This window comes from Streptococcus sp. SN3 (genome assembly GCF_030439905.1).
Genome location: NZ_JAQFJF010000006.1, coordinates 1 through 57,671 on the forward strand (window position 1 = coordinate 1; position 57,671 = coordinate 57,671).

Here is a 57,671-nt window from a genome sequence, read left to right on the forward strand (position 1 = left end):
GGTGCACGTACATGATTATAAGTTATCCACTCGTCCACAAATTGCAAAAGCGGTTGAAAATGCGGATAAGGTTAATGTCAATGGTCAGTACGTTGCTAAAAACTCGCTTAATCGTTTTGCTTTGCAGCCGGAAGCTCTACCAGCTAATCGAACAACTTATACAAAACTAGTCTTTAATGATAATCTACCATCAGGCTTTAAGTTAGATGTTGAAAAGACGAAAGAAGCCAATAAAGGTTATGACGTTTCTTATAATGAAAAAACGAATTTCTTGAGCTTTACAGCTAAAAAAGAAATTCTTGATGCAGTCAATAAAGAACGTGCGAAAGAATATCAATTAGGGGCATTGTCTGTTTGGGGTCGTCCTCAAAATGACGCAGCTGACTACGAAAATGTATTTGAGATGGTTGTAAATGGTGGTGGTTCAAATGGTTATGTTCGTAAGTCAAACAAAGTTTTGATTCATACCCCAGGTAAACAAGATCCAAACAAACCAAATGACCCTAAGAACCCTAATCGTGACCCATTGAGACCAGAAAAACATAATTATAATGAGCAAGGAAAACTTGTTGATGGGAAAGAAATGCTTCCTGAAGGAATCAATTACTATGTATCAAAGTGGACGAATCGTCCTAATAAAAATGACAAATCTGGTAAAGAAGCCATTGCCAAAGGCTTTGCCTACATTGAAGATTATCAAGATGATGCCGTCACACCGCTTGAAAGTCGTTTCCAGGTGAAAGATTCTGAAGGCAAAGCTGTGAATGGATTGAAAATGTATCATGTTTTAGATCGTAAGACACTCTCTAAAGCCTTAAATGATATGATTGATCGTTCAGGTATTTCCCCTAAAGGCGCATTTTACATGTGGGTAGCAGAAAAACCAGAAGAGTTTTACAAAGCCTACGTACAGACGGGAATGGATTTGTATTTCCATACACCAATGCAAAATAAGAAAGGTTTTACTGGAAAATATACCAACCAAACTTTCCAAGTACAGTTCGGCAATGGTTATTACTCAAATGTGGTGGTAAATCATGTACCAGAGCTAAAAGTCCAAAAACAGGTTTATAATAAACTTGGTGATGGTCAAAATCTTGATGGTAAATTGATTAAGCTGGGTGATAAATTCTATTACTATTTAGATGGAGCTAAATTGCCATCTGACCGTGGAGAAGCACTCAAAGAATACCGATTCTTTGATGATTTTGACCAAAAAGGTGATGAATTTACTGGCGAATATAAAGCTATTGCAGGGGTTGATATTAAGCTCAAAGATGGTTCAGTGATTAAGGCAGGTACAGATTTGTCACAATATGCAGAATTGAAGTATGACAAAGCCAAAGGAATTGTCGAGATTTCTATGAAGCAAGACTTCTTAGATAAAGTAGACAATGCTTCTGAGTTTGACGTGAATGCGGCTATTCAGATGAAACGAATTTCAGCTGGAACATTTGAAAATACTTATAAGAATGTGGTGAATGGTCATGAGCTTGTTTCTAACACAGTTAAGACTAGCACTCCAGAGCCAGAAAAACCACAACCTAAGAAACCAACTCCAGCTCCAACAGCTCAAAAACCAACTCTACCACAAACAGGAGAACATAGTTCAACAGGTTTAGTAGCACTTGGTTTGAGTATGCTTGCAGGGTTCGGATTCTTTGGATTGAAGAAACGGAAAGAAAATCAATAGGAAAGGATAAGCGTGATATTTTTGTCACGCTTTTTTATTTTAGAAAAGAGGAAAAAATAGTATGGATATTACAACTTTAAAATTAGATCCGAAATTTATTGGATCAGCGTATTACGAATGTTTAGGGACTGCCCCTCGTCAAGTTGAAGGACAGGCAGGACAATATCAACGCCATGTTTTAAGTAATGAAAAACATGGGGTATTTCATGTGATTACACCAGCTTCGAGTGAAGTGTTTGAAGAAGATTCTTTAGTAGAAGTGGTTGAACCACGTTTTTTTGAAGATCGTAGTTTAAATGGTCGTAATGTCGCGCCAGCATTAAATGTATTGGCAAAAGGTTTGAAAAAAGTAGGAGGAGCTAACTAATGGCAAAAGTAGGATTGAATTTTGGTGAAAAATTACAGATTGCTGATAAACAGTATCGTGTTTTAAATGATGGTTTGGTTGATTTAAAACAAATTTTTGGGAAAATGGTGTTTTTGAGTGTTAATGGTCAAGATGTTATTTATGAAGAAGATATAACTCAACCACGTCGTCAAGATGGCTCTTATCCTACGGTTTCTACTGGGGAAGTTCGTGGAATTGTGGTAGGTGTGAAATCTTATGTACAACATCAACCAATTTTTGTAACAGTTACAGATCAATCTTTATCAGATATTGAAGCTTTAAAATTGAAAAATCGTGAAGAGGTAGATTTTGATAATATTGTGGTAACTTATTCTTCTGTTGGGAATAATCAGTTTAAGTTGTTTGCTTCTGCAATTAAACGTGTAGGAACTAATCAAGCTCCTAAACAACAAAAGCAAGAGGAACATAAAGGATAATGTGAAATAAGGAGGAATTAGATGGTACGTTTGCTACCACAATATCGTGGAGTAAGGATAAAACCTTATATGCGGCATATGAATTATATTTTATTTGGTTTCTTTTTTTCTCCTTTTTTTGTGGCTGTATTATTTTATATGTATTTACATATAAAAGATTATCAAGTTCTTGATTATGTTCAAATTGGTTTAACAGTAGGTCTCTTTTTATTATCTGTTTTTTTTTCAATTTATTTAACTTGGTTTTTGCAAGAAGTCACACCATTTTTTAAGAAAATGGAACGATTAGGTAAATTGTCTTTTTATTTATTTGAACATGGTTATGTTTATGAAAAGACAAAGCAGGGGAGTAAGCAGAAGTCTATTAAATTTCCGCCTGTTTATATGCAACAAGGTAAATATGATTTATTTATTTCATTTAAAATGGCTGGAAATAAGTTTCAGGAAAAATTCAAAAAAATGGGTGGAGAACTAGAAGATACGTTTTTTATGGATTTCATGGAAACGTTAGATGAACCAAAGTTTAAAACTTATAAATTGGCTTATTCTGCTTATTTGAATCGGATTTCAATACCAGAAGTTATTTGGGATAAGGAAAAAGGGGTTCGCTTAATGAAAAATCTTTATTGGGATTTTATTAGTGATCCTCATTTACTTGTTGCAGGCGGTACTGGTGGGGGTAAGACGGTTTTACTACGTTCATTGATTGATTGCTTGGCAAAGATTGGTGTAGTAGATATTTGTGATCCAAAACGTGCAGATTTTGTGACTATGGCAGATATGCCAGCTTTTCAAGGTCGTGTTGTTTTTGAAATTCAGGATATTGTTCAGCGTTTTCAAGATGCTGTTGTTATAATGATGGCTAGATATGATTTCATGCGTAGTGAAATGAAACGTTTGGGGCATAAGGATTTGAAGAAATATTATGAGTATGGGTTAGAGCCATACTTTTTTGTTTGTGATGAGTACAATGCTTTAATGTCTATGCTGGATTTTAAACAAAGGAATTTAGTAGATGATGCAATTGGTCAATTTCTGTTGTTAGGACGTCAAGCTGGATGTTTTGGGATTATAGCTATGCAAAAGCCATCTCGTGATGATTTAGGTTCAAAATTACAAGCAAATATTAACTTTCGGATTTCTGTAGGTCGATTGGATGAGTATGGTTATGATTCTTTATTTGGTGCTGAAAATCGTAATAAGGAATTTAAGTATGTGAAATACGTTTCTGGTCGTCGTGTCTATGGGCGAGGTTATGCAGCTGTTTTTGGAGAAGTAGCACGAGAATTTTATTCACCATTGTTGACAAAAGGTTTTTCATTTTATGATGAATTTGTGAAAATTAAACGTCATGAAAATCAATTTGATCCAGTGGAGAATACACAATTACAAGCAGATTTGCTGATGAGTGATGATTTGTTAGAGTTTGCGAAGAAAGCAACGGAAGGTCAATCTATTGCTGAAGAGGAAATAGAACCATTTGATGTAGAAGAAATGGAGGAAATGCTATTGGAAGATGAAGTATTGTTTAGTGTAATGGATGTGGCTAAGGAATCTAAGAAATCTTTTAGTCAGGTTACAAAATTGGTAGCTCTCCTGGAAGAGGAAAACTATCATCAGTTTACACGTGAGGAAGGAAATATTATTTTTTCAGATGATGAATTGCAGTTGGTAAGTCGTCTTTTTGAAAAGAAGGATCATTTTACAGGCACATGGAAACAATTATTATCTCAGTATTTTATGGGAGAATAGTAGAAGAAGGGCTATTGAGCTCCTTCTGATGAGAGATAGGATAGGTGTAGGGATAGGTTTGCCCGTAGGGCAGCCGTTTATCCCGATACACCGGTTATCCTATCTCTCATCAGAGGGATTTTCAATTTTCAACCCCCGATTTCTAATAGGGGGGTAATATTTGAAAAAATACAAATTACAACCCGCCTTGTCCTAAGTGTATCAAGGGTTTACGAGTTTTTGATACTGTAAACTTTTGGGCGGAAAACTGTAAACTTTATGAAGAAAAGGAGAAAATTTGCATGAATCCAATGTATTTAAAGGATTTTAGGAAGAAACGAAAATTAACTCAAAAGAAGTTTGCATTATCTGCAGGGATTAGCTTGCAGAGCTTAAAATTCTATGAAACTGGTCGTCGTGAACTGACACTAGATAAGTTTCGTGAAATAAAGTCTAAGTTTGGTTGTTTAGAACATGATCCGTCTCGATTACGTGTGATGGTGGACTATGTGAGAATTACGTTAATGAGCATACGAGACTTAGAATTTTTTTGTAAAAAATTTTTGCATGTTGCTTTTAAAGACTTTCAGTCGTATGAATCTAAGCTGATGAATTATAACCACTTGTGGAAACGGGGTGATATTTGGATTTTTGATTATTTTGATAAATTTGAAACAGGTAATTATCAAATCACAATGCAGCTGTCTGGGAAAGGTTGTCGCCAAATGGAACTCATTTTTGAAAATGAGGGAATTACTTGGCTTGATTTTTTTCAAGAATTAAAGATAGCTTACGGAGAAGATATGCGTGTTACTCGCTTAGATTTGGCAATTGATGAATTGTATCAAGGATATGAAAAGGAGACGGAACAATTCTTGTTATCGGATATGATTACAAAGTATTATCATAAAGAATTGGATTTTAATAGTATGCGGACATGGAATTACATTGGTGGTGGTTCTTTAAACTTTGAAGATGAACAAGAAATTGAGGAAAATCGTCAAGGTATTTCTCTTTATTTTGGCAGTCGTCAATCTGAAATGTATTTTAACTTTTATGAAAAACGATATGAGTTAGCGAAACAAGAAAATCTAAGTGTAGAAGAGTCTTTGGAAGTATTTGGAATTTGGAATCGGTATGAAATTCGTTTATCTCATGGAAAGGCTCAAGGAGTGGTGGAAGAATACTTGTTAGGTGTAGATCTAGCAGAAATTGCACGAGCTTTAATCAATAGTAAAATCAATGTTTATGACGGCTTGAATGATTATGGTGCTTATCTTATGGATAAAAAATGGCAATTGTTATTTGGCGGAGTTGAACCGTTGAAATTATCAACTCAGCCTGAAGCCTATAACATTGAACGTACGATTCGCTGGTTAATGCACCAGGTATCTGATTCACTAGCTTTGGTAGAAGAATATGACAAATTAGTTTGTGAAGAAAATTTGCGAATGATTATCAATTCAGGAGAACTAAACGATCGAGGTGAGAAAATTTTAAATTCAGTAAGGAGCAGTCTTTCATGTATGCAGAAAAGCAGTTGAAGTTATTTTTGGAAAGCAGAAAGGACTTAGAACCAATTGTAAAAAGTTGTGTTTTGATGATTCCAGATAGAGTATTTTATCATCCTGAAATAGAACAAGGGACAATGAATACTTATCAGATGGATATTCAAGAATTGGTTCGTCAAGCTCGTTTTTCTTGTGATAAAGATACTTTTGCAGGTTTATTTGTTTTACAACAAGATTATGAACGGGATTTAAGACAGTTAGTTACTTTGAAAAGAAGGTTATTGATTTTTGGGATTTTAATGCAGTCTGAGAAAAAACAAAGGGAAGTTGTATTAAAACTTTGTGCGGAACATCGTTTGTATAAGCGCTTGTTAGCACGAAGGGAATCTTTTAGAAAGTAGAGATAAAAAAGATGAGAATGATTCGTTCACCTACAAAAAAGAAGGTTAGTTGATATAAAAGTAAAGCTATAAATAATATAATAAAAAGGAGAAACAAAAATGGCTGAAACAATAAAAACATTTATTAAACAAGTAAAAGGCACTTCTTCTGAATTGGGCGAACTTTTACAGGCAAATAAATTTGAGGAAGCATTTGACGCTTCCCAACGTTTAAATAATCTTTTGAAAAGTGAACAGTTTGAGGAATTGACTGGAAAACAGATAAAAGAATCAGGACTTGAAGATATTCAAAGTGAACTTAAAAAATACTGGTGGGCTAATAAAGAAATGCGACGTTTCCAAGGGATTCTTCGTGGGCGTGGGAAAGCATTGTCTGAGTTGGCGAATTAGTTAAAAACTTGAGAGGTAAAAGCCTCTCTTTTTTTATTTAAGAATAGGAGATGAAGAGATGTCTGTAAAAGTGACTTATAACTGTTATATCAATTTATGCGAAGATTATATGTATGGTAAAAAATTTTTGGCTTTGCCAGAAAAAATCAAGGATGCCATTGATAAGTGCTTTGATGGTGCAGAACTTGAAGCGTTTGGAGATGGAAATCCAGATGATATGTGGGTGAATCATTATGAATGTTTTGATACAGAAGAAGTTTTGACTTATTATACAAAGATGTTGACTGACGAAAACTATCAGGAACTTTTTGAAAGTGGTAAGTTAGAGGGCTATATTGAACAACACTTAGAAGAAATCAAGGAGCGATTAAGAGTTAGGTATTATTTTCTGGGTTATGTTGATAATCAATGGCACGTGTTTGTATGAGAGGGAGAATATGAAATGACTGTGGAAGAGATATTTGAACGATTGGTTTCGTTGGCACATGGTGAGAGAATGTCTTATCATCGTGCTAAAGTTCGTACTAATGCTAAGAAAACAAGGTATGATTTGACGTTTTTTAAAAATGGCAAGTATGTCTTAAGAATATTTTTTGTACTTGATGAAAGTGGTCAAGAGGTAGCTAGAGATTTTAATTATATGCCTTCTGTTTTTGTGGAAATTTTTGGTGAAGAACAGATTGAGGAAGTGGAAAGTATTGTTAAAAGGTGGAATGGTAGGTAATAGTTTATGAAATCAAGAGTTTTAATCAGAAATCCTCAAAATGGTAGGCAGGCGTGGTTTCGTCTGCCTTTTTATTTTGGAAAGTTGACTAGACTTGGTTTAAGAGGTTCTTATGAAGAACAGATTGAAATTGTAGATCATGAGGGTTTTGCTTATATTGGTTTAGGCTTGTTTACGGTTGAAGATTTGGAACAGTTGAATAGACAAGCTGACAGCTATTGAAAAATGGAAGGTTTAAAAATGACTGCAGAAGAAATATTTGAAGAGTTGCTTTCAATGACAAAGTATAATAGAGGTCTTTCTTTTACTGTTGGGAGGAGAGTTTGGAATCGAAAAAAGCTGCAATATACTTTATCTATTTTTTATAAAAATTTGTATGTTATTCATTCTTATTTTTTAGTAGAAAATGGTTTGGAAGTAAGTAGAGGTGTAGATTCGTCTTACAATTATTTTTATCAAGTATTTGGTGACGATAAAAAAGAGGATATAGAGGGAATTGTTAAAAAGTGGAATGGAAAATAAGAATGTAAGAAACCTTATTTTCTTATTTATGAGGTAGAAGTATGATTGCAAATGTTCGAGTGCATGCAGACGGTCAATCCAGTTCATTGTGTCAGTTAGATATTATGAAATATCCTAAAGAGGTTATTGAGGCTAGAATGGTAGAAAGAGGATTCGGTGGTGAATCATTTTTTATTTGTGGCTTTGAAGATTGGCAGGTAGATACAATAATGAGTCTTGATGAAGCGTATTTGTTAAGACGGGTCATTGAAGGCTTATATGCTGGAGATGATTTTATTGTTGTTTATTGTTTGAAAAATCATTGGTTGGTTAGTGACATCATTAGTCATCATTATTGTTTTGTGACAAAAGATGAAGTGCAGCTAATGACAAAAATTTTGAATCAATGTGAAATGTCCTCAGTTGTTGAGTTTTTTTACAAGGCTAATAATTGGGTGACAGCTGTTCAGGCTTATATAGAGAAAGGAGTGGTACTCAATACAACACGAGGGTTTTATGTAGATGTAGATAATGTCCTTTAGAGCGGAAATTTTTAAAAATTTCCATTTTAAAGGAAATAAAACGTGAAAGGAGAAAACAATTGAGAGGGTTGAAATTCTTTTCTTCTAGGAAAGAAAAGAAAAAAATAAAGTTTCCAAAACGGAAACAAGAAAATGTGCAGATAAGACCAAGAAAGATTAGTCAAAGAGCGGCTAATTTTTTATTGCTTGGTTTTATAGTTGGTGTGGTTGGCTTGGCTGGTTTAGTAATTGTTTCTAATGCAGTTAGAACATTGCGGGGTGAAAAGAAAATAGTCCAGGTAACAAATCAAGATTCACGGAACTTGTCAAATAAAGTTGGTTTATTCATGACAGATTTCTTAAACTCTTATTTTTCAGATAATAGTCCTGAAAATCAAGAGAAATTAAAGAAGTTTTATGGTGCAGGAATAGATGTGAAAAGTACCAAAACAACGAATCTTGAAAGTAAATTGACAGGTGCAGTTTTGATTGAAATTACAAATCATCTTGCGACTTATCGTGTGGGTTATTCCGTAAAGGTCAATGATGAATGGAAAAATAATGTTGGAGTGATCAATATTCCTTATGGAGTAAAAAATAACAAATATTATGTTTCTGACTTGCCTTATTTTACAGATGAAGATTCTTATATTGCGAAAAATCCGAAAAATAAGGTGCAGTTGAATCTTCAAGCGGATGATTCAAAATACTCTAAGGCTAAAGAATATGTAGAAGCATTTTTCAAGGCTTATGCAAGTGGTGACAAGACGCAAATGTCTCCTTTTTCTAAGGAAGTTCGTCCAGTAAAAGGTTATGTCTTTAAGTCCGTAGATTATTCTTATTTTATTCAGGATAAGCAAAAAGAAGATGTGCTAGTGAATGTGGTACAGGTTACTTTTACAGACGGATTAGGGCTAACTCACCAGGAGAATTTCGTAGTTACTTTACAAGTAGATAAAAAAGAAGAAACGTATCGTGTTCAAAAACTAGAGCATGGTATTTCAAAAAAATATGCAGCAGAATTGAAATAATGGAGGAAAAGAATAAATGAAAGATTTAGTAACAACGTTTTTAAAGGAACAAGGAGTATGGGTTGCATTAGGCATTGGTGTTGGTGCTGGGATTTATGAATTTATGAAAACAAAGAGTTTTGGAAAATCTTTGACGGTTTTGTCAGCTGGTTTTGTGATTGCATTTTTCTGTTTATATCCAGAAGAAGTTTTAGCGAAATTTGGGGAAGGCATGAATTGGGCGTTGAGTCATATTAAATTTTAAGGGGTAAGTAATGGCAGAAAAACAGCGAGTAGATAAAAAAGTCTATAATTATCGGTCGGCTTTAGAGCAACCCATTTGGATTCAGAAGCTGTCTGAAAAAATATCTCTGTCAAATGCGATTAAACTATCAACGATTGGTTGGAGTTTAATCTTGTATGTGTTGTATTTGTGGCTGATGTCTCGTGTAGAGAAAGTGATTCCGATTCCGTTGATCTTTTGGGCAACCTTAGGCTTTCTTCCAATCTGGAGTTTGGGGATCATTTTATCAGATTTGAAAATTGAACAACAGCCAGTAGGAAAATTTTTAAAAGATTATGTCCGTTTTTATTGGAAATACGGACGAAAGCGAAAACGTTTATATTTGAATGATGGTTTATTGTATTTTAAACCATCTTACATTTTAAAGAAAGAGAGGAAAAAGAATGGCATTAAATAACGAAGTTGAAGATATTGTTGAAAATCTGATTTTAAAGAAAGATGGAAGTGTCTTTGCTTTGTATGAAATCGAACCACAAGTTCTAAATCCAGTAGATGAAGTTAAAAAAGAGGCTTCTAAGAATTTAGTGGTAGATTGGCTGGAAGAAATAAAAGGATATGGTGATTTTGATGTTGTCATGTTACCTTTTCCAAAAGACTTGTTGGGGAAATTTAGACAGTTATCTCATAAATTTTCTAAGGATACGGAAGAAATGGCGTATTCTGTTTTGGAAAAATCCTATGATTATTTGATGTCTACGAAGGAATTGTGTGATTATCATTATTTTATTTCGATTCCGTTAAAATCTTTTTCTATTTCGGTAGATGTAAAAGAAGTAATCCAATCTTCTATTCAAGCTGCTTCTGATTTACTGATTGAAAATTTAGGCTTTCAAAAGAATGTTTTGGAAGGCTGGGAAAAAAAGTATGTTCGTCAACGGGAAGAATTAGAAAAAAAGCTAGATTTGTTAGAGTTCAGACGACTAGAAATCCAAGAAACGATTTTTGTTAATCGGTATGCTTATCTTCATTCTTTAAACGTAGATAAAGAGTATGAAGTGAAGTTGGTTGAAAATTATATGGGAAATCTAGGGGATAAGTCAGTTGACTTTAAGAAGATGAATGTTTTGGAGTTGTTTAACGAGGAAGGTAGTCAGTATGTGGCATTTTTGCCAGTGGCTTATAAAGCAGAGAATGCTTCTTATTTGCATACAATTGAACGAGCCAGAGCGTTAGGATTTCCAGTTGAGGTGTGGACGAAAGCAAAGTTTGCGAAAACGAAAGGTTTGCCATTTAACAATATTCGTACCAAAGGACGTTTTGCCCGTGCGAGATTAAAGGGGGCGCAAACAGAAGCTCAACAGGCGGATTCGGTTGGGAAGAAGTCGGTCGGTCAATCAAAATACTTGGTTGAAAAAATGGAAGAGAAGATTGATGAAGGGATTCCAATGATTAGTTATTTGCAGACGATGGTCGTATCGGATGCAGATTATACGGTTTTAAAACAAAAAATCAATATTCTCATGGATTCCATGAAAGATAGTAAGATTAGTCTTTCCAGGGCAACACCTTATCAGTTATATTTGTTTTCAAAAAATCGTTTTGGTGAAATTCTTATGCCAGGAGATAAGAATTTTATTCAGCCAGTTGAAGCGGGAGCTTTTGCGGAAGACTTGTTTTTTACAAGTCAAATGGTTGGTGAGGAAATTGGTTTTTATTTTGGCATGATTGATAATCAAAGAAAATCTTGGCATTCTCGTTTTGAAAAAGCGATTGCAGCAAGTGATAAACCAGTCTTTGTTAATATTTTAGAAGCGAATGAGCAGGCAGACGGTAGAGAGACAAACAATCCTCATATTTCTATATCAGGAGATACAGGAAGAGGGAAGACATTTGCGGCTAGTATGCTTCATTTCTACTCTAGTTTACTCAATGATCAAACCTTATATATTGATCCGAAAATGGAAAAGCGTTATTGGTATGAAAAGATGTTAAGAGAATTAGAGGAGACAGATTGTTTTCCAGAAATTCAAGATTATATCCGAAGTCTTCATTTTATCACATTAGATTATACCAAGGAAGAGAATGCTGGAGTATTGGATCCGCTTGTCTTTTTAGATCGCACACAGGCAAAAGGCTTGATTATTTCGATGATTGATGAGTTTATGCCTCTTGACAAAGAGAAGAAATTCAAGACAGAGTTATCAAAAATGATTCGAGAGTTTGCGGAGAGACGAGCAAAAGGAGAAAAAGTTGGTACACTTTCTGTTTTTAAGACTTTAGCTCAACATGAAAATGAAGAGGTTCGAGAGACAGCGGAACTGTTGATAGAAGAAACGAAGGATTCGGTTTTGAGCTTGATTTTTTCTGACGGTATCAATCCAGCAGTTGATTTCACAGCTCGGAATACCATTTTGGAAATTGCGAACTTAGATTTACCAAATGATGAAAAGGTGCAATTATCTTATGAAAATAAGAAGTCTTTGGCAGTGATGTACGCTTTAGGTCATTATTGTATCAAGTTTGGTGAACGGGATTATGCTAGTAAGACAGTAGAGTTTATGGATGAAGCCTGGTTGTTTAAAATAACGGCTTACGGTCGTGGTTTGTTAAATCGAATCAAACGGGTTGGACGCTCTCAAAATAATTTCTTGGTCTTTATTTCGCAAGAACCAGATGATTCAAACCGAGAAGATGGAGAAACCTCTGCCTTTGGGACGTATTTCTGTTTTCATAATGAAGCGGAGAATGCGGCAGAAAAGGTACTCCGTCGCTTGAAAGTGCAAGTTACAGAAGATAGTAAAGAGTGGTTTAACAATATGACTAAGGCTCAATGTCTCTATAAAGATACCTATGGTCGCGTAGAGCGAGTGACGGTTGATGGTTTGTTTTTCCCAGAAATTGCGAAACTGTTTGAAACAGTACGGAAACCTGAAGAGCAGGAGGTGGCTTAATGAATAAAACAATGAAACAGCTATTATTTGTTAGTCTGTTTCTATTATTTCTTCCAATTAGTGTTTTGGCAGATACTCCAGGAATAAATGGTTATAATACTGTTCCAAATCCAAATGAGAAAATCATTCCCAAAAATTCAAATCAGGGTTATGTACCTGCCAATGTCCAGGAAAGTCAAAGTCAGGAAGCAGCTAGAAAGAAGCAAGCTCAAGAGAAAAAAGAAAAAAACGAGCGAGCGATTCAAAAGGATTCTTCCTATGAGAGTGTTAAGCAAGCAGCTGATCAAGTGGATCAAACGCTGCAGAAAAAATCTCCAACTGTAAAAGAATTGGAAGAAGCTGCAAGAGATATTGAAAGTATTAAAAATTACATTGCAAAGAATGCGGATAAAAATGATTCAAGCCAGATACAAGGTTTGCGGACAACCATTCGTAACTATGAAGAAAAATTTGTTTCTTTAGAAGAAGCTGCTAAAAAGCGGGAAGAAGCACAGACTTATTTGGAACAGGCTAAAAATACGGTTGATCCAACAAAATTGTCTAAATTAACGAGTTATATTTATTTGGAAGATGGCTTTTTTGGAATAACAGATATTTTCCCCAAAGTGGTCAATGCCATTGTGCAGGGCTTGTTTTTTGTGACAAAGACACTATATTGCTTAGTGATTATCATTTTAGAACAAGTCTTTAGTGCAAATGTTTATCAAGTATTGGATCAGATTGTTTCTTTCTCCGCTCAAATGTTTCAAACCTTTATGGATGATTACCAATATTTGGTTTATGCGTTAGCGATGATAGGTGGCTTGGTAGAGTTCTTTAAAACGAAACGCTTCCCTTTTCAAATGTTTCGCTTTTTGTTGGTTTGGTTCTTAGCGCTGTTTTTGTATCGTCCGTCTATTTTTTCAACGAATGTCGGGAATCAACAGTTTGAAGCCAAATATAACCTGTCTCGAGTGATTCAGATTGTGGATAGCGTTTCTTCGGATATGACAAAGATTGCGATTTCTGGTTTTGATCAACTGGATAAAGACCACCAATCTATTGGCACGAATGCCAATAACTTGGCAACGGTTAAAGAAGCCATTTTTCAAGAAATGGTCTATAAACCATTTCTCGCTTTAAACTTCAATACGACAGATGTCTCAGAAGAGAAAGTAAGAACTTTGTTTGAAACAGAAGGAAAAAGCGATCTTGTTGAAAAAGTTTCAAAAGAAAATAAGAAAATTTCCAACTTGGCTTGGTCAAGTATTGGTAGCAAGTTCCTAACTGCTTTTGCGTCATTAGTGAAGGCTATGGTAGTTGGTCTGGCTTTAATTATGATTGGTTTGATTTCGCTAGTCTTTAAGTACATGGTACTTCTGATGATTGTAGCCTTGGTTTTCTTACTCTTTATTGCTATGATTCCCAGCTTTGAGCAGGTCTTGGGGAATGCAGGAAAGAAGATTCTTCAGTTTGCTTTTTTAGGTGGTTTGGGTCTCTTTGGGATTCGGGCATTCCTCTTTATCAATAGTTTGATTGAAGGGGTCGCAGGCGGCATGAGTAAGATTTACTTCTGGGTGGCGATTCTGCAGGGCTTGATTTGGTTTGTCCTTTGGCGTTGTCGCTCCATGTTAATGGGCTTGTTTGTTAGAGGTACGTTGTCTGCTCAAGAAGTGGCACAACGTGTTCAACAAAATCTTGGACACTTGTACCAACCAGATTTAATTCCAACGGTGAATCCTTTCTCTAAAAATCGAACCCTGGATCGTTCAACAATTGATTCGTCACAATCTTTGGTAGATAGTCCAGCGAATGAAGCGTTAGAGCCATCTATTCCATCATCTTCTGGGGTGCGAACGTTATTTCGAGCAACTAAAAACACCATGAAGCAAGGAGCTAATCGGGCATTAGAAGGTTATGATACGCTTCGTTATGGTGCAGGTGAAACATTGGATAAACAGGTGGCTTTGGATAAGAGAGCGGAATTTAAACAACGTTTATTAGATACGGCAGATCATTTACGTCATGTCGCAACCATTCCAAAAGGAGAACGTCTTCGGTCTAAGTTACATGATTTAGCTGGAGATACGAATGCCCCTGCTCAAGTAGCTTTCAGAGAACGAGAAAATCGTTACTTGGAACGTCAAGAAAGACAAGAAGAACGAAAAAGAGAACAAGTCGCTTTTAGGGAATATCAACAACACCAGTCTGATGAGAAGCCAACATTTTCTTCTATGATTGAAAACGAGTTGGTAAAACCACAAATGAAGAGAGAATTTCATAGGGAACAATTGAAGCGGAAGCAAGAAATACCGTCCATTCAGTCTAAAGAACCTTTAGAAAGTTCTCCTATTGTAGAAGAAAAATCGGCAATTTCGAGAGAATTGTTTGAAAAGAGGAAGAGATGAAATTAGTAAAACGTAGCTTGGTTGGTCTGTTTTTACTTCTTACTCTTTTTTTAAGCCTTATGATTTTAATTGTTGGAGGTGGAGCTGCTGATTCACAAACGTTTGAATCCACAACAGGAGGCATTACCATCTCTGCTAAAGACTTTGCGCAACAATTTACAGAAAAAACAGGTCGGCAGTTGAGTGAAGACAATGCACAAAATGCGTTGGATTTCGCAAATCGACTCATTTCTCGTCATCATTTTACGCTTCAGGGGACCAGTGGTTCGTTGGCGGTGGCTTATCGAGAATGTGGTTTTGATGTAAAGGCGGTGAATCCTAGTGGTGGTGTAGCTGGTTTTTATCAGTGGTCTGGTTGGGGTAGTACAATCAATGGCAATCGTTGGGGTCAAGCAAAGGAAAAGAAACTGGATAAACAAATTCAAATGGATTTGATGAGTACCGAGTTAGAGGGAGCTTATGCTAGAGTGGTTATAAAAATGGGCTCTAGTGGAGATCCAAAACAAGCGGCTCGGGATTGGTCACAATATTATGAAGGAGTGGCAATTTCCGATTCTCAAACGAAGGTAAGTGCGATTGAAGAGTGGGCGGAAGTCATCTATGACATTTTAAAAACAGCACAAGGTACGTTTTCTAAGGATAATAATACGGGTACAAGTACCACAGCGATTCCTGCAGGTTGGGGAAATATCAGTCAATATGATGGTCATGCATACGACGGAAGTGGTTCTTATCCAGCAGGTCAATGTACTTGGTATGTTTATAATCGTGCAAAACAGTTAGGTATTCAGTTTGATTCCTTTATGGGAAATGGTGGTGATTGGTTTAGAAAAGCAGGTTTTTCTTCTAGCCATACACCTAAAAAACATACAGCAGTTTCCTTTGTTCAAGGTTTAGCAGGTTCTGATCCAACTTATGGTCATGTGGCTTTTTGTGAAGAGGTGAGAAGTGATGGAACCATTTTAATTTCAGAAATGAATGTATTTGGAGTACCGGCAATGACAGTTTCCTATCGGGTATTAGATAAGGGAACAGCTAGTCAGTTATGGTATGTAGATGGTCATTGAAATGACCAATAGAAAGAAAATGAGGAAAAAAGAAATGAAGAAAAAGCAAGTAGTAGCAAGTTTATTAGTAGCAGTTAGTGTTTTAGGTACAAGCCCTTTGGCTGCTTTAGCAGAAGAAGGAAAGGTAACAAGTCCAGTAGATGTAGTAGTTCCTTCTCCTTCGGATAATGAAAAAGTTCCAGTTCCGACGGAAAAAGAAGAGAAACCCAAAGACGACAAAACGCAAACGGGTGAGGTAACTCCTGAGACACCAGTTAATCCGACTATTCCAGATAAGTCAGGGGAAAATCAGGAATCAGTCAAACCAAGCGAACCTTCCACAAAACCAGTTGAGCCATCAACTGAACCTTCAAAGAATGAGGAAAAGAAGGAAGAACCGACACCTTCTCAAGAGGAGAAAAAGGAAGAAAAGCCTGCAGAAACTCCTAAGGCGGATGAGGCTACAAAACCGATTACTCCTACACCAGAGGAAAAGAAAGCAGAAGAAAATACAGGTGTTAAAGCGACCGAACCTCCAAAACAAATCAATGTTACGGAAGAACAAATTGAGCAGCAACCAATTGTGACGAATACAGGTCATACGGTTGTTGGGACAAAAGAAGGTCAAGTGTATGTTCAAGACGCTTCAGGTGGAGTGGAGTTGAAAAATGCGTCTGAAATTGGAGCTGTGAAACAACAAGATGGGACGGTTGCTTTAAAAGATGAGAAGGGTGAGTTAAAAGTCCTACCGAAAACAGGGACTGTAGCCAGTCTTGGAATGAGTTTGGTAGGTGCCTTGATGTTGGTTGGAGTGGCATTTTTAAAGAAATTCAATAAAGCAAGTCGTTAATGTCTTGCTTTATTTTTATTTTTTGGAAAGGAAATTTATGATACATAAAATTAAAATATCTCATTTGTATTATGATGATATTCAGAATGGAAAGAAGAATTTTGAGCTTCGCAAAGATGATAGGAATTATCAAGTAGGCGATAAATTATTGTTGCATGAGATTAAAGAGAATAGTTTGACTGGTAGGTTGATTGAGGTAGATGTTGTTTATAAATTGGTGAATTATGTTGGTTTAGAGAATGGCTATTGTATTTTAGGGATTAAGAGAAAGTGAGGAAAGACTTTTGGAAGTACAAGAATTATATAATAATTATCCAGATAAATTTGTTTCAAAGAAACAGTTGAAAGAGAGTTGGTTTTCGGCTATTTCTGTTAAAACAATTGAGAGACGTTTAGAAGAAGCAAAGGCTATTAGAAAATTTAAAAATATTTCGATTGGAACGGGTGGAAAAGTCATGATTAATGTGAGAGGTTTCTATTTGTTTTTATTGTATAAAGAGAAAAATAAGTTTAAATGATATAATTGTAGGTATTGACTAAAGATATACCTGCTAGAAATAGGAGGTTCTATGTTTTTTAAGGTAATTGGTGCTAAAAAAGTGCGTTATTACGAGAAATATTATGATGAAAGTGAGGGGAAGTGGAAACAGGTATCGTGTACATTAACTTCTAAGACAAGGGCAGCTCAAGCTGAAGCAAGAAAAGTTTTAGAAGCTAAAATTGAACAAAAGACAAATACAGTATTTGGTGTTTCACAAGATTTATTAGTATCTGAAATAGCGAATGAATGGTTGTCTATTCGGGAATCGGAATTAAAAAGAAATACGTATGTCAGACAAAAATCGATGTTTGATACTTTTTTAAGAGAATTTGGAAAACAAAAGGTTAGAAAAATATCAAATATAATGTTGCAAAAGTATTTATTATCAAACGATTGGTCTGTAGGTTATCGTAGGCTATTTAGAACTCTTTTAGATTCATATTTTGTTTATTGTTTAAAAGTGGGCTACATTGAAACAAACCCAATGGATAGAGTGGTTTTACCTAAGGCGAAGAAGAGTGTGAAATTGATGAAACAGAAAATGAAACATTTTTTATCTAAAGAAGAGATGAGAGAATATTTACTTTATTTAAGAAAATCAAAGGAAGATAAAAGATTGATTTTACTGGCAGAATTTTTGTATTTGACAGGAATGAGAGTTGGAGAGGCATTGGGGTTGAAGTGGGAAAATGTAGATATAGAGAATAAAGAAATTCATATTCAATATACTTTAGTAACAGAAGGCAGTGCTGAAAATTATTATTTGACGTCTCCAAAGACCGTTAGTTCTATTCGTACCATAGCAGTTTCAGGTAGAGTAATTGAAATTTTATCTGAATATAGTCAGCTTGAAGGAAAAAGTGATTTGGTTTTTACTTATAAGCAGAAGTATCCATTGTTATTGATTACTTTTAATACATTTTTGAGAAGAACCTTTAAGAAGTCTGGGATTGATAAAGGTGAAGATTTTAAATTGACTAGTCATGTTTTTCGTCATTCTCATATTTCGTTATTATCGGAATTAGGTGTTCCTTTAAAAGCGATTATGGAGAGAGTGGGGCATTCAAATGAAAAAACGACTTTATCAATTTACACTCATGTTACTCAGAATATGAAGTCAGAAGTAATTAATAAGTTGGAAAAAATTGATTTAAGTTTACCAAAAATTAACCAAACATAAGAGAAATAATGGTGAATATTGTCTAATGTTGTCTTTTTAAAAGAGGTTAGAAATGATTGGTAAAGGTTGATATGTTTAGGGTTGTGTCAGTTTGACTAAGTAAAAATGAGTATATTATGCTATACTAAAGTCATGGAAAATAACGATATTGTCTACGGTGTACATGCTGTGACGGAAGCTCTCATGGCCAATACTGGAAATAAACTCTATATTCAAGATGATCTACGTGGGAAAAATGTTGCTAAGATGAAAGATTTGGCAGCAGAAAAAAAGGTTTCCATTTCTTGGACTACCAAAAAAACATTACAAGAAATGACAGGTGGTGCCGTTCATCAAGGTTTTGTTTTGCGTGTTTCAGAATTTGCTTATACGGATTTTGAGGTGATGTTGAAAATGGCAACTCAGGAAAACAATCCTCTCTTGCTCATTTTAGATGGTCTAACAGATCCGCATAATTTAGGCTCTATTTTACGGACGGCTGATGCGACAAATGTTACAGGCATCATTATTCCGAAGCATCGAGCAGTTGGTGTCACGCCGGTCGTTGCTAAGACCTCTACAGGAGCTGTAGAGCACGTTCCGATCGCTCGGGTGACCAACCTCAGCCAAACTTTGGACAAGCTGAAAAATGCAGGTTTTTGGATTTTTGGAACGGATATGAATGGAACTCCGTCTACTAAGTGGAATACAGCAGGTAAACTCGCTCTGATTATCGGCAACGAAGGTAAAGGCATTTCTGCTAATATTAAAAAGCATGTAGATGAAATGATTACCATTCCTATGAATGGACATGTGCAGAGCCTTAATGCTAGTGTGGCTGCAGCCATTCTCATGTATGAAGTGTTTAGAAATCGCTTATGAAAAGCCAAATTTTACTAGTTTATGCTTGCCGGATGACTGCCTTTTGAAAGGAAACTGGTCCATTTTTAAACCAGAGCGAACGGAATGTAGAACGAAATTTTTCCCTGATAAATTGAGGAATGAGGCTGATTTTTAAGATTTGGAAAGAATTTGTGACTTCAATGCTCAAGATATGCTTAGTGTTCGTCAGAACTTATTCAGTGTGACAATCGTTTTGATTGATGAGAACGAAATGGTAGATGATGGCATTGAATATGAAGTAGCAAACCACGAGCTCAATCATCTGTGGTAATGAGCAATTTAAATGAGCAGTGGATTGTCTTTGCCCAAGGAGCTTTGCGTGTTTCGGCTTGTGAACTAGAAAAGAAAGTAGCTATTACAAAGTCGGATCTGAATCAAATGAGCCAACAGCTTCAAATGGGAAAACCACCTTTATGTCCTATGGACAATCCAACCTTACGCAATTTACAGAAAATAATGGAGAAAAAAGAAAGATGACTTTTAAGATTTTAACGGATTCAACAGCAGATCTTCCAGAAAGCTGGGCTTTAGAAAATGATGTTCAAATTCTCGGTTTGACCATTCAGCTGGATGGAGAGACGTATGAAACAGTCGGAGATAAGAAACTAACGAGTGAGCAGCTTCTTTCTAAAATGGAAGCCGGTAGCCAGCCGACAACTAGTCAAATCAATGTTGGTCAGTTTGAAGCTATCTTTCGTCACTATGCTGAGATCGGCATGCCAGTCCTTTATATTGCTTTTGCATCTCTTTTATCAGGAACTTATCAGAGTGCAGTCATGGCACGGGATATAGTTTTAGAAGATTTTCCAGAAGCTGTCATCCAAATGATAGATACCAAGGCTGCATCTATGGGAGAAGGTCTTTTAGTGATGAAAGCGGTAGAGGCAAAAACTGCTGGGCAAAGTTTAGAACAGGTAGTAACCTTGATAGAATCCTTACTGCCAAAAGTGCGTACTTATTTCCTCGTGGATGATTTGAACCATCTCATGCGAGGCGGACGGATTTCAAAAACGGCAGCTCTCATGGGGAATTTGGTCAATATCAAGCCGATTATTGCCGTTAAAGCAGATGGTAGGCTAGATTCTGTGGCTAAAGTTCGTGGCAAGAAAAAAGCTCATGCTGAAGTAGTGCGCATGACTTTGGAAGGTATTTCTGATCCACGTGTGGTAATTGCTTATGCAGGGTCAAACAGTCAGGATGTGGCTCAAGTATTAAAAGAGCAACTTCTTCTGTCAGATCAGGTTAATGAAGTTTTAATCCTACCATTAGGGCCCGTTATTGCCACCCATACTGGTCCTGGAACTTTGGGATTATTTAGTATTGCCCATGAAAATCAAGATTAAACGGAATGAAACCGTTCTTTCATAAATAATTTACCAAATATATTGACTTTTACCCCTAAAATTTGGTATGATAGTAGGCGGTATTGTTTACCCCATTTGTAAGGCCCCGGAACCTTCCAAATAACTTGCGGACCGGAACATCCGCTCTGTAAACAAAAACGATATTCATATAGGAGAAATCATGAACAAAACAACATACATGGCTAAGCCAGGTGAAGTTGAACGGAAATGGTACGTAGTAGACGCTACTGATGTACCTCTTGGACGCCTTTCTGCTGTTGTAGCAAGCGTGCTTCGTGGAAAAAATAAACCAACTTTTACACCTCATACTGATACAGGTGACTTCGTAATTGTTATCAATGCTGAAAAAGTAAAATTAACTGGTAAAAAGGCAACTGATAAAGTTTACTACACTCACTCAATGTACCCAGGTGGATTGAAATCTATTACTGCTGGTGAACTCCGCTCTAAGAACGCTGTTCGCTTGATTGAGAAATCAGTTAAGGGTATGCTTCCACACAATACTCTTGGCCGTGCTCAAGGTATGAAATTGAAAGTATTTGTAGGTGCTGAGCACACTCATGCTGCACAACAACCAGAAGTTCTTGATATTTCAGGACTTATCTAAGGAAAGGAACAAATAAGCTATGTCACAAGCACAATATGCAGGTACTGGACGTCGTAAAAACGCTGTTGCACGCGTTCGCCTTGTTCCAGGAACTGGTAAAATCACTGTAAACAAAAAAGATGTTGAAGAGTACATCCCACACGCTGACCTTCGCCTTGTCATCAACCAACCATTTGCAGTTACTTCAACTGTTGGTCAATACGACGTTCTTGTAAACGTTATCGGTGGTGGTTACGCTGGTCAAGCAGGAGCTATCCGTCATGGTATCTCTCGTGCCCTTCTTCAAGTAGATCCAGACTTCCGCGATTCACTCAAACGCGCTGGTCTCCTTACTCGTGATGCCCGTATGGTTGAACGTAAGAAACCAGGTCTTAAGAAAGCACGTAAAGCTAGCCAGTTCTCAAAACGTTAAGAACGGCTTTACAGCAACGATTACAAACACCCAATGTTTACCTCATTGGGTGTTTTTTAGTGCATTTTTTGAAAAACTCACCTCAACTATTATTTTAATGTATTAGAGTTAGTCTAAAATGAAGAGACTGAACTGTTTGCTCAGTCTCTTTTGTGATAGTTAGTTTTCAGTTTTCTCTGACGATATGTATTGATCAATTGAGGTGTGAACGAGGGTTAAAAATTTTTCTTTGAAGATTTGTGGTGGGAGTGGATTTTCTTGGGTTATCCACACTTCAATGTTGGCAATCACATAATGAACCAGTAGGGAGATGATAAAGTCATCTGGTAAATCAATAAGTGATTGATTCGGTTTGATATTTTCAAGCGCCCATTTTGTATAAATCTTTTTTAAATAATTGGTCCAATGAGGGTCCATTGAGCTAGAATACAGCATCTTTAGCCATTTTCTATTTTCATAAAGGATAGGAAAAATTTTATCTGCAATGAAAAGAAAGGGGTCTTTATTTGTCAATGTACTATATTCTAAAAATGTCTCGTAAACAGGTTTATCGATACTATCATGAATAAATGCAATGATATCATCAATATTGTGAAAATGATGTTTGTAGATTGCTTGACGTGAAATACCAGCTTTCTTGGCGAGCTCGCTCATCGAAAGATTAGTTTCATCAGGATTTAGCATCGCTAAATCGTAGAAGGCGTCTAAAATTTTTTGTTTATTACCTTTCACCATATGAAAATACCTCTTATTTCTTTTTTAGTATAAAGAAAATAGAAAAAGATTTCAATAAAAAACTGTGGAATTGTTGGAATAATTTTATAGCATTTAATAAATACAAAATATTTAATATCTGCTTATACAATGTGAAAGATAGTTGACATTTATAAATGATGTCGTAAAAGCTAAGCAAAAAGATTGATAAAATAGTTTAATTATGATGTAATAGCAAATGTGCAATTTTTAGCTTATGAGCATTCTACTGTTATGAAAATCTTAATAGCTATGTGATATTTTACATGGAGAATAGATTAAAATCATAAAAACTATATGCTAAAATATTGACGGTATAAATTTAAAGCGGTACAATACTAGTGTATAGTAGGGGTGGCTGTCTTATTTTAGCTAGGCGTTTTTATTTGTGTCATTCTGTTATAAGGAGGAAAACGTGAAAAAAATAAAGGTAATGGTCGTTTTGGTACAAGACCTGAAGCTATCAAGATGGCTCCACTTATTCTTCAATTGAAAAAACAATTAGAGAAATTTGAAACTATGACAGTTGTGACTGCACAACATCAACAAATGTTAGATCAAGTATTACAAACATTTAATATTGAACCAGATATTGATTTGAATATCATGATAAAGCAGCAAACATTAACGGATATTACTGTAAAAATTTTGGCTAAGTTGGATAAACTTTTAAAAGAAATGAAGCCGGACATCATTTTGGTTCATGGCGATACAACGACAACATTTGCTGCAAGCTTGGCAGCCTTTTATAACCAAGTTCGAATTGGGCATGTAGAAGCTGGTTTGAGGACCTGGGAGAAGTATTCTCCATTTCCAGAAGAAATGAATCGCCAAATGACAGATGCAGTAATAGATCTTTATTTTGCTCCAACGATGCAAAGTAAAGTCAATCTCATTAAGGAAAACCATGATGAGAAAAACATATTTGTTACAGGGAATACAGCGATTGATGCTTTGAAATTAACTGTTCAAGAGCATTATCATCATGATATTTTAGCACAAATAGCACCAAATCGTCGTCTCATTCTCGTTACTATGCACCGTCGTGAAAATCAAGGAGAACCAAAGCGTCGTGTATTTAGTACTTTGCGGCAAGTGGTTGAAGCACATGATGATGTTGAGGTCGTCTATCCTGTTCATTTAAGCCCAGCTGTACAAGAAGTTGCATAGGCAATTTTGAGTAATCATCCTCAGATTCATTTGATTGAACCGTTAGATGTTGTGGATTTTCATAATATTGCAGCAAGAAATTATTTCATTATGTCTGATTCTGGCGGTGTCCAAGAAGAAGCACCGTCTTTAGGAAAACCAGTACTTGTGTTGCGTGATACAACAGAGAGACCAGAGGAGGTGAGTGCTGGGGCATTGAAGTTAGTTGGAACAGAAAGTAAGAATATTCACGAGGCCATAGAGACGTTATTGACAGACGAGATCGTTTATCATCAAATGTCTCAGGCTAGCAATCCATACGGTGATGGTAGAGCTTCTGAGTGGATTGTAGAAGCGATTGCGTATTACTTTGGTCGTGCAGAAAGACCAGAAAATTTTGTGATAGGAGAATAAGATGTATCGAAAAAGAGAACTGGAATGGACAATTGCTTTACTTATCTTGATTATCTTAGCAATTGTTAGTTATAGTTTCTATTTTGCGAGCAGTATTTTAAATATTGAAATTATTTTGATAGTTCTTGCGGTTTTGAGTGTATTTCTTTTACCAGATATGCTGCTCACTTGGTTACTGATCTTTAGCAGTGTATTAGCAACAATTTTTTGGTTGCAGGTGTTGTGTATATACCAACAAATCAATGTTTTCTACTATTGATTACCTTTCCGCTTATTTTAAGCATATCACAACAAGTCAATGTTCACCGACGAACCTATCTTTCTATTGTCAAGGATCATACTGAGCAAGTAAGGGAAATGTATCAACATCATTTACAAGCTATTCAAGATGGACGAGAAGAAAGTTTACAAGCTTTACTAGTTCATTGGGCACATAATGATTATTTTCAACAAATTTATCCTAAAGAATTCCGTTGGATGTTGGTGCGGATCTATGTGACTTTAAAGAAATGTATGCAGGGAACAGGTGCTGTTTATTATCTTTCAAATGGGAATTTTCTCATTTTATGTTCGGGAGAAGGGCAATCTCCAGCAGAGATATTCCAGCACAATATGCTTGCTAAATTGTCTTTGCTTCGCTTTAAAACTAGTAAAAGTGTGCATGAAGTGCAGTATAAATCAGGCTATCTGTTGATTGATTCAGAAAATTGTGAAAAGTTTTTAAACTTTGATGATTTTGTTAAAAATCTGAACAGACAACTTGAAACAGACATTATTGTAGAATATTAGGAGGAAATTTGTGACAATCACCAATATTTTTTTCGGGGTAGCATTAGCAATTAGTATCTTTTTTACTTTATGCTTCGTTGTATTATTTATTTGCTATTTAGTCATTTACAATAGAGTAAATAAAAACTTTAAGGCGGTGAACCATGATTAGTCAGTTGATTATGATTATAACCTTGGTATCCATTTGGTTGTCCTTAATTTGGAGTCTAGTAACCTTGAGTTCTGGTGTTCATTTTTGGTTGAAACATAGTGATTTTAAAGTAGATGTTAGTCCTTTAAAGTATTATCCAAAGGTCACGATCGTCGTACCAGCTCATAATGAAGATGTGGTCATTGCGCAAACCGCAAGGGCTATTTTGGATATGAATTATCCTCATGATAAAGTTGAATTGCTTTTATTTGCAGATAATTGTGAAGATGATACTTATCAAGAAATGTTAAACGTAAAGGCGATGTCAGAGTACGCTACAAGAGATATTACCATTACCGATCGAAAAGGGACCGGAGGGAAAGCGGGTGTGTTAAATGACGCTTTGAAAATAGCTAAGGGCGATTATATCTGTGTTTATGACGCGGATGCTATGCCAGAGAAAAATGCTCTTTATTTTCTTGTTAAAAAAGTGTTGGAAGATCCTGAACGCCATGTGGCCTCTTTTGGTCGAAACAAGACACGAAATGCTAATCAAAACTTCTTAACACGTTGTATCAATCAAGAGATTGTCGTGACGCAACGAATTCAGCATGTTGGTATGTGGCATATGTTTAAAATTGGTCGTATTCCTGGTACAAATTTTATCATCAATACGGAATTTGTAAAAAGTATTGGTGGGTGGCGAAATGGCGCCTTGACAGAGGATACTGATATTTCTTTTAAAATTATGCAAAGTGGGAAATTGATTGCTTTGGCTTATAATTCTGAAGCTTTCCAACAAGAACCAGAGACAGTTAAAAGCTATTATATGCAGCGGAAACGTTGGGCTAAAGGAAATTATGAAGTTGTTATTTCAAATTTTAAGCATTTGTTTGACAAGAGCAATTGGCGCGTGAAATTAGAGGTAGCCTACTATTCTTGTGTCTTCTTCTGGTTTAATGCAGCGATTATTTTATCGGATATTGTCCTTTTGTCAAATGTGATTGCTATTATTGTTCATCTATTTGTCCCAAGTGTTCATATTCCTTTTACATTTGATTCAAGTAATATTTACATTGCGCAATTGATGTTGTTTAATTGGCTTTTGATGATTATGCTGTATCTCTTACAAATCAATATCTCTCTTGCTTCCCAATTTGGTCAAGCAACTTCTAAGCAGATTTGGTTAGCATTGGTATCTTATTTTACTTACTCGCAGTTATTTATTATTGTTTCAATTGATGCTGTAACTTCTGTTACATTGGACAAACTCTTCCACCGTGATGGAACCAAATGGGTTAAAACAAAGCGATTTGCAGGATAGGAGGAAACGTGAAAAGAACAAATTTAAGATATGTTTGGCTAGTTGGTATTTTATTGACATTAACTGCGATTTTTACTTATGTCAGAATAAATAGTACAGGTCATTTAAAAAGTCAGATTTCTCAACAATGGTTAAAAGGTTATGTTGTTCGACAAAAAGATCAAGCTTATGTAAAAACAACCAACAATAAGAAAAAAGATGTTGTCTTGTCTGAATCACAAGGCTATGGAATGGTGATTGCTGTTGAAGCTGCAAAACAAAGGAATGCTAGCCTGAAAGATTTTGAACGTTTGTACAATTATTATTTGGCACATCGTATGAAAAATACGCAGCTGATGTCATGGCGGCAAACGGTTAAGAATGGCATCGTTAAAGCTGAAACCAATAATGCAACTGATGGCGATCTTTATATTGCATATGCTTTGATTCAAGCAGCTAAACTATGGCCACAAAAGGCTGCCGTTTATAATGCGCAGGCCAAGGCAATTTTGAAGGATATTTTGACTTATAATTATAACAGTACAACAGGAGTGCTGACGGTTGGAAATTGGGCAACTTCAGACTCAAAATACTATCGTTTAATGCGAACATCAGATGTTCTTCCAGCTCAATTCCAAGCTTTTTACAAGTTGACAGGTAATAGGCAATGGTTAAATATCAGATCAAACATGCTATCTAAATTGGAAATGATGAGTGCTAAAACAAAAACAGGTCTACTTCCAGATTTTCTTTGGGTGGAGGCAAATACGGTTCGTGCAGTTGAGAAAAAGTCGGTCGCTTCTAAATATGACGGTGATTATTATTACAATGCTTGTCGTTTACCTTATAATTTAGCGCAAAGTCAGGATAAACAAAGTCAGAAGATTTTAGATAAAATGATGAATTTCTTTATGAAACAAGAGATTCTTTATGCAGGCTATACTTTGAAAGGAAAAGCGCTAAATAATTATCAATCTGCCAGCTTTGGTGCTCCAATTTTTTATGCGGCTAATCGAAATTCGGCATATCGCAAACTGGTTCAGCAGAACAAATATATCTTTATGCAAGATTTGTCAAAAGAAAATTATTATGAAGCAGCAATGATTACTCTTGTTGCGCTAGATGCTTTATAAAACAAACTTCCTCGAATATTAAATCCGAGGAAGTTTTAAGTTATAGTTATAAAAGAAGATACTTATTCTTCTTTTTTCTTTAAATGGAGCAAGTAGCCACTGACAAGAATGAACATGCTAGCAATGATGAGATTGCTTTGGCTTTCTTTATTTCCAGTTTGAGGAAGTTGAGCTTTTTTAGCAGTGTTCATCATTTGAGGTTGAGGAGTGTAGCGTAGGGTTGTAGCTTGAGCTGCCTGAGGTTTTTGATTGATGATCTCAACAACTTCAGTAGAAGGTTTTTGTTCTTTCTCAAGATCTTTCAGTTGAGCTAATTGACTGCCAAAGATAGCATTGGATACCCAACGGTAGAAATGAATAGTATGCAGACGATTAGTTGGATTTCCAGCATAGATGAACATAGGTTGGTCTTTATAGCTGCCGGAAATCGCAACAATTTTATTAGCTAAGTTTTCATTTCCTGGCCACCAACCAGCAATGTAGTAGTTGCTACCTGCAATTGTTGCCAAAGTCTTGAAATTGGCAGGAACCTTGGCAATCCAGTTTCCAGAATTAGAATAGAAGAGGTCATTCTTATTGTAACCACTGGTTAGCGGATCTGCATCATCAATGATAGCTTTCATCAGGCCTTCATAATCACTACCACCTTTGAAATGTTCCGCATCAAAGCCACTAAGGACACCGAGTTTTTCAAGGCGTTGCATAGCAGTTCCACCAACTATGATTGTCGGTTTCAAACCGAGAAGAGACTTGTCAAAATTATCGCTTTCTAGAACAATCACATCAGCTTCTTCAGGGGTATTGACAATATCAAATCCCAAATTCTTCAAAGCAAGAGCAGTATGAGCAGGAGTATCTACACCAGCCCAATAATATTGATGAGGCGGTGCATAAACTTTTAAAGCTTTTAAGGCTTGACCTTGAGGAACTTTATACAGTGCATCTCCATAAATTGCAAAGTTGTTCAGCAGGTTGGCAAAAGTAGGAGTATCTACGATATAGCCGTCATCTGTCAAATAAACTTTCTTACCGTCTCGGATTGCACGATTGACAGCGCGAACGGCACTTTCTGAAGTATTGGCAATGACATAATACGGTGCTTTGTGGTCAATTTCACTGGTTCGAGTAGCACGAAGAGCAGTTACTTCACCGAGTTTACCGTCAAAGAGTTTATCTTTGAAGACAGCTACAGCCTTAAAGCCTCTCATATCTGGGAAATTAACCAGCAGTTCTGCATACATAGCAGCCCAAGCAGATTCGTTGGAACCCTTGTAGAGGATATGATTGGCATAGCCACGTTTGGCTTGCGCCATGTCAACAACCAAATCGCCTTTCTTATAACCGCCAGTATCTTCCTTCAATTCTTGAATGACAACCCCATTTCTCTTGAAGTATTCAATCATATTAAAGGCTTGTTGAGAGTCATTGGATTTGTCAAGTTCCATTGGAATGACATAGTAATCAGGGAAGAATTTCTTTTGTCCATGTTTGATACGACCGACTACTTTACCGTCTGGTCCAACTAATTCATTTTCAGCTTTTGGATCTTCAACCTTGTTGATGCCACGGAGATAGAAGTTGAGGCGCATTTCCATGAGTTTATTAGGATCTTGGGACAGGTAAGAGATACCTCCAAGGACAGCGTGATAACCAGCTTTATAGGATTCTTGATTGCCCTCAGGGATTTCAACGGTATGTCCTAATATTCCGTGGTACATAGCATAGACACCAGTGTAGCCAGAGAAGGAGTCATCCCAGCCATCGCCCCAGTCTAGTTTAGGAATGATGTAGTGGTCATACTTGGAATTGGCAACACCAGCACGGCCCATGTGGTGGGCATTTTCCAACATATTTTTTGACAAAAGGTCATATTCAAAGTTTGGATCGTGCGGTGGAGTAGCTGGCTCAATCAGGAAGTCCTTGACAAAGCCGTGGATGTCGTAAAGTGCAATTGGATTCCATTTGTTGATGAGTCCAGCAACAGTCCGGGTTTCTGGGTTGGCCTGATAGCTAGTATCGCGGTTTGGATCGATTCCGTTAGCTAGGGCACGGGTATTGGCAACATCTCCGTCAGGATTTTCAGTAAAGTCAAAGAGGAAAATGAATTTCTTGAGGAGTTCTTTGACACTGAGTGTGACAGTCTTAGCATTGCCGTTGGCATCAGTGGTTTGGAAAGAAATTTGATCTTTGGTCGCAAAAGTATTGAAGAGTCCAGTGATGATATCGATAGCAGGTTGTTCATCGGCGTGGGTATTGTTGATAAGGACTGGGAGTTTATAGTCCAGCGTGCCATTTTTCAGAGCCGCTAACATTTCAGCTGGTTTAGTGAGAGCGAGTCGATTGGTTGTATTGAGATAGTCGTCAATGCTTTTTTGATCAGAACTGATGATACCGAGTTTAACTGGACGTCCTTGAGCGCTGGTACCAATGTTTTCGATTTTAACAAGCCGATCATTTTTAGCTTCTTGTCGACTTTTTTCAATAGCCGCTAACATTTCTTCGTGAGTATGGAAGTTTTCATACGGTCGGAAAACAAGTGTTTTTCGAATCGTCAGACCGGATTTTTCGTTTGTTCCAACGAGTTCATGGTTTCCGATAAATTGCCGATAAGTTCTGCGGATATTATTTGGCGTCCGCAGGCTTAAGTCTTGACCAAATAGCTCATTAAATTTAAGGGAAACTTTGAGGTCATTTCCATCAGCTTTTTCCTCTACAGTGACAAATGGGTCGCCTGAGAAGGTTCCATCAGCCATCTTCCAAGTTTTCCACTCACTAATCGGCTTGTTATCTAATTTCCAAGTCATTTTGCCAGCAACAGCTCCCTGTTCCTGCACAGTATCAGTAATTGTAGCTTTTTCAGACATATGGACTGTACTATCAGTTAATTGGACCTTCTTTTCTTCTGTTCCAGCTGCTCGTGTTGCTGTTTTTGCAGGTGTTGCAGGCGTCTCTGTTCCGGATTCGTTTGTAGTAGAAGTTGGGCTGTCTATTGAAGGAGTGTTTTCCGATTTCTGTGCTTCTTCTTGATGGGTTGTTGTGGGAAGCTGAACTCCAGTTGATGAAGAATCTGGCGTTACATTCGCTCTAGTTGCATTTGTTTCCGTACTTGCCTTTTCGGCAGGAACTACTGTTTCTGTCTTGTTAGTAATAGGCTTCTCCGTGCTATCTTGCGTATCTGCAGCAGCATTTCCTTGCGTTAAAACTGCAACAAGAACGGCAGCTGATAAGCTGAGAACATTTGTGTACAACCGTTTCTTATATGAATTTTTCATAAGAAACCTCCTTTATTATTTGAAGTATACAAAGGTAGTATACCAGGAAATGTAAACGATTTCAAGCAAAAATATAGATAAAAAATAGAAACATGTATAAAACAATAGATATGTAATGAATCTGAGTGGAAATAAAAAAATTATGATGAATATAACAGAAAACGTTTACAAAAAACAGCAAAAATGATATGCTTTATATAAACCGGTTTACTAACAAAAGAGATGCATTGAATAATCCTCTCAATGATTGAAATTTATATGTATAGGAGTTGAATATGAATTCAGAAATTAGAAATCATTTTGTATCGAAAAAGTTGCTTATTTCCATTTCATCTGTGCTTTTATCTGGAATCTTATTGGTGAATGCTTCGACGATTGTTAGAGCAGATGAAGCAACAATTAATCCATCTCAGAACTCTGGAGTAACTTCACAAGCAGATACTCAGATAGAGAAAATTGCAGAAGAGACAAACCAACAGAGCATGGTAAATCAAGCTACTTATAATCTTTTGAAAAATGGAGATTTTAGTCAGTTAGAAGATAAGCAAGGTTATTGGACAGGGACAAAGGCTATTGGTTGGACAGCTTGGATAGACAACAATTACAAAGACAATACTCCTTCTAGAAAGATAGAAGTGATTGATCAAGCTGTTATGCTGTCTAGTTCGGAACCTTTTCGAGCAGTTGTGCATCAGGAGCTAACTGTTGATGCCAGCAAAAAATACAAACTCCGTTTTAAAATCAAAGCAGAAAATAAAACTGGTGCAGCTTATGTTCGTATCATTGAAGGAGAGGGGACTCAGAAGAATCTTTGGTATTCTGAAAAAATATCAGGAACAACCGATTGGAAAGTGTTGGAAAAAGACTATGTTCCCCTTTCAGCTGCTAAAAAAATTAAAATAGAGTTATTTTATGATAGAGGAACGGGCTCAGTTTCTTTTAAAGATGTTGAATTAGTAGAAAATGGAAATAAGGTGGAAGAAAAACCGCAGGAAACAGAAAAGGGAATAGAAGATAAGATTGATCTTCCATTAGGGAAAAAATATGTTTTAAACAAAGTGGAATATAATTATTCAATAGAAAATAGTACAATAGCCTCTGTAAAAAATGGAATTGTTGAACCACTAAAAGAAGGTCTGACGAATATTAAGGTTGAAAAAGACGGCAAAGTCGTAAAGACAATTCCTTTAACGGTAACGAGGTCTGCTAAAGATCAATATAGTCAACTGTTGGAAGATTGGAATGATATTATTGCAGGTAATCGCTATTTCAATCCAAAAGATCCATACATGTCTACTTTTAACAAAGAATTAGAGGACAAAGTAACAGAAAACTTGAAAACAATCTCATCCAAAGAAAATCGAACTTACTTATGGGAAAAATTAGCGAACTATGAAACTTCTTCTAACTTGACAGCAACTTATCGCAAGTTAGAAGAAATGGCAAAGCAGATCACGAATCCTCACTCTAGCTATTATCAAGATGCCAACGTTATCCGTACTGTTCGAGAGGCTATGGAATGGCTTCATAAAAATGTATACAATAGCTCTAAAAATATCGTTGGAAATTGGTGGGACTACGAGATTGGTACACCAAGAGCCATTAATAATACACTGTCTTTGATGCAGGAATATTTTTCAAATGATGAAATAAAAACGTATACTGATGTTATTGAAAAATTCGTACCAGATCCAGAATATTTCCGGAAAACAACTACGCCATTTAAAGCTTTAGGTGGTAACTTAGTAGATATGGGACGTGTAAAAATCATTGCAGGCCTGTTGCGCAAAGATAAGCAAGAAGTTGCTGCTACGATTCGTTCCATTGAGCAAGTTTTCACTTTGGTAAATAGTGGTGAAGGCTTCTATCCAGACGGCTCTTATATCGATCATACCAATGTTGCTTATACAGGAGCTTATGGCAATGTTTTAATTGATGGGCTTTCTCAATTGTTGCCGATTATTCAAAAAACTTCAACTCCTATAGCAACAGAAAAAATGAAGACCATGTATCATTGGATTGACAAATCATTCTTGCCTTTGATCGTTCATGGAGAGTTAATGGATTTGAGTCGCGGACGCTCTATTAGTCGTGCTAATAGTGAAGACCATGTGGCAGCAGTTGAAGTACTTCGAGGCATTCATCGAATTGCAGAAATGTCAGATGAAGCAACAAAACAAAAATTGAAATCAATTATTAAGACGGTTATCCAATCCGATACGTTCTATAATGTATTTAACAATTTGAAAACATATCGTGATATTAGCCTGATGGAAAATCTGTTAAATGATGCCTCTGTAGCAACAATCTCAAGAGAGAGTTACTTATCAGCTTTTAATGCAATGGATAAATTAGCTTTGTATCATGCTGAAAAAGATTTTGGCTTCGGCTTGTCTATGTTCTCCAGCCGAACCAAAAATTATGAAGGAATGAACAAGGAAAACAGAAAAGGTTGGTATACAGGAGATGGCATGTTCTATCTTTATAATGGAGATTTGAGCCATTATAGTAATCATTATTGGGCGACTGTTAATCCGTATAAATTGCCAGGAACGACCGAAACGTCTGCTCCTAGAGAAGATGATTCTGGTCAAGGCGTGCTGCCATCTGGTTTTGTAGGGACAAACAAGCTAGATGAAAAAAATGCGACAGCAGCTATGGATTTTACAAATTGGAACAAAACATTGACAGCACATAAGAGTTGGTTTATGTTAAATGGTAACATAGCTTTTCTTGGAAGTGCCATTCAAAACCGTTCAAATGATACAGTCTCAACCACCATTGAGCAAAGAAAAGAAAACCCAGAAAGTCCTTACAAAGTATATGTTAATGATAAAGAAGAAGGTTTAGCGGACAAAGAAAATCCGTATAATGCGACGAAGAGTGTCTTTCTAGAGTCAAACGACAAAAATAAAAATATCGGTTATTTCTTCTTTAAAAAGACAGACATTACAATGATGAAGAGGATTCAAGAAGGGACTTGGAAAGATATCAATGCTTCTCAATCCGATGCGAAAGTGCAGAATACCTTTATTACCATTAGTCAGACTCATAAGGGAGATGGTGATAGCTATAGTTATATGATGATTCCCAATGTAGATCGTACCACCTTTAATCAAATGGTGAAAGATTTGGAAGGCGCTCTCCTTAAAAATAATGATAAATTGCAAGCTGTTTATGATGCTCAACAACAAGTTTGGGGCATTGTGAAATATGATGATTCTGTTTCGACTATTTCAGACCGATTCCAAGTAAGAAAACGAGGGTTGTACACTATTAGAAAAGAAGACAATGAATACAAAGTTTCGTACTATAATCCAGAAACAAAAAGCTCTGCTAGCAAAGACGAGGTCTTTAAAGAATTAGCAATAGCAAAACCAACTGATGAAAATTCATCAAAAAATAAGGGAAAGAAAATGAAAGAAAGTGAGACTGAGACAGCACTTCCTAAAGGAAAAAAGAAAACTCTTCCTCAAACGGGAGAAGAAGCCACTATTTTACCCCTTTTGGGCATATTATTGGTGGGAAGTGGTTACGTTGTTCTTCGGCTGAAATAAATCTCCAAAAGCTGAAAATCAATTGATTTGATTTTCGGCTTTTTGTTTTTACTTCATTCATAGTCATGATAATAAAAAAATAAAATTTTTACATAGAATTATATGTTCGTTACTCGTTTTAAATTCAGGGAACTATATAGCACTTTATCCTAAGCACAACATATAGTATCTTAAAATAAGATTTTTGTAAATTTGACAATCATACTTTGTGGTTGTGTGAACAGGTATATCATTTCCTAAATTTATTTATTATATGGTATAATAAATAAGGATGATCTCTAAAAAATGATAAATATAATCTATTGACAGGAGGATAAAATGTTTAAAATAAAAAGAAGAACAAATAAGATTATCAGAGGTGCACTATTTCTGCTAGCTCTCCTTTTTAGTTTTCACATAACGGTGAAGCAAGTAATTCATGCTAAGACGATTCCAAACGTCATCACTTCAATGAAGGTGACGGATAGTGACGGAAATCCTCTCCAAGGTGACCTTAAAAAATGGCAGGATTTTAAGGTTAGTGCAATTTTCTCGTTACCAAATAATACGGTAGCAGCTGGTGATACGACTACAATTGATTTCCCTAAACAGCTTGTTTATAACTCGCCTAATAAAAGTTTCAATATTGTAAGCAGTCAGGGAGATATTGTTGCAGTAGCAAATATTGATGCAACAAATAAAAAAATTGTTCTTACTTATACGGATTATGTTGAAAAACATTCGGATATTAAAGGGACATTTGATTTTCATGTTCGTTTTGATCATCGCGAGCATAAAGTCAACGGAAAAGTTGATTTAGAATTTAAAATTGATGGTAAGATAACGAATGCAGGGAAACCTGGTTTTGTTGGTGCAGGTGAAGCAGAAAAATTTGCAATTGTAAAGGGCGGATGGCCTTTGACCAATGATCCAGAGAGATTGGGCTATGATGTAGCGATAAACCGAACACAAGAAACCTTTAAAAATGCTGTTATTGAAGATGAGTTTGTGGGGAATGGTGTTATTGAAGCCGATTCTGTCAAGATTATCAAGGGAGTATGGCTTTATAATTCGACAACTTCCGAATGGGAATTGCAGCAAGCAGAAGATGTGACAGCTAAATTGAAGGCTAATATTATAGTAAATAAGCGAAAAGCTACTGTCAAAATTGGTGGCATTGCTTCAAATGAGGGCTACTATATCAATTATAAAGTTAAATTGAATGGTGAACCGAAGATTGGAGATGCTTTTATAAATAAGGTCAAATTAACAGCTGACAATACTGTAGATAAAACTACAGAAGTTGAGACACGATATGTAAAAGCCAATGGGAAGGCTGATGGACAAAACTTCACGATTAAGGTTAAAAAAGTTGATGCTAACGGTCAGCCTCTTTCAAATGCTGAGTTTCAAGTGATTCGCAATCGTACGAAAGAAGTGGTTGGGACTATTACAACGGATGCCAATGGTATGGGAGAATTGTCACATCTTTTGAAAGATGAATACACCTTGAAAGAGAGCAAGGCACCAGATGGTTATAAAAAAAGGGATGAAAAGTTCAAGATTTCCCCTTCTGATTTTGGAACAGAACAAACTGTTTTGAGAACGATTGTCAATCAAAAAGTAGGGAACAAGAAGATAAAAATCAGCAAGCTAAATCCAAATGGTAAAATGATTTCAGGTGCCAAACTTCATGTTTACAAAGGAGAAGGAACACAGGGAGAGGTCGTTGCTTCTTGGACATCAGAGTTAGGAAAAACACATGAATTAAGTTTAGATCCTGGAATTTATACTTTTCATGAGGAAACGGCTCCTAATGGCTACAAAGCTGTCAGTGACATTGTTTTTGAGGTAACAACAGCTGGACAAGTGAATATCCTTAAAGCTAAGAATAATACGGCAACTGTCAAAAATGATAGATTAAATATTACAGATCAGTTTGATGAGGCAAGAACAAATATCTCGGTTGTGAAACATTGGGATGACAAAGATAATCAAGCTGGAAAACGTCCAAATCATATTACAGTGAATTTGCTGGCTGACAGGAAAAAGATAGAATCTCAAACGATTAAACCAAATGAAAACGGTAAATGGCGTGCAGAATTTACCAATAAACCAAAATATAAAAATGGAAAAGAAATTCATTATACCATCACTGAAGAGGTTGTTGCTTCTTATCGTGCAGAGATTAGTGGTGATGCAGCATCAGGTTTTGTATTGAAGAATTTATATGATCCATCTCAACCGCCAGCACCAAAACAAAAGATTTTACCAAGGACAGGAACGACAGTTATGGGTGCCTTGATTGTTGTAGGGTTGGTAGTTCTTAACGGGAGTATCTACTTAGCAAAACGAAAAAATAGGTAGGGTTATCTGGTTTGACAAATCGTCCTCTATAGGTGTTTTGATAGTGTAAGATAGTTAAAACAGGCTAGGATTTTCCTAGCCTATTTAGCTTGTATTTTTCAATAATAGATTTCTTGTTTTTCTTTTTTTAAAGATAAATTGCAAGAATAAGTGCAACATTTACTCTAACTCATCCACTAGAGCTTCATAAGCAGTTCTGTAAGCTAAACATTTTCGTGGTCGGTGATTGATATCATATAAGGCCTTGTTCAAAGCCTCATCAGAGATAGCAGCTAAATCTGTTTTCTTTGGGAAATATTCTCTTAGTAAGCCATTTGCGTTTTCATTACTTCCTCTCTGCCAAGATGAATAGGCGTCCGCAAAGAAAAAGGAAATTCCTAAATTCTCTACTAGAGGATAGCAGGCGAACTCTTTTCCCCTGTCTGAAGTGAAGGTTTTAAGAGTCTCTTTTGGAAATAGCTTACAAAGTTGTTCGATGGCTGAAAACATGGCTTTGGCTGTTCTATCTGGTATCTTGAAGGCTAAGTAAAAACGAGTTTTTCGCTCTAGAAAAGTCGCTAAACACCCCTTGCTTTTGCCTCTGGAAGACACTACAGTATCAAGCTCCCAGTGGCCAAAAGTTTCACGATTCCGAACCTCTTTAGGACGTTTGGCAATCGGCGTGCCAATCCTAAATGTCCCACGTGTTTCTTTGGGTTGTCGAGTTCTTCCTTTACGACGGAGGACGCTTAAATCCAGATCAATCAAACCAGCATAGAGCCAGTTATAGATGGTTTTAAAAGCTACCATTGGCTTTTGTTCAAGCTGATAGCGCCCACAAATCTGTTCAGGCGACCAGGAGGATTTTAAACCGTTCTCAATTTCCTTTTTCAACTTTGGTGTTAAACAAGACTTCCGACCTTTTTGCTTAGCCCTGTGGTCGTACTGTTCCTGTGCTAAGACTGCGGAATAACCATTTTGACATCGTCTTAACTCTCTTGAAATGGTAGACTTATGGACGCCAAGTTTACTTGCAATTTGGCAAGGTTTTAAACCTAATTCCAAGTAGGTTTCTATCTTTATTCGGTCGGTTATGGTAAGATGGGAGTAGCTCATAGTTTTTCCTCGGGTTCTGTTTGTGTGGTTACTTACAGTTTACACCAATGAAACGCTATGAGTTTTTTTGTTGAACTATATTTTACAATTTATCAATAGAAAAGGACTAGATTTTTTACTTCAGTGCGGTATATTGTTTAGCAATTGTTGTAATCGCTTCGTAATTACCTTGGCTGGCAAGTTTGTTAAATTCTCCACCAATACCAATGGCGTCCGCACCAGCAGAAAACCAATCTGAAACATTATCCAAATTGACGCCACCTGTCACCATGATAGCTACTTGAGGAATCGGTGCTTTAACGGCAGAGATATATTTTGGACTTAGAGCACTTCCTGGAAAGAGTTTGATGATTTCACTGCCAGCTTCCAGTGCTGTGGTGATTTCTGTTAAGGTCATACAACCCGGAATATAGGGAATGCCATAGAGATTACAGATTCTTGCAGTTTCAGAGTTGAAAGAAGGAGAAACAATATAATGAGCACCTGCTAGCATTGCATCTCTTGCGGTTACAGCATCCAGTACAGTTCCAGCTCCGATACAAACACTGGCATCATCTTGATATAGGTGGTTTAGCTCTTTTATAATTTCGCCAGCGTATTGATTGGTATAAGCAACTTCAATAGCTTTGATACCACCTTTGATACAGGCGATAGATGCTTTGAGGCCTTCTTCTTTTGTCTTTCCACGAACAACAACGACAATTTTTTGTGTTTTTAATTCAATAATGATATCTGATTTAGTCATGCTATTCTCCTAACGAATAATATCTTTGGTGGTTGTTAGCAATTTTTCAATGGCTGTAGCAGATTTGCTCATACTGTCGCCAGCAAGAGTACACTTCATGGTCGCACTCGCAACAGCAAAGTCAAGTGTATCTTTTAAAGAAGCTTGCATGAGTAATTGATAGAGTGCGCCAGAAACAAAAGCATCTCCGCTTCCAACACGTTGATAGACAGCAGTTTTTAGCTGGACAGATTGCTCAAATGTATCACTGAGCGCATAAGCCTGATAGACATTTTTATCTTGTGCATCAGTGGAGCGGAACGTATGAAAAATGGCTTTAAAAGAATAGATTTCTTTTAAATGACGCATGCGATTTTCAATCTCCGCCAAACTTGCTGTTTCTCTTGGAAACATGTCAAGATCTGTTTCATCTGCCATAATTGGATCGATTCCAAAGCAATAGTCGGCATAGCGAGCGAATTTTGAAAATTCATATTTGGCTTCTAAGACAGAAATCATTTTAGTGCGCAAGTTGAGATCCATAGAAATGGTGATGTTCCTTTGCTTTGCTTCTTTCAAAAGACATAGTAGCACTTCGCGGACTTGCTCATCAATGGCAACTGTGATGCCACTGAAATGAAAATGGTTGATTCCTTTAAACAAGCAGTCCATATCCAGCATTTCAGGACGAATCTGACTGATACTAGTATGCTTGCGGTCGTAAAAAACTTCACTTTGGCGGCAACCAAATCCATTTTCCAGATAATAAACCCCAAGTCGGTCACCAAGTCGGAAAATAGTGCTAGTGTCGATGTCATGCTGTTTCAAAAACGTTAGGAATCGATTACCAATTTCATTATCTGGCAATCCTGTAAAAAGTTTTGTGCAAATTCCTAAGGCCTGTAAATTACAGGCGATATTGACTTCCGATCCGCCAAAATAAGTTGTGCTGACCACTTGGTCACCAAGAGAAGAAACGTCTACAGGCGTAATTCGAATCAGTGGCTCACCAAATAGCAATAATTTCGTCATGTGTCAATTCCTTTCGGGTTGCAAAATGGATTTATGCATCAAGAAGTCCTTTTAAGTAAGCTGCGATTTCATTATCTTGGCAGTTCGCAAAGAAGTATTCTTGGAAATGTTCTCCTGCAATTGTTTCTCTCAAGAAATCTTGATCGATGTTTTTTAGAACGCTTAGCAGGTCGTTATGGGTAATCTTTTTAACCTCGTTTAAAATACGAGCATTTCGTTGTTCAGGAATTGCTCTTTCCTTTGGATAGCCACCGCCAACTTCTTCAGCAAAAAGTCGTTCAAATATCAATTTTAGATTTAATTCTGCACCCCAGCCAAAGCCTTTTGCATAAGGGATTGAAAGAGCATTGCCACCATTTATTTGAGAGAAGAGGTAGGCGTCTGTTGGTTCGACAGCCAAGCCACAGACCACACCAGGAAAACTATTTAAAGCAACCATCGCTCCTTCACCAGTACCGCAACCGGTGATGACAAAGTCAGCAGCTTTTGTATTTAAGAGAATGGCTGCCAGTAAACCATTTTGAACATAAGTTAATTGGCTTTCGCCTTCTTTTCCATACATACCGTAGTTGTACAGTTCATATCCTTTTTTGTCAGTTGTTTCTTTTAAGGCATCATAAATAATGTGGTTTTTAGCAGCTTGACTATTTTCGTTAATTAAAGCAATTTTCATTTTTAGTCCTTCTTTCTATTCTGGTTGTTTTCCGATATAAGCTAGGATACCACCGTCAACGTAGAGAATATGTCCATTGACAAAGTCGCTAGCATCACTAGCGAGAAAAACAGCTGGTCCCATGAGGTCTTCTGGATTTCCCCAGCGTGCCGCAGGTGTTTTAGAGATGATAAATTGGTCAAATGGATGGCGTGAGCCATCTTCTTGTAATTCGCGTAATGGTGCTGTTTGAGGAGTGGCGATATAGCCAGGACCAATACCATTACACTGAATATTAGCACTGCCGTATTCTGAAGCGATGTTACGCGTTAGCATTTTGAGTCCACCTTTAGCAGCGGCGTAAGCACTGACTGTTTCGCGACCGAGCTCGCTCATCATGGAGCAAATGTTGATGATTTTTCCGTGTCCTTTTTTAATCATCGAAGGAATGACGGCTTTGGAAACAATAAACGGTGCGTTTAAGTCAATATCAATCACTTTGCGAAAATCAGCCGCACTCATTTCGCACATAGGAACTCTGCGAATGATGCCGGCATTATTGACCAAAATATCAATAATGCCGACTTCTCGCTCAACTTGCTCAACCATTGCTTGGATGCCAGCTTCGTCAGTAACATCGCAAACATATCCATGTGCTGAGATTCCTGCTTCATGATAAGCAGTTAAACCTCGGTCAACTAATTCTTGGTTGATGTCATTAAAAACAATAGTGGCTCCTGCTTCAGCGTAGGCTTTGGCAATGGCAAAACCTATTCCGTAGGAAGCTCCAGTGATAAGGGCGATTTTTCCCTTTAGAGAAAATTGTTCTATGGAGAAAATTTTTTCTGTCATATTTTATTTCCTTTCAGTTTAATAAGATTTCATTCTAACAAGATTATATTCTAGTAAACCGGTTTTGTCAACGATAAAAAATGTTTTTTTGATATTTAGTAGTGGAACCTTTGTAAAAATCTGCTTTTCGGATTTTTGAAGATAATCTACTAAATGTTAAAAAGAAATATAGATTTCAAAAGAGATGTAAGCGCTAATATTTTTTTGAAAAAAGTATTGACAAGTAAAAAACAATAGGCTACAATGGAAAATGTAAGTAAACCGGTAAACTTAAAAGAGAGGAGAATGTATGAAAATCATAGTTATAGGACACGGAAATTTCGCTACAGGGATTCATAGTTCTTTGAAATTGATTGCGGGCGAGCAAGAGAAAGTAGATGCTATTGATTTTGTGGAAGGCATGTCCGCAAACGAACTAAAAGAAAAAATTCTAGCTGCTATTACAAGCGACGAAGAGGTCTTAGTCTTGTGTGATTTATTAGGTGGAACGCCGTTTAAGGTGGCATCCACGATAATGGGAAATAGACCAGATTTGCAAATGAATGTTTTGTCAGGCTTGAATTTAGCTATGTTGCTGGAAACCGTTTTTGCGAGAATGACACTTTCATTTGATGAAGTTGCTAAAAAAGCAGTTGCAGCAGCACATGGCGGTGTTGTCAATGGCAGAGAGTTGTTTTCAGATGATTCAGAAGTAATAGAAGAAGATTTTGAGTCAGGAATTTAAAAAGGTAAAAGGAATGATTAAAAAAGTTACGATTGAAGAAATTAACACTCCTGAACGATTTTTAGAAGTTCCGCTTTTGACAAAAAATGAAGTAGAACAGGCAATTGAGAAAGTCATTCGGCAGTTAGAGATTAATCTTGATTATTTTAAGGAAGACTTCCCGACTCCCGCAACCTTTGATAATGTTTATCCAATTATGGATAATACAGAATGGACCAATGGTTTTTGGACGGGAGAACTGTGGCTGGCTTATGAATACAGTCATGATGAAAAATTTAAAGAAATAGCTCATAAAAATGTCTTGTCTTTCTTGGAACGGGTCAATAAAAGAGTAGAACTAGATCACCATGACTTAGGCTTTCTTTATACTCCATCGTGCATGAGTGAATATAAGTTGGACGGTGACCAAAATGCTAAAGAGGCTGCCTTAAAAGCAGCAGATAAGCTGATTGAACGCTATCAAGAAAAAGGAGGCTTTATTCAGGCTTGGGGTGAGTTAGGTAAGAAAGAACATTATCGTTTGATTATCGATTGTTTGCTCAATATTCAGTTGCTATTCTTTGCGTATCAAGAAACAGGTGAGCAAAAATATTATGAGATTGCAGAAAAACATTTTTATGCCTCTGTCAATAATGTCATTCGTGATGATGCCTCATCTTTTCACACATTTTACTTCGATCCTGAAACAGGTCACCCTCTAAAAGGTGTAACAAGACAAGGTTATAGCGATGATTCTTGCTGGGCAAGAGGACAATCTTGGGGTGTGTATGGTATTCCATTGACTTATCGCCATTTGAAAGATGAATCTTGTTTTGATTTATTCAAAGGTGTAACGAATTATTTCTTGAATCGCCTGCCAAAAGATCATGTTTCCTATTGGGATTTAATCTTTAGTGATGGTAGTGAACAGTCTCGTGATTCTTCTGCGACAGCTATTGCGGTCTGTGGGATTCATGAAATGCTGAAATACTTGCCGGAAGTAGATAAAGATAAAGACATTTACAAACATGCGATGCACGCTATGCTTCGCTCTCTGATAGAAGATTATGCTAGTGATCAGTACAAGCCTGGAGGAACGACGCTTCTTCATGGAGTGTACTCATGGCATTCTGGCAAAGGAGTAGATGAAGGCAATATATGGGGCGATTATTATTACTTGGAAGCTTTAATACGTTTCTATAAAGATTGGAATTTATATTGGTAGGAGGAGAGAGATGACAACACCAAATATTATTATGACCCGTGTGGATGAACGATTGATTCATGGTCAAGGACAGTTATGGGTGAAATATCTAGGCTGCAATACAGTTATCGTGGCAAATGACGAAGTGAGTACTGATAAGATTCAACAAACATTGATGAAGGCGGTTGTACCAGATTCTATTGCCATGCGCTTCTTCTCGTTGCAAAAAGTTATTGATATTATTCACAAAGCAAATCCTGCTCAAACGATATTTATTGTTTTGAAAGATATGAAAGATGCACTAACTTTGGTAAAAGGTGGTGTTCCAATTAAGGAAATCAATATTGGAAATATTCATAATGCAGAAGGAAAAGAACAGGTTACACGTTCTATTTTCCTTGGAGAAGAGGATAAGGCAGCGATTAAGGAACTGAGTCAGTCTTATCAGGTAACTTTTAATACAAAAACAACTCCAAGCGGTAATGATGGAGCTGTAGAAGTAAATATATTGGATTATATTTAAAAAAAGGAGATTCATGATGTCAATTAATTTATTTCAAGCGATTTTAATTGGTTTATGGACAGCGTTCTGTTTTAGTGGAATGCTGTTAGGGATTTATACGAACAGATGTATTGTTTTGTCATTTGGCGTAGGGATTATTTTAGGAGACCTGCCAACTGCTTTAACAATGGGAGCAATTGGTGAATTGGCTTATATGGGATTTGGTGTTGGTGCTGGAGGAACGGTTCCGCCAAATCCAATCGGACCTGGTATTTTTGGAACGTTGATGGCGATTACAAGTGCAGGAAAAGTTACGCCAGAAGCAGCACTTGCTCTATCTACTCCAATTGCCGTTGCAATTCAATTTGTACAAACTTTTGCATATACGGTACGTGCAGGTGCGCCAGAAACAGCTATGAAGCATTTGAAAAATCGTGATATGAAGAAATTCAAAATTACGTTGAATGCGACGATTTGGTTGTTTGCTGTGATTGGCTTTGCTTTGGGATGCTTGGGTGCTCTGTCAATGGATACTTTGCTGAAATTAGTAGGCTACATTCCGCCAGTATTACTTTCTGGTTTAACGGTTGCTGGTAAAATGCTTCCGGCTATTGGGTTTGCAATGATCTTATCTGTCATGGCTAAGAAAGAATTGATCCCGTTTGTATTACTAGGTTATGTTTGTGCGGCCTATCTAAAAATTCCGACAATCGGTATTGCTATTGTAGGTACAATCTTTGCTTTAATCGAATTTTACAACAAACCAAAAACAGCAGATCATGTGGTAGAGGAGGAAGCACACGATGACTGGATCTAAATTAAACAAGAATGATTATCTCAAAACATCTTTGCGGGCATTCTTTTTACAAAATGGCTTTAACTACAGCAATTATCAAGGGTTAGGGTATGCAAATGTTATGTATCCTGCTTTGAAAAAACACTATGGTGATAATCAAGAAGGTCTTTACAAAGCATTAGAAGAAAATTGTGAATTTTACAATACGAATCCTCACTTTCTACCCTTTATTACGAGTTTACACTTAGTCATGTTAGAAAATGATCGTCCCACAGAAGAAACACGTAACATTAAAATGGCATTGATGGGACCTTTGGCCGGGATTGGAGATTCACTTTCACAATTCTGCTTGGCACCACTCTTCTCCACAATCGCAGCTTCTTTTGCGAAAGATGGTTTGATTATTGGTCCAATCTTGTTTTTCTTGGCTATGAATACCATTTTGACAGGGATTAAATTATCTACTGGTTTGTATGGCTATAAGTTGGGAACAACTGTCATTGACAAACTAAGTGAGCAAATGGCGACTATTTCGCGGATTGCTAATATCATTGGCGTGACGGTTATTGCAGGTCTAGCAGCTACTTCTGTTAAGATGACAGTGCCTATTACATTTGCCGCTGGAAAAGTAAAAGCAGGTACAAATCAAAGTATCGTGAGCATTCAAGGTATGCTTGATAAAGTAGCACCAGCGCTTCTGCCAGCTCTCTTTACTCTTTTGGTTTACTATTTGATCAAAGAAAAGAAATGGACAACCTACAAACTAGTTATTCTGACAGTTATCATTGGTATTATTGGCAGCTGGCTTAAGATTTTAGCATAATGAATACGACTTTACTTTATGGAATATTGATTGTTTTGGCAGGAACTCCGATTATACTGTCAAGCATCAGTCATTTCCGTCAGCAAAAAATGCTTCAAGAACAGATGGAGCAACGAAAAACTTATCTAGCTTCTTTAAAAGCTGGTGATGAAGTTCTATTACTGTCTGGAATTCATGGTAAAATTATTTCCATTCAAGATGAGTTGGTGACCTTGCAAATTGCTAAGAATGTAACGATTTATGTGGAAAAAGAAAGCATAATGGGAAAGACAAAGGAACAAGGACAGAAGTTTCCAACCTCTGATTAATGGTAAGGTGTAGCATTATATGGTATTTGAATTGATAATCTAGTAACACGAATGCTGCTTGCTTTATTTATGATGGATTGGAGATAAAAATCTCTAACCTCAAAGCGTACTGTATAATAAATCAACAACTAGATGACAGATTAGGTTCTCTTCCAAGCTTAAAAAAGCGAATGGAGAGAACCTAATCTGCTTTGTAGGGTAGGATAAAAGGCAGATTTCTAGAGAAGCAGAACTGTATCAACCATTTTTTAGGTAAGGAAATATGAAACAAGAACGAACTATTTTTTTTGAAGATTTTGATATAGAGTATTATCGACATTATATTCTTCGCTATCAAAAGGAAGAATATAGCCGCATTCAGCACTCCCTTGAACGAATGTTTAGCCATTATTTTTTGTTTGATGGAAATTGGGATATGGAGCCGTGCCCGAGAAAACATCAGATTCAGCCGATGAATTGGGAAGTGCTATTTGAAGAAGATCCAGAGTGGACGTACATGCTCAATCGGCAGGAGTATTTACTGAACTTTGTTATTGGTTACTTGGTCGAGGGAGACATGCGATATATTCAAAAATTGAAGTTTTTCATTTTTGATTGGATAGAGCAAGTACAGGAATTTTCTCCGCAATCTTTGACGACTAGAACCTTAGATACAGGGATTCGCTGTTTTACTTGGTTGAAAATTTTGCTGCTTTTATTGGAATTGGATTTGCTGGAAGAAAAGGAGTTGCAAACCATTTACCGCTCTCTTGAAACCCAGATTCACTTTATGAGAAGGTGTTATCGTGACAAGTATACACTCAGTAATTGGGGGATTTTGCAGACCATTCCAATGATTGCCATCTATCATTTCTTTTCAGAACAGCTTGATATTGAAGAAGAATATCTGTTTGCAATAGAAGAATTACAGCAACAGGTACAAATTCAAATTTTGGAAGATGGCACCCAGTTTGAGCAGTCTATTTTGTATCATGTAGAAGTTTATAAAGCTCTGTTAGAATTGTGTATCTTGCTACCAGAGTTGAAGCACAAGTATGCGACTTTGTTAGGAAAAATGGCTACCTACATTCAGATGATGACAGGCTTGGATGGAAAGACGATTGCTTTTGGTGATAGCGACTGTACAGATACGTGGGATATTCTGAATTTATCTGCTCTCGTTTTAGAAGATGAACAATTACTCTCATTAAAAAATCCATACTTAGATCCATATAGTTTGCTGTTGGTTGGGAGAAAAGGTGCTGATCGTTTAGCAACATTAAAAGCTCAAAAACAAGGAACAAGAACTGCTTTTTTCAAGGATTCTGGTCAGGTTTGTATTCAGACGCCTCGGAGCCATTTCTTTTTCAAAAATGGACCGATGGGCAGCGCCCATACTCACAGTGATCAAAATAGCTTTTGCCTGCAGGATCAAGGCAAGTCAATTTTTGTGGATTCTGGTCGCTATACCTACAGAGAGATAGGAGAACGCTCTGTTCTAAAAAGTGCCTGGAGTCACACCGGATGTATCCTTGATGAGACACCGCCTGAAATAGTATCTGGTTCTTGGGATTATGAAAATTATCCACAATCTTTGTTTTGTGACTATCAAAGAGTTTCAGATGCTCATTATGTGGAAGGCAGTTATCTGGCTTCAAATCCATTTACTTACTTGCATACTCGGAAAATCATCATGTTGGAAGAAGGTGTTTGGTTTGTAGTGGATGACATTAGATGTGCTGGAGAGCATGAATTACGAACTCAATTTATACTAGACAGCCAAGTTGCTGGTAGTCCAAGTCAAGTCAATGACCTTAAGATTTGGAGCGAGATTCCGCTGGCGTTAGAAAAAACATTTATTTCGAAGAAATATAATGAACTGGAAGAAAGTCATAAATTGGTCAAAATACAGAAATTTTCAGATCGAATCATTGATGCCACTCTGATTATGGATCAATCATTTACTGTAAAATATCATACAGTTTATCAAACAGATGGGCGCCGGCTTCCTAATGCACTTGCAATTGAAATAGAAAATGACTGCACAAATAAACTGATCTTAGTGTTAAATGATGATATTTACAAAGGAGAAAAATTATGTGTGGTCAATGGTATTAAAATGAGAGGAAAATGTGTTATCTATGACAAAAAAACTTGTACAAAAATCAGACTAAAAAGTTAGAAAAGTCTGATTTTATGGGATTTGAAGCCATCGTTTTGTGATAAAATATGTTATAATATGAGTGCTTAGGAGGGACCTTAAATTGGCAAAAAAATTGACCATAAAAGATATTGCAGAAATTGCTCAGACCTCAAAAACGACTGTTTCCTTTTACTTAAATGGTAAATATGAAAAAATGTCTCAGGAAACCAGAGAGAAAATCAAAAAGGTTATTGAAGAGACTAATTATAAGCCTAGCATTGTAGCGCGCAGCCTCAACTCCAAGCGAACCAAATTGATTGGCGTTTTGATTGGCGATATTACCAATAGTTTTTCAAATCAGATTGTCAAAGGAATTGAGGATATTGCACATCAAAATGGTTATCAGGTTATGATTGGAAATAGCAATTACAACCAAGAAAGTGAAGACAAATATATCGAAAGTATGCTTTTGTTAGGAGTGGATGGTTTCATTATTCAGCCGACTTCAAACTTTAGAAAATATTCTCGCATTATTGAGGAAAAAAAGAAGCGAATGGTCTTTTTTGATAGTCAATTGTATGAACATCGGACAAGTTGGGTCAAAACGAATAATTACGATGCAGTCTATGATGTGACACAGGCTTGTGTTGCAAAAGGTTATGAAAAATATATTCTCATCACGGCAGATATTAGCCGATTGAGTACACGGATTGAACGAGCTAGTGGCTTTATGGATGCTTTGGCAGATTCCAACTTAGAATATACAAGTTTGATTATTGAGGATGAGCACACTGACTTAGATAAAATGAAAGAATTTTTGCAAAAGGAAGTCAATTCAGGAGAGAAAACCTTAGTTTTTGCACCAAATTGCTGGGCTTTACCACTGGTGTTTACCGTTATGAAAGACTTGGATTTTGATATACCAAATGTGGGCTTGATTGGTTTTGATAATACAGAATGGACGAGCTTATCTTCACCAAGCATCACGACAATTGTCCAACCAGCTTTTGAAGAAGGGCAGCAAGCAACGAAAATTCTGATTGATCAGATTGAAGGTCGTCATCAGGAAGAAAAGCAGCAAGTGCTGGATTGTCGTGTTCATTGGAAAGAATCGACAATCAATTGATAACGATTAAGCAAGGTTTGAGGATTAAAATTCGGATTTTTCTCTTTCAGTTTATGCAAATTTCCTTTACTTATGCTACAATAGGAAAAAGTATGTTGATTGGAGCAAAGAATGAAAGCGATTATTACGGTTGTTGGCAAGGATAGAACGGGGATTGTGGCAGGAGTGTCTAGCAAGATTGCAGAGCTTGGTTTGAATATTGATGATATTTCACAAACGGTTTTAGATGAATTTTTCACGATGATGGCAGTCGTTTCTAGTGATGAAAAGAAAGATTTCACTGTTTTGCGCGAGGAGTTTGAAGCCTTTGGCAAAACTCTCAATATTAAAATCAATATTCAAAGTGCAGCAATTTTTGATGCCATGTACAATATCTAACAGAGGTGAAAAAATGGATATAAAGCAGGTTACTGAAACGATTGCCATGATTGAGGAGCAGAATTTTGATATTCGGACTATCACTATGGGCATTTCACTTCTCGACTGTATTGATACGGATATTGAGCGAGCGGCGGGAAAAATCTATCAGAAGATTACCAGTAAAGCTAGAGATTTGGTAGCTGTCGGAGATGAAATTGCTGCTGAGCTAGGGATTCCCATTGTCAACAAGCGCGTTTCTGTCACGCCTATTTCCCTAATTGGGGCAGCGACCGATAGTGAGGATTATGTGCCACTGGCAAAGGCGCTGGATCGAGCGGCAAAAGAAATCGGTGTTGACTTTATCGGTGGTTTTTCTGCTCTGGTACAAAAGGGTTATCAAAAAGGAGATGAAATCCTTATCCGTTCCATTCCGCGAGCTTTAGCGGAGACTGATAAGGTTTGCTCCTCTGTCAATATTGGTTCCACCAAGTCAGGCATTAACATGACGGCGGTGGCAGACATGGGACGTATCATCAAGGAAACGGCTGAACTTTCTGATATGGGAGCTGCGAAATTAGTTGTTTTTGCGAATGCTGTCGAGGACAATCCTTTCATGGCAGGAGCTTTTCACGGTGTCGGTGAAGCGGATGTAGTCATCAATGTTGGGGTTTCTGGTCCTGGTGTTGTCAAGCGTGCGCTGGAAAAAGTCCGTGGTGAGAGCTTTGATGTGGTGGCAGAAACGGTTAAGAAAACAGCCTTTAAAATCACTCGTATCGGTCAATTGGTCGGTCAAATGGCTTCAGAGCGCCTAGGTGTGAAATTTGGAATTGTTGATTTAAGTTTGGCACCAACGCCAGCTGTTGGGGATTCTGTCGCTCGTGTTTTGGAAGAAATGGGATTGGAAACGGTCGGTACGCATGGAACGACGGCAGCTTTGGCTTTGCTTAATGACCAAGTCAAAAAAGGTGGCGTAATGGCTTGCAATCAAGTCGGCGGTTTGTCTGGTGCTTTCATTCCAGTTTCAGAAGACGAGGGGATGATTGCAGCAGTTCAAAATGGATCTCTCAATCTAGAAAAATTAGAAGCCATGACTGCTATCTGCTCAGTAGGCTTGGATATGATTGCGATTCCTGCGGCAACACCTGCTGAAACCATTGCAGCTATGATTGCCGATGAAGCGGCAATTGGCGTTATCAATCAGAAAACGACAGCGGTGCGGATTATTCCTAAAGGAAAAGAAGGGGACATGATTGAATTTGGCGGTCTTTTAGGAACGGCTCCGGTCATGAAAGTTAATCAGGCGTCATCTGTTGATTTTATCGCGCGTGGTGGACAAATTCCAGCACCAATTCATAGTTTTAAAAATTAAAATGTGGTCTGTATGACAGGCCTTTTCTTTTGAAAAGGAGATTGAAATGACAAAAACGAAATTATACATTATTCGTCATGGAAAAACGATGTTTAATACAATTGGTCGGGCGCAAGGATGGAGTGATATGCCACTTACGGCTGAAGGGGAACGTGGCATCCATGAATTAGGAATTGGTCTGCGAGAGTCGGGGTTGAAATTTTCTAAAGCTTTTTCCAGTGACTCCGGTCGAACGATTCAGACCATGGGGATTGTCCTTGAAGAACTCGGTTTAACAGGCAACATTCCTTATACTTTTGACAAACGGATTCGTGAGTGGTGTTTCGGAAGTTTTGATGGCGCCTATGGTGGTGAGCTTTTTTATGGCGTGATTCCACGAGTTCTTAATACAGATGACTATAAGGAGCTGAGTCTACCTGAGTTGGCGAATGGCTTGGTTGAAGTCGATACAGCTGGTTGGGCTGAACCTTGGGAACAATTGAGCAGTCGGATTCTGGATGGGTTTACAGCGATTGCTAAAGATGTAGAAGCTTCTGGCGGAGGCAATGCTCTTGTCGTCAGTCATAGTATGACAATCGGTGCTTTTGCGTATCTGATTGATGAAGCGATTACCAAAAATCCTGGCGTGCAAAATGGCAGTGTAACAGTTGTGGAATATGAAAATGGGAAATTTACCATTCAAACATTAGGAGACATGTCTTATCGCCAAGTGGGTGCTAAGATACTGGAAAAACAAAAATAATTATAAAAACGGGAATGTAAGAAAAGTTGATGTTTACAAATTGTGACTTTTATCTTACTCCTGATTTTTCTTTCATCTCTCAAACGATTTTCTGCAAAAAATGATATAATATAGTGAGAAAAACGGAGGTAAGATATGGCAAAAACAAGATTATACATTGTTCGCCATGGGAAAACCATGTTTAATACAATCGGTCGGGCACAAGGCTGGTCTGATACACCTTTGACCGCTGTGGGAGAACGTGGAATTCGTGAGCTAGGGATTGGACTTCGCAAGTCTGGGATTCAATTTGCAAAAGCTTTTTCTAGTGATAGTGGGCGGACGATTCAAACCATGGGGATTCTGCTAGAGGAACTCGGTTTAACAGGACGCATTCCTTATCGCACAGATAAACGACTTCGCGAATGGTGTTTTGGCAGTTTTGATGGAGCCTATGATGGCGAATTGTTCATGGGAGTGATGCCGCGTGTTTTTAACGTAGAGCATGTTCATCAATTGAGTTATCCTGAGTTGGCCGAAGGTCTGGTGGAAGTGGATACTGCTGGTTGGGCTGAAAGTTGGGAAAAATTGAGCAATCGTATTTGGACAGGATTTTTAGACATTGCAAAAGAAATAGAAGCCTCTGGTGGTGGCAATGCTTTGATTGCTAGCCACGGCATGACTATTGGAACTTTTGTATATCTCATTGACCAAACAAGACCGCATGGTTTAGATAATGGTAGTGTGACGGTTGTTGAGTACGAAGAGGGTCGCTTTACAGTTGAATATGTTGGTGATATGTCTTATCGCACAGTGGGGGCAAAAGAACTAGCAGAACAGTCAGCAAAATAAAGTGTTCAAAATCAACTGATATGAACAAATCAAGGGAGTTTAGATAGAATTTGTATATGAAAAAGCAGGGAAATTTCCCTGCTTTTTCATATATTTCTCAACCAAAGCACAATTCGAAGCTAATGACCTGGGTAATAAATTGGGCTGAATCTGAATTGAAAGCGGATACTTTTTATATTATACTAAAATTGTAGGAGGTATCATCGTGTTATCAAATGAGCTCATTGAAAAATTTCAAATCTTTTCTAGCTATCCGAATGCCTCTATATTAGAATTAGCTGTTCTCCTGAAATCCAATAGAAAAATGGTGCTGACGGATATACGTAAAATCAATGATATATTGTTTAGTGTGGGGTTACCACGGATACAAATAGAAGAATCGTATATTCAAATGCCAGATATTTCTCTCAATGATCTATTTTCCCGGATGTCATTAGACTCAGGTGAATATTTGTTCTTTGAAGAGCGATTGGATATGATCATACTTTATATTCTATTGAATACTGATTTTGTCTCTAATACTCATTTGCAATGCTTACTTCAGATGAGTAAAAATTCGGTTTTATCTGATTTAAAAAAAGCGAGATTGCAGGCAAAGAAATATGGGGGGCAACTTGTCTATACTCGACAAGAAGGTTACATTATACGTGCAACCGACACAAAGCGTATGCTTCTACTTGAGCAAGTGGTAGAAAATATTTTAGCCAAAGCTAGTGGCAGTTGGGTCATCAAATATGTGCTGGATGAATGCCAGATTCAAATAAATGTTGAAGAGATTTATAACTTCTTATATGATTTGGGCTGTCAATATCATTTGGTTTTTATTTTTGAAAAAACCAAAGCAGTGAGCTACTTATTAGCAGTTTTGGTTAGCCAACAATGGGAAGAACAGACTGTCATTGGACCTCCATATTTATCGAAAATGGAACAATCTTCCATAGGGAGACTTGTGAAAGAGTTGGTGGTTTCTTATCCTTTGCTAGAGCAGAAACGTTATTTTATCATGAGTCGGTTAGCAGGATGTATTCAAGGAGATTTGATAGACAATCCAGACCCGTTAATGATTTTCATTATGGATCGGATTATCAATCAAGTAAAAGCTTATACAGGGATTGAATTTAGAGATTCCATTCAATTTAGAAAAGATTTATATGCTCATCTTTATCCGGCTTTTTATCGACTTTTGTTTGATATTCCATTGAATAATCCTTTAAAAGAGCAGATTCTAAAGGATTTCAATTCACTCTTTCATCTTGTAAGGCGAAGTTTGAGCCCTTTGGAAAAATATTTGAAAAAGACGATTAGCAATGATGAAATTGCTTATTTCACCATTCATTTTGGTGGGTATCTGGAGCAGATTGGGACATCAAATCAGAGTGCGAAGTTGACTGCTCTAACTATTTGTCCAAATGGTGTTAGTTCTTCTTTGATTCTTCAGTCGGAGTTAAAGCAGCTATTTCCTAAAATGGTATTTCGAGAGGTGCACCAGCTAAAACAGGTGAAAGAAATTGGTGTTTCTACTTACGACATGATTTTTTCAACAATTTATTTTGAAACGAATAAGCCACTTTATTTGTTAAAACCTTTGATGAATTCAATGGAGAAAATCATGTTGAAAAAACAAGTTTGTACCGACTTTAATATAGATGAAATGGGAATTTCTGTTGAAGAATTATTGCAGATTATCCATAGGCATGCAGAGATTAAGGATATGAGTAAGCTTCGCAGAGAATTATCGACTTACATCATGGGTAATCAAGAAAAACAAGAACTAGGAGGATATGGTTTGGTAGATTTACTGGAAAGAAAATTAATAAGGCAGATAGAGTGTGTGCCTGATTGGAAGAAAGCGATTCAAGTGGCATCTGCTCCATTGCTGGAACAAGGTTATATCCACCAATCTTATGTGGAAGGGATGATTGATTCGGTGGAGCAAATGGGACCATATATTGTACTGGCACCAAGGGTTGCTGTTCCACATGCATCGCCTGAATACGGAGTTGATAAATTGGGAATTAGTTTATTGCAACTCAAACAACCTGTGGATTTTGATATAACAGATGAAGGAGATGAGGAAAAGCAAGTTCAACTAATTTTTGTCTTGGCTGCAGTTGATTCGACTTCTCATTTGAAATCGTTACAGGAGCTGGCAATGATTTTGGATGATGAAGGAGTAGTAGGGAGCTTAATTAGGGCGGAAACAATTGATGAAATACTATGCATCATCACAGAAGCAATTGAGAAAGGAGAAAGCTATGATTAAAATTGTAACAGTTTGTGGAAATGGAATCGGCAGCAGTCTTTTACTACGTTTAAAGGTGGAAGCAATAGCTAAAGATTTGGGTATCGAAGTGGAGGTAGAGTCTTGTGACTCAAATGCTGCAGTCGGAAAAGGTGCCGATCTTTACGTAACAGTTAAAGAATTTAAAGATATTTTTCCAGTAGAAACCAAAGTCTGTATTGTCAAAAGCTACACAAATCGTAAGAAGATTGAAGCAGATTTGGTTCCAGTTTTAGAAGAAATGAATCCTTAATAAGAATGGAGGTTTTATGATGAATGGAGTACTGACTTTTTTACAAAATATTTTGAGCGAACCTGCGTTTTTGATGGGCCTGATTGCCTTCGTTGGCTTAGTCGCTTTGCGCACTCCGAGTCACAAGGTGTTAACAGGAACATTAGGACCTATTCTAGGGTATTTGATGTTAGCTGCTGGAGCGACTGTTATCCAACAAAACCTAGCTCCTTTGGCTACTTTGATTGACCAAGGCTTTGGCATTACAGGGGTTGTACCAAATAATGAAGCTGTAACTTCGGTAGCTCAGAAGATTTTAGGTGTTGAAACCATGTCTATCTTGATTGTTGGCTTGGTTTTAAATATTTTGTTTGCACGTTTCACGCGATTCAAATATATCTTTTTAACAGGACACCATAGTTTCTTTATGGCTTGTCTTTTGTCTGCAGTATTGGGAGCGATTGGCTTTAAAGGAATGGCTTTAGTTGCGGTTGGCGGCTTTATTCTTGGGGCCTGGTCTGCAATTTCGCCAGCTATCGGGCAAAAGTATACTCTGAAAGTCACCGATGGAGATGAGATTGCTATGGGACATTTTGGTAGTCTGGGTTACTATCTGTCAGCTTGGATTGGTTCTAAAGTTGGCAAAAACAGTCCCAGTACGGAAGAATTGCATATCTCTGAGAAGTGGAGTTTTTTGAGAAATACAACCATTTCGACAGGCTTGGTAATGGTCGTATTTTACCTCATTGCAGTTGTAGCCTGTCTCATCAATAATCCTAAAACTGTAACAGAATTAGCAGCAGGAAAAAATCCGTTCATCTTTGCTATTGTAGGCGGTTTGACATTCGCAGTTGGTGTCGCTATCGTTTATGCTGGTGTTCGGATGATTTTGGCAGATTTGATTCCAGCTTTCCAAGGTATCGCAATGAAATTGATTCCGAATGCTGTTCCTGCTGTGGATTGTGCTGTATTCTTTCCTTATGCTCCGACGGCTGTTATTCTCGGTTTTGCTTTTAGTTTCCTTGGAGGTTTGCTTGGTATGTTCGTGTTAGGAGCAATTGGTGGTGTTTTGATTGTTCCTGGTATGGTGCCTCATTTTTTCTGTGGAGCAACTGCTGGAATATTCGGAAATGCAACAGGGGGGCGACGTGGAGCTATTTTGGGATCTTTTGTAAATGGCTTGTTTCTAGCCTTTCTTCCTGCAACGCTCTTACCCGTTTTAGGAAAATTGGGTTTTGCAAATACAACATTTGGCGATTTTGACTTCGGCGTATTTGGAATTTTGCTGGGTAATGTTGGAAATTCCATTGGACAAATCGGTGTTTATCTGATTGTAGCGGTTTTAGTCGTAGTTTTACTGTTACCATCCATTATTACAAAGGGAAATACAGCTTTAAATAATATTTCTGAAGAATAACATAAAGGAGAAAAATATGGTTAAAACATTATCTATTAAAGTTTACTCAGATGGTGCGGTATTGGATAAGATGTTAAAGGATTTAGAGTCTGGGTTAGTATCGGGTTTTACGACCAATCCTAGTCTAATGAAAAAAGCGGGCATTACAAGTTATGTAGAATTTGCCAAAGAAGTGTTGACAAAAATTACAGAATTTCCAGTGTCATTTGAGGTGTTTTCAGACGAGATGGAAATCATGGAGAAAGAAGCGGAATTCTTAGCTTCTCTCGGTGAAAATGTCTATGTGAAAATTCCGGTCATCAATTCTCGAGGTGAATCAACTCTTCCTCTCATTGATCGATTAACATCTAAAGGAATTAAAGTTAATGTGACAGCGGTGTTTACTGTAGAACAAGTCAAGGAAATTGTGCCAGTTTTAAAGGCAGGACTGCCATCAATCGTGTCTGTCTTTGCGGGGCGGATAGCTGATACAGGTGTGGATCCGATACCGATTATGAAAGAATCTTTGACTTTATGTCATCAAAAATCTAGTGTGGAATTGCTGTGGGCGAGTCCACGAGAAGCATACAATATTTATCAGGCAGACGAGTTAGGTGTAGATATTATCACTTGTACACCAGATTTGATTCAAAAATTATCTCTCAATGGCAAAGATCTATATGAGTATTCATTGGAAACTGTTCAGATGTTTCTCCGTGATAGCACTAGCTTAGGGTTTAAGATAATAGAAGAATGATGTGCAAATACTTCATCTTAAGTCTGATTTTTAGCACTCTTGTAAAAAGAGTGCTAATTTTTTGAGTTTTTGTCTTGACTTTGGTGTGGAAGAGTGTATAATAGAATCATGAGTTAGCACTCGAGTCGGTTGAGTGCTAATTGAGATTGGAATCTTGATTGGAGGTGATGCCGTGGTCACGGAGCGTCAAAATGAGATTTTGAATTTGATTATTGATATCTTTACCAAGACCCACGAGCCAGTCGGATCCAAAGCGCTACAAGAGTCAATCAAATCAAGCAGTGCGACGATTCGTAATGATATGGCTATTCTTGAAAAACAAGGCCTTTTAGAAAAAGCACACACATCAAGTGGACGTAAGCCTAGTGTTGCAGGTTTTCAATACTTTGTCAAACACTCCCTTTCCTTTGATCGTCTTGCTGAAAATGAACTCTATGAAGTGATAAAGGCATTTGATCGTGAATTCTTCAAGTTAGAGGATGTTCTTCAACAGGCAGCAGATGTTCTTTCAATGTTGAGCGGATGTACAGTGGCAGCACTTGATGTAGAGCCAAGTCAACAACGCTTGACTGCTTTTGACATCGTGATTCTCAGCCAACATACAGCTTTAGCAGTTTTCACTTTAGATGAGTCCAATACGATTACCAGCCAGTTCGTGATCCCCCGTAATTTCCTACGAGGTGATTTGGTTCAGCTGAAAGAATTGATTCAAGATCGTTTTTTAGGACAAACAGTTCTTGATATTCACTATAAAATCCGAACAGAGATTCCTCAGATTATCCAGCGTTATTTTACAACGACCGACAATGTTCTGGATCTTTTCGAGCATATCTTTAGTGATATTTTCAAAGAAAATGTCATTGTGTCTGGGAAGGTAAGATTATTAGATTTTGCAGATTTAGAGAGTTATCAGTTCTTTGATCAGCCCCAAAAAGTAGCTTTTGAACTTCGAGATAGTTTAGCTGAAGATCAGATGCAAAGTGTGCGCGTGGCAGACAGCAGAGAAAGCTGTTTGGCTGATTTGACTCTAATTTCCAGCAAATTCCTCATTCCTTATCGAGGTTTTGGGGTGCTGGCAGTTGTTGGTCCGGTTAATCTTGATTACCAACGGCTGGTCAGCCAGATGAATGTTGTCAACCGTGTGCTG

At 37.1% G+C, this 57,671-nt stretch carries 58 protein-coding genes and 1 pseudogene (1 of these 59 running past the window's edge); 52 read left to right on the forward strand and 7 right to left on the reverse strand.

Annotation, left to right across the window (positions count from 1 at the left end):
- From PCY71_RS10795 to rpsI, 28 genes are all read left to right on the forward strand, one after another.
- The coding region (locus tag PCY71_RS10795; protein ID WP_301412610.1) for an SspB-related isopeptide-forming adhesin at positions 1-1,693 on the forward strand (1,693 nt) is incomplete at its 5' end.
- A 61-nt stretch (positions 1,694-1,754) separates the two neighbouring features.
- Positions 1,755-2,060: a hypothetical protein gene (locus PCY71_RS10800; protein WP_049476099.1), complete on the forward strand. Its 306-nt coding sequence runs from the start codon at positions 1,755-1,757 to the stop codon at positions 2,058-2,060.
- A complete protein-coding gene (locus PCY71_RS10805; RefSeq protein WP_167702626.1) occupies positions 2,060-2,518 on the forward strand; it encodes a conjugal transfer protein in 459 nt (152 codons plus the stop codon). The genes PCY71_RS10800 and PCY71_RS10805 overlap by 1 nt, the downstream gene beginning before the upstream one ends.
- 21 nt (positions 2,519-2,539) lie before the next feature.
- Positions 2,540-4,270, forward strand: coding sequence for an FtsK/SpoIIIE domain-containing protein (locus PCY71_RS10810; RefSeq protein WP_301412611.1), 1,731 nt, complete (start codon positions 2,540-2,542; stop codon positions 4,268-4,270).
- Between the two features lie 281 nt (positions 4,271-4,551).
- On the forward strand, positions 4,552-5,793 hold the full coding sequence (locus tag PCY71_RS10815) for a replication initiation factor domain-containing protein (RefSeq protein ID WP_301412612.1): 1,242 nt from the start codon (positions 4,552-4,554) through the stop codon (positions 5,791-5,793).
- Positions 5,772-6,161: a hypothetical protein gene (locus tag PCY71_RS10820; RefSeq protein WP_301412613.1), complete on the forward strand. Its 390-nt coding sequence runs from the start codon at positions 5,772-5,774 to the stop codon at positions 6,159-6,161. Before PCY71_RS10815 ends, PCY71_RS10820 begins: the two co-directional genes overlap by 22 nt.
- Positions 6,162-6,260: 99 nt before the next feature.
- Positions 6,261-6,551, forward strand: a complete 291-nt coding sequence (locus tag PCY71_RS10825) for a hypothetical protein (protein ID WP_301412614.1) — start codon at positions 6,261-6,263, stop codon at positions 6,549-6,551.
- A gap of 58 nt (positions 6,552-6,609) precedes the next feature.
- The gene (locus tag PCY71_RS10830) at positions 6,610-6,978 is read left to right on the forward strand and encodes a hypothetical protein (RefSeq protein WP_048800248.1); all 369 of its coding nucleotides are present in this window, start codon (positions 6,610-6,612) and stop codon (positions 6,976-6,978) included.
- A 15-nt stretch (positions 6,979-6,993) separates the two neighbouring features.
- Entirely contained in the window at positions 6,994-7,275 is a 282-nt protein-coding gene (locus PCY71_RS10835) for a hypothetical protein (protein WP_003074185.1), read from the forward strand.
- 6 nt (positions 7,276-7,281) lie between these two features.
- Positions 7,282-7,497 carry a hypothetical protein gene (locus PCY71_RS10840; protein ID WP_270743128.1) on the forward strand — a complete coding sequence of 72 codons (216 nt, stop codon included), beginning with the start codon at positions 7,282-7,284 and terminating at the stop codon, positions 7,495-7,497.
- 18 nt (positions 7,498-7,515) lie between these two features.
- Entirely contained in the window at positions 7,516-7,797 is a 282-nt protein-coding gene (locus PCY71_RS10845; protein WP_301412615.1) for a hypothetical protein, read from the forward strand.
- Positions 7,798-7,838: 41 nt separating this feature from the next.
- Positions 7,839-8,318: a hypothetical protein gene (locus PCY71_RS10850; RefSeq protein ID WP_301412616.1), complete on the forward strand. Its 480-nt coding sequence runs from the start codon at positions 7,839-7,841 to the stop codon at positions 8,316-8,318.
- A 59-nt stretch (positions 8,319-8,377) separates the two neighbouring features.
- Entirely contained in the window at positions 8,378-9,328 is a 951-nt protein-coding gene (locus PCY71_RS10855) for a conjugal transfer protein (protein ID WP_049476107.1), read from the forward strand.
- 16 nt (positions 9,329-9,344) lie between these two features.
- Entirely contained in the window at positions 9,345-9,572 is a 228-nt protein-coding gene (locus PCY71_RS10860; RefSeq protein WP_049476108.1) for a TcpD family membrane protein, read from the forward strand.
- Positions 9,573-9,582: 10 nt separating this feature from the next.
- On the forward strand, positions 9,583-10,008 hold the full coding sequence (locus PCY71_RS10865; RefSeq protein WP_049476109.1) for a TcpE family conjugal transfer membrane protein: 426 nt from the start codon (positions 9,583-9,585) through the stop codon (positions 10,006-10,008).
- A complete protein-coding gene (locus PCY71_RS10870; protein WP_301412617.1) occupies positions 9,995-12,502 on the forward strand; it encodes an ATP-binding protein in 2,508 nt (835 codons plus the stop codon). Before PCY71_RS10865 ends, PCY71_RS10870 begins: the two co-directional genes overlap by 14 nt.
- Positions 12,502-14,889 (forward strand): hypothetical protein, encoded by a 2,388-nt coding sequence (locus tag PCY71_RS10875; RefSeq protein ID WP_301412618.1) that lies wholly within the window; start codon positions 12,502-12,504, stop codon positions 14,887-14,889. The genes PCY71_RS10870 and PCY71_RS10875 overlap by 1 nt, the downstream gene beginning before the upstream one ends.
- Positions 14,886-15,956, forward strand: coding sequence for a phage tail tip lysozyme (locus tag PCY71_RS10880; protein WP_048800240.1), 1,071 nt, complete (start codon positions 14,886-14,888; stop codon positions 15,954-15,956). The genes PCY71_RS10875 and PCY71_RS10880 overlap by 4 nt, the downstream gene beginning before the upstream one ends.
- A gap of 34 nt (positions 15,957-15,990) precedes the next feature.
- Positions 15,991-16,785: an LPXTG cell wall anchor domain-containing protein gene (locus PCY71_RS10885; protein WP_048800239.1), complete on the forward strand. Its 795-nt coding sequence runs from the start codon at positions 15,991-15,993 to the stop codon at positions 16,783-16,785.
- Between the two features lie 37 nt (positions 16,786-16,822).
- Positions 16,823-17,059, forward strand: a complete 237-nt coding sequence (locus tag PCY71_RS10890; protein ID WP_048800238.1) for a DUF3850 domain-containing protein — start codon at positions 16,823-16,825, stop codon at positions 17,057-17,059.
- Positions 17,060-17,069: 10 nt separating this feature from the next.
- A complete protein-coding gene (locus PCY71_RS10895; protein WP_048800237.1) occupies positions 17,070-17,303 on the forward strand; it encodes a hypothetical protein in 234 nt (77 codons plus the stop codon).
- Positions 17,304-17,354: 51 nt separating this feature from the next.
- Positions 17,355-18,506, forward strand: a complete 1,152-nt coding sequence (locus tag PCY71_RS10900) for a site-specific integrase (RefSeq protein ID WP_048800236.1) — start codon at positions 17,355-17,357, stop codon at positions 18,504-18,506.
- Positions 18,507-18,638: 132 nt separating this feature from the next.
- Entirely contained in the window at positions 18,639-19,367 is a 729-nt protein-coding gene (rlmB, locus tag PCY71_RS10905) for a 23S rRNA (guanosine(2251)-2'-O)-methyltransferase RlmB (protein WP_058669874.1), read from the forward strand.
- Positions 19,368-19,506: 139 nt separating this feature from the next.
- On the forward strand, positions 19,507-19,659 hold the full coding sequence (locus PCY71_RS10910) for a hypothetical protein (RefSeq protein ID WP_260843582.1): 153 nt from the start codon (positions 19,507-19,509) through the stop codon (positions 19,657-19,659).
- Positions 19,659-19,865 (forward strand): NYN domain-containing protein, encoded by a 207-nt coding sequence (locus tag PCY71_RS10915; RefSeq protein WP_301412665.1) that lies wholly within the window; start codon positions 19,659-19,661, stop codon positions 19,863-19,865. Before PCY71_RS10910 ends, PCY71_RS10915 begins: the two co-directional genes overlap by 1 nt.
- Positions 19,862-20,731, forward strand: a complete 870-nt coding sequence (locus PCY71_RS10920; protein ID WP_037598210.1) for a DegV family protein — start codon at positions 19,862-19,864, stop codon at positions 20,729-20,731. The genes PCY71_RS10915 and PCY71_RS10920 overlap by 4 nt, the downstream gene beginning before the upstream one ends.
- Positions 20,732-20,912: 181 nt before the next feature.
- Entirely contained in the window at positions 20,913-21,359 is a 447-nt protein-coding gene (gene rplM / locus PCY71_RS10925; protein WP_003026230.1) for a 50S ribosomal protein L13, read from the forward strand.
- A gap of 19 nt (positions 21,360-21,378) precedes the next feature.
- Positions 21,379-21,771, forward strand: a complete 393-nt coding sequence (gene rpsI / locus PCY71_RS10930; RefSeq protein WP_003026228.1) for a 30S ribosomal protein S9 — start codon at positions 21,379-21,381, stop codon at positions 21,769-21,771.
- A 159-nt stretch (positions 21,772-21,930) separates the two neighbouring features.
- Here rpsI and PCY71_RS10935 read toward each other — a convergent pair whose 3' ends face one another.
- The gene (locus tag PCY71_RS10935; protein ID WP_003070620.1) at positions 21,931-22,506 is read right to left on the reverse strand and encodes a TetR/AcrR family transcriptional regulator; all 576 of its coding nucleotides are present in this window, start codon (positions 22,504-22,506) and stop codon (positions 21,931-21,933) included.
- A gap of 433 nt (positions 22,507-22,939) precedes the next feature.
- Here PCY71_RS10935 and wecB point away from each other — a divergent pair.
- From wecB to PCY71_RS10960, 5 genes and pseudogenes are all read left to right on the forward strand, one after another.
- Positions 22,940-24,087, forward strand: a pseudogene (gene wecB, locus PCY71_RS10940) (non-hydrolyzing UDP-N-acetylglucosamine 2-epimerase).
- Between the two features lies 1 nt (position 24,088).
- On the forward strand, positions 24,089-24,346 hold the full coding sequence (locus tag PCY71_RS10945) for a hypothetical protein (RefSeq protein WP_301412619.1): 258 nt from the start codon (positions 24,089-24,091) through the stop codon (positions 24,344-24,346).
- A gap of 98 nt (positions 24,347-24,444) precedes the next feature.
- Complete coding sequence (locus tag PCY71_RS10950) at positions 24,445-24,876, forward strand: hypothetical protein (RefSeq protein WP_301412620.1); 432 nt, start codon at positions 24,445-24,447, stop codon at positions 24,874-24,876.
- A 143-nt stretch (positions 24,877-25,019) separates the two neighbouring features.
- Complete coding sequence (locus PCY71_RS10955) at positions 25,020-26,330, forward strand: glycosyltransferase (RefSeq protein WP_037598007.1); 1,311 nt, start codon at positions 25,020-25,022, stop codon at positions 26,328-26,330.
- Positions 26,331-26,338: 8 nt separating this feature from the next.
- Positions 26,339-27,442 (forward strand): glycosyl hydrolase family 8, encoded by a 1,104-nt coding sequence (locus PCY71_RS10960; RefSeq protein WP_119056637.1) that lies wholly within the window; start codon positions 26,339-26,341, stop codon positions 27,440-27,442.
- 62 nt (positions 27,443-27,504) lie between these two features.
- On the opposite strand, the gene PCY71_RS10965 is transcribed toward PCY71_RS10960, so the two are convergent.
- Positions 27,505-30,714 carry an LPXTG-anchored zinc carboxypeptidase gene (locus PCY71_RS10965; RefSeq protein ID WP_301412621.1) on the reverse strand — a complete coding sequence of 1,070 codons (3,210 nt, stop codon included), beginning with the start codon at positions 30,712-30,714 and terminating at the stop codon, positions 27,505-27,507.
- Positions 30,715-30,989: 275 nt separating this feature from the next.
- Between PCY71_RS10965 and PCY71_RS10970 the strand changes: the two genes are divergently transcribed.
- Both PCY71_RS10970 and PCY71_RS10975 read left to right on the forward strand, forming a co-directional pair.
- Entirely contained in the window at positions 30,990-34,271 is a 3,282-nt protein-coding gene (locus PCY71_RS10970; RefSeq protein ID WP_301412622.1) for a polysaccharide lyase family 8 super-sandwich domain-containing protein, read from the forward strand.
- A gap of 318 nt (positions 34,272-34,589) precedes the next feature.
- Entirely contained in the window at positions 34,590-36,617 is a 2,028-nt protein-coding gene (locus PCY71_RS10975; RefSeq protein WP_301412623.1) for an Ig-like domain-containing protein, read from the forward strand.
- 159 nt (positions 36,618-36,776) lie between these two features.
- Here PCY71_RS10975 and PCY71_RS10980 read toward each other — a convergent pair whose 3' ends face one another.
- The 5 genes from PCY71_RS10980 to PCY71_RS11000 form a co-directional block, all read right to left on the reverse strand.
- Complete coding sequence (locus tag PCY71_RS10980) at positions 36,777-37,712, reverse strand: IS30 family transposase (protein WP_144356552.1); 936 nt, start codon at positions 37,710-37,712, stop codon at positions 36,777-36,779.
- Between the two features lie 115 nt (positions 37,713-37,827).
- Positions 37,828-38,457 (reverse strand): bifunctional 4-hydroxy-2-oxoglutarate aldolase/2-dehydro-3-deoxy-phosphogluconate aldolase, encoded by a 630-nt coding sequence (locus tag PCY71_RS10985; protein WP_003070610.1) that lies wholly within the window; start codon positions 38,455-38,457, stop codon positions 37,828-37,830.
- A 9-nt stretch (positions 38,458-38,466) separates the two neighbouring features.
- Positions 38,467-39,468 (reverse strand): sugar kinase, encoded by a 1,002-nt coding sequence (locus tag PCY71_RS10990; protein WP_219123439.1) that lies wholly within the window; start codon positions 39,466-39,468, stop codon positions 38,467-38,469.
- Positions 39,469-39,499: 31 nt separating this feature from the next.
- Positions 39,500-40,141 carry an RpiB/LacA/LacB family sugar-phosphate isomerase gene (locus PCY71_RS10995; RefSeq protein WP_009569354.1) on the reverse strand — a complete coding sequence of 214 codons (642 nt, stop codon included), beginning with the start codon at positions 40,139-40,141 and terminating at the stop codon, positions 39,500-39,502.
- Between the two features lie 15 nt (positions 40,142-40,156).
- Positions 40,157-40,972 (reverse strand): gluconate 5-dehydrogenase, encoded by an 816-nt coding sequence (locus PCY71_RS11000; protein ID WP_025271637.1) that lies wholly within the window; start codon positions 40,970-40,972, stop codon positions 40,157-40,159.
- 289 nt (positions 40,973-41,261) lie between these two features.
- Here PCY71_RS11000 and PCY71_RS11005 point away from each other — a divergent pair, with 289 nt between their 5' ends.
- The 17 genes from PCY71_RS11005 to hrcA form a co-directional block, all read left to right on the forward strand.
- Complete coding sequence (locus PCY71_RS11005) at positions 41,262-41,696, forward strand: PTS sugar transporter subunit IIA (protein WP_003035587.1); 435 nt, start codon at positions 41,262-41,264, stop codon at positions 41,694-41,696.
- A gap of 13 nt (positions 41,697-41,709) precedes the next feature.
- Entirely contained in the window at positions 41,710-42,900 is a 1,191-nt protein-coding gene (locus tag PCY71_RS11010) for a glycoside hydrolase family 88 protein (RefSeq protein WP_144209199.1), read from the forward strand.
- A gap of 10 nt (positions 42,901-42,910) precedes the next feature.
- A complete protein-coding gene (locus PCY71_RS11015; protein ID WP_025271640.1) occupies positions 42,911-43,402 on the forward strand; it encodes a PTS system mannose/fructose/N-acetylgalactosamine-transporter subunit IIB in 492 nt (163 codons plus the stop codon).
- Positions 43,403-43,418: 16 nt separating this feature from the next.
- Positions 43,419-44,198, forward strand: coding sequence for a PTS mannose/fructose/sorbose/N-acetylgalactosamine transporter subunit IIC (locus PCY71_RS11020; protein WP_003070605.1), 780 nt, complete (start codon positions 43,419-43,421; stop codon positions 44,196-44,198).
- On the forward strand, positions 44,185-45,000 hold the full coding sequence (locus PCY71_RS11025; RefSeq protein ID WP_003035586.1) for a PTS system mannose/fructose/sorbose family transporter subunit IID: 816 nt from the start codon (positions 44,185-44,187) through the stop codon (positions 44,998-45,000). The genes PCY71_RS11020 and PCY71_RS11025 overlap by 14 nt, the downstream gene beginning before the upstream one ends.
- A complete protein-coding gene (yajC, locus tag PCY71_RS11030) occupies positions 45,000-45,308 on the forward strand; it encodes a preprotein translocase subunit YajC (protein ID WP_006270279.1) in 309 nt (102 codons plus the stop codon). The genes PCY71_RS11025 and yajC overlap by 1 nt, the downstream gene beginning before the upstream one ends.
- A 262-nt stretch (positions 45,309-45,570) precedes the next feature.
- On the forward strand, positions 45,571-47,469 hold the full coding sequence (locus PCY71_RS11035) for a heparinase II/III family protein (RefSeq protein WP_301412624.1): 1,899 nt from the start codon (positions 45,571-45,573) through the stop codon (positions 47,467-47,469).
- 82 nt (positions 47,470-47,551) lie between these two features.
- Entirely contained in the window at positions 47,552-48,556 is a 1,005-nt protein-coding gene (locus tag PCY71_RS11040; RefSeq protein ID WP_020999406.1) for a LacI family DNA-binding transcriptional regulator, read from the forward strand.
- 111 nt (positions 48,557-48,667) lie between these two features.
- Positions 48,668-48,934, forward strand: coding sequence for an ACT domain-containing protein (locus tag PCY71_RS11045; protein ID WP_003035507.1), 267 nt, complete (start codon positions 48,668-48,670; stop codon positions 48,932-48,934).
- A gap of 13 nt (positions 48,935-48,947) precedes the next feature.
- A complete protein-coding gene (locus PCY71_RS11050; protein WP_301412625.1) occupies positions 48,948-50,285 on the forward strand; it encodes a PFL family protein in 1,338 nt (445 codons plus the stop codon).
- A 46-nt stretch (positions 50,286-50,331) separates the two neighbouring features.
- Positions 50,332-51,027, forward strand: a complete 696-nt coding sequence (locus PCY71_RS11055) for a histidine phosphatase family protein (protein ID WP_003070599.1) — start codon at positions 50,332-50,334, stop codon at positions 51,025-51,027.
- A 135-nt stretch (positions 51,028-51,162) separates the two neighbouring features.
- A complete protein-coding gene (locus PCY71_RS11060; protein ID WP_003070598.1) occupies positions 51,163-51,858 on the forward strand; it encodes a histidine phosphatase family protein in 696 nt (231 codons plus the stop codon).
- Positions 51,859-52,063: 205 nt separating this feature from the next.
- Positions 52,064-54,121 carry a BglG family transcription antiterminator gene (locus PCY71_RS11065; RefSeq protein WP_006270214.1) on the forward strand — a complete coding sequence of 686 codons (2,058 nt, stop codon included), beginning with the start codon at positions 52,064-52,066 and terminating at the stop codon, positions 54,119-54,121.
- Entirely contained in the window at positions 54,114-54,392 is a 279-nt protein-coding gene (locus PCY71_RS11070; RefSeq protein ID WP_003035564.1) for a PTS sugar transporter subunit IIB, read from the forward strand. Before PCY71_RS11065 ends, PCY71_RS11070 begins: the two co-directional genes overlap by 8 nt.
- A gap of 19 nt (positions 54,393-54,411) precedes the next feature.
- Complete coding sequence (locus PCY71_RS11075) at positions 54,412-55,788, forward strand: PTS ascorbate transporter subunit IIC (RefSeq protein WP_003070596.1); 1,377 nt, start codon at positions 54,412-54,414, stop codon at positions 55,786-55,788.
- A gap of 16 nt (positions 55,789-55,804) precedes the next feature.
- Entirely contained in the window at positions 55,805-56,524 is a 720-nt protein-coding gene (locus PCY71_RS11080; RefSeq protein WP_003070595.1) for a transaldolase, read from the forward strand.
- Positions 56,525-56,696: 172 nt separating this feature from the next.
- Positions 56,697-57,671 carry the 5' portion of a heat-inducible transcriptional repressor HrcA gene (hrcA, locus tag PCY71_RS11085; RefSeq protein ID WP_006270270.1) on the forward strand. Its footprint extends 60 nt past the window's final position, so the window shows 975 of its 1,035 coding nt (coding positions 1-975); its start codon is at positions 56,697-56,699; the stop codon falls past the right edge of the window.

What these genes read in the sequence shown, in the direction of transcription:
- PCY71_RS11075 (WP_003070596.1), top strand. Translation starts at nt 54,412, where the DNA reads ATGAATGGAGTACTGACTTTTTTACAAAATATTTTGAGCGAACCTGCG.
- rplM (WP_003026230.1), top strand. Translation starts at nt 20,913, where the DNA reads ATGAACAAAACAACATACATGGCTAAGCCAGGTGAAGTTGAACGGAAA.
- PCY71_RS11080 (WP_003070595.1), top strand. Translation starts at nt 55,805, where the DNA reads ATGGTTAAAACATTATCTATTAAAGTTTACTCAGATGGTGCGGTATTG.
- PCY71_RS10880 (WP_048800240.1), top strand. Translation starts at nt 14,886, where the DNA reads ATGAAATTAGTAAAACGTAGCTTGGTTGGTCTGTTTTTACTTCTTACT.
- PCY71_RS10935 (WP_003070620.1), bottom strand. Translation starts at nt 22,506, where the DNA reads ATGGTGAAAGGTAATAAACAAAAAATTTTAGACGCCTTCTACGATTTA.
- PCY71_RS10840 (WP_270743128.1), top strand. Translation starts at nt 7,282, where the DNA reads ATGAAATCAAGAGTTTTAATCAGAAATCCTCAAAATGGTAGGCAGGCG.
- PCY71_RS10825 (WP_301412614.1), top strand. Translation starts at nt 6,261, where the DNA reads ATGGCTGAAACAATAAAAACATTTATTAAACAAGTAAAAGGCACTTCT.
- PCY71_RS10965 (WP_301412621.1), bottom strand. Translation starts at nt 30,714, where the DNA reads ATGAAAAATTCATATAAGAAACGGTTGTACACAAATGTTCTCAGCTTA.
- PCY71_RS10950 (WP_301412620.1), top strand. Translation starts at nt 24,445, where the DNA reads ATGTATCAACATCATTTACAAGCTATTCAAGATGGACGAGAAGAAAGT.
- PCY71_RS10920 (WP_037598210.1), top strand. Translation starts at nt 19,862, where the DNA reads ATGACTTTTAAGATTTTAACGGATTCAACAGCAGATCTTCCAGAAAGC.
- PCY71_RS10980 (WP_144356552.1), bottom strand. Translation starts at nt 37,712, where the DNA reads ATGAGCTACTCCCATCTTACCATAACCGACCGAATAAAGATAGAAACC.
- PCY71_RS11010 (WP_144209199.1), top strand. Translation starts at nt 41,710, where the DNA reads ATGATTAAAAAAGTTACGATTGAAGAAATTAACACTCCTGAACGATTT.
- PCY71_RS10945 (WP_301412619.1), top strand. Translation starts at nt 24,089, where the DNA reads ATGTATCGAAAAAGAGAACTGGAATGGACAATTGCTTTACTTATCTTG.
- PCY71_RS10975 (WP_301412623.1), top strand. Translation starts at nt 34,590, where the DNA reads ATGTTTAAAATAAAAAGAAGAACAAATAAGATTATCAGAGGTGCACTA.
- PCY71_RS11070 (WP_003035564.1), top strand. Translation starts at nt 54,114, where the DNA reads ATGATTAAAATTGTAACAGTTTGTGGAAATGGAATCGGCAGCAGTCTT.
- PCY71_RS10860 (WP_049476108.1), top strand. Translation starts at nt 9,345, where the DNA reads ATGAAAGATTTAGTAACAACGTTTTTAAAGGAACAAGGAGTATGGGTT.
- PCY71_RS11020 (WP_003070605.1), top strand. Translation starts at nt 43,419, where the DNA reads ATGTCAATTAATTTATTTCAAGCGATTTTAATTGGTTTATGGACAGCG.
- PCY71_RS10800 (WP_049476099.1), top strand. Translation starts at nt 1,755, where the DNA reads ATGGATATTACAACTTTAAAATTAGATCCGAAATTTATTGGATCAGCG.
- PCY71_RS11005 (WP_003035587.1), top strand. Translation starts at nt 41,262, where the DNA reads ATGAAAATCATAGTTATAGGACACGGAAATTTCGCTACAGGGATTCAT.
- rpsI (WP_003026228.1), top strand. Translation starts at nt 21,379, where the DNA reads ATGTCACAAGCACAATATGCAGGTACTGGACGTCGTAAAAACGCTGTT.
- PCY71_RS10815 (WP_301412612.1), top strand. Translation starts at nt 4,552, where the DNA reads ATGAATCCAATGTATTTAAAGGATTTTAGGAAGAAACGAAAATTAACT.
- PCY71_RS11035 (WP_301412624.1), top strand. Translation starts at nt 45,571, where the DNA reads ATGAAACAAGAACGAACTATTTTTTTTGAAGATTTTGATATAGAGTAT.
- PCY71_RS10835 (WP_003074185.1), top strand. Translation starts at nt 6,994, where the DNA reads ATGACTGTGGAAGAGATATTTGAACGATTGGTTTCGTTGGCACATGGT.
- PCY71_RS11045 (WP_003035507.1), top strand. Translation starts at nt 48,668, where the DNA reads ATGAAAGCGATTATTACGGTTGTTGGCAAGGATAGAACGGGGATTGTG.
- PCY71_RS10890 (WP_048800238.1), top strand. Translation starts at nt 16,823, where the DNA reads ATGATACATAAAATTAAAATATCTCATTTGTATTATGATGATATTCAG.
- rlmB (WP_058669874.1), top strand. Translation starts at nt 18,639, where the DNA reads ATGGAAAATAACGATATTGTCTACGGTGTACATGCTGTGACGGAAGCT.
- PCY71_RS10955 (WP_037598007.1), top strand. Translation starts at nt 25,020, where the DNA reads ATGATTAGTCAGTTGATTATGATTATAACCTTGGTATCCATTTGGTTG.
- PCY71_RS10900 (WP_048800236.1), top strand. Translation starts at nt 17,355, where the DNA reads ATGTTTTTTAAGGTAATTGGTGCTAAAAAAGTGCGTTATTACGAGAAA.
- PCY71_RS10865 (WP_049476109.1), top strand. Translation starts at nt 9,583, where the DNA reads ATGGCAGAAAAACAGCGAGTAGATAAAAAAGTCTATAATTATCGGTCG.
- PCY71_RS11000 (WP_025271637.1), bottom strand. Translation starts at nt 40,972, where the DNA reads ATGACAGAAAAAATTTTCTCCATAGAACAATTTTCTCTAAAGGGAAAA.
- PCY71_RS10875 (WP_301412618.1), top strand. Translation starts at nt 12,502, where the DNA reads ATGAATAAAACAATGAAACAGCTATTATTTGTTAGTCTGTTTCTATTA.
- yajC (WP_006270279.1), top strand. Translation starts at nt 45,000, where the DNA reads ATGAATACGACTTTACTTTATGGAATATTGATTGTTTTGGCAGGAACT.
- PCY71_RS10990 (WP_219123439.1), bottom strand. Translation starts at nt 39,468, where the DNA reads ATGACGAAATTATTGCTATTTGGTGAGCCACTGATTCGAATTACGCCT.
- PCY71_RS11055 (WP_003070599.1), top strand. Translation starts at nt 50,332, where the DNA reads ATGACAAAAACGAAATTATACATTATTCGTCATGGAAAAACGATGTTT.
- PCY71_RS10845 (WP_301412615.1), top strand. Translation starts at nt 7,516, where the DNA reads ATGACTGCAGAAGAAATATTTGAAGAGTTGCTTTCAATGACAAAGTAT.
- PCY71_RS10870 (WP_301412617.1), top strand. Translation starts at nt 9,995, where the DNA reads ATGGCATTAAATAACGAAGTTGAAGATATTGTTGAAAATCTGATTTTA.
- PCY71_RS10985 (WP_003070610.1), bottom strand. Translation starts at nt 38,457, where the DNA reads ATGACTAAATCAGATATCATTATTGAATTAAAAACACAAAAAATTGTC.
- PCY71_RS10850 (WP_301412616.1), top strand. Translation starts at nt 7,839, where the DNA reads ATGATTGCAAATGTTCGAGTGCATGCAGACGGTCAATCCAGTTCATTG.
- PCY71_RS11050 (WP_301412625.1), top strand. Translation starts at nt 48,948, where the DNA reads ATGGATATAAAGCAGGTTACTGAAACGATTGCCATGATTGAGGAGCAG.
- PCY71_RS11060 (WP_003070598.1), top strand. Translation starts at nt 51,163, where the DNA reads ATGGCAAAAACAAGATTATACATTGTTCGCCATGGGAAAACCATGTTT.
- PCY71_RS10915 (WP_301412665.1), top strand. Translation starts at nt 19,659, where the DNA reads ATGAGCAATTTAAATGAGCAGTGGATTGTCTTTGCCCAAGGAGCTTTG.
- PCY71_RS10805 (WP_167702626.1), top strand. Translation starts at nt 2,060, where the DNA reads ATGGCAAAAGTAGGATTGAATTTTGGTGAAAAATTACAGATTGCTGAT.
- PCY71_RS10995 (WP_009569354.1), bottom strand. Translation starts at nt 40,141, where the DNA reads ATGAAAATTGCTTTAATTAACGAAAATAGTCAAGCTGCTAAAAACCAC.
- PCY71_RS10970 (WP_301412622.1), top strand. Translation starts at nt 30,990, where the DNA reads ATGAATTCAGAAATTAGAAATCATTTTGTATCGAAAAAGTTGCTTATT.
- PCY71_RS10820 (WP_301412613.1), top strand. Translation starts at nt 5,772, where the DNA reads ATGTATGCAGAAAAGCAGTTGAAGTTATTTTTGGAAAGCAGAAAGGAC.
- PCY71_RS11015 (WP_025271640.1), top strand. Translation starts at nt 42,911, where the DNA reads ATGACAACACCAAATATTATTATGACCCGTGTGGATGAACGATTGATT.
- PCY71_RS10830 (WP_048800248.1), top strand. Translation starts at nt 6,610, where the DNA reads ATGTCTGTAAAAGTGACTTATAACTGTTATATCAATTTATGCGAAGAT.
- PCY71_RS11025 (WP_003035586.1), top strand. Translation starts at nt 44,185, where the DNA reads ATGACTGGATCTAAATTAAACAAGAATGATTATCTCAAAACATCTTTG.
- PCY71_RS10810 (WP_301412611.1), top strand. Translation starts at nt 2,540, where the DNA reads ATGGTACGTTTGCTACCACAATATCGTGGAGTAAGGATAAAACCTTAT.
- PCY71_RS10885 (WP_048800239.1), top strand. Translation starts at nt 15,991, where the DNA reads ATGAAGAAAAAGCAAGTAGTAGCAAGTTTATTAGTAGCAGTTAGTGTT.